The 57,671-nt window shown below is 54.8% G+C and carries 51 protein-coding genes and 1 other RNA gene (2 of these 52 running past the window's edge); 11 read left to right on the plus strand and 41 right to left on the minus strand.

Translation table 11 applies throughout. The features are described 5' to 3' along the window. The 24 genes from thrC to ACTQ1N_RS04395 all read right to left on the minus strand — a co-directional run. On the minus strand, positions 1-404 hold the 5' portion of the coding sequence (gene thrC, locus ACTQ1N_RS04280; protein ID WP_441954958.1) for a threonine synthase. 1,093 nt of this gene lie to the left of the window's left edge; the window shows 404 of its 1,497 coding nt (coding positions 1-404); the start codon lies at positions 402-404; its stop codon lies beyond the left edge, outside the window. Positions 405-575: 171 nt separating this feature from the next. After that, positions 576-1,487: a cell wall hydrolase gene (locus ACTQ1N_RS04285; RefSeq protein ID WP_441954960.1), complete on the minus strand. Its 912-nt coding sequence runs from the start codon at positions 1,485-1,487 to the stop codon at positions 576-578. A 287-nt stretch (positions 1,488-1,774) separates the two neighbouring features. Beyond that, positions 1,775-3,463, minus strand: a complete 1,689-nt coding sequence (locus ACTQ1N_RS04290) for a 2-isopropylmalate synthase (protein ID WP_441954962.1) — start codon at positions 3,461-3,463, stop codon at positions 1,775-1,777. Between the two features lie 95 nt (positions 3,464-3,558). Next, positions 3,559-4,878 carry a bifunctional phosphoribosyl-AMP cyclohydrolase/phosphoribosyl-ATP diphosphatase HisIE gene (hisIE, locus tag ACTQ1N_RS04295; protein WP_441954964.1) on the minus strand — a complete coding sequence of 440 codons (1,320 nt, stop codon included), beginning with the start codon at positions 4,876-4,878 and terminating at the stop codon, positions 3,559-3,561. 18 nt (positions 4,879-4,896) lie between these two features. Further along, entirely contained in the window at positions 4,897-5,484 is a 588-nt protein-coding gene (hisB, locus tag ACTQ1N_RS04300; protein ID WP_441954966.1) for an imidazoleglycerol-phosphate dehydratase HisB, read from the minus strand. A gap of 83 nt (positions 5,485-5,567) precedes the next feature. Next, on the minus strand, positions 5,568-6,869 hold the full coding sequence (hisD, locus tag ACTQ1N_RS04305) for a histidinol dehydrogenase (protein ID WP_441954968.1): 1,302 nt from the start codon (positions 6,867-6,869) through the stop codon (positions 5,568-5,570). A gap of 119 nt (positions 6,870-6,988) precedes the next feature. Further along, complete coding sequence (hisG, locus tag ACTQ1N_RS04310; protein WP_441955053.1) at positions 6,989-7,669, minus strand: ATP phosphoribosyltransferase; 681 nt, start codon at positions 7,667-7,669, stop codon at positions 6,989-6,991. 23 nt (positions 7,670-7,692) lie between these two features. Further along, on the minus strand, positions 7,693-8,886 hold the full coding sequence (hisZ, locus tag ACTQ1N_RS04315) for an ATP phosphoribosyltransferase regulatory subunit (RefSeq protein WP_441954970.1): 1,194 nt from the start codon (positions 8,884-8,886) through the stop codon (positions 7,693-7,695). Positions 8,887-9,021: 135 nt separating this feature from the next. Beyond that, positions 9,022-9,591, minus strand: coding sequence for a Holliday junction resolvase RecU (locus ACTQ1N_RS04320; protein WP_441954972.1), 570 nt, complete (start codon positions 9,589-9,591; stop codon positions 9,022-9,024). Further along, entirely contained in the window at positions 9,592-10,764 is a 1,173-nt protein-coding gene (locus ACTQ1N_RS04325) for an RluA family pseudouridine synthase (RefSeq protein ID WP_441954974.1), read from the minus strand. Positions 10,765-10,785: 21 nt separating this feature from the next. Then, positions 10,786-11,415 carry a hypothetical protein gene (locus ACTQ1N_RS04330; RefSeq protein WP_441954976.1) on the minus strand — a complete coding sequence of 210 codons (630 nt, stop codon included), beginning with the start codon at positions 11,413-11,415 and terminating at the stop codon, positions 10,786-10,788. Further along, positions 11,412-13,277 carry a YgiQ family radical SAM protein gene (locus tag ACTQ1N_RS04335; protein ID WP_441955055.1) on the minus strand — a complete coding sequence of 622 codons (1,866 nt, stop codon included), beginning with the start codon at positions 13,275-13,277 and terminating at the stop codon, positions 11,412-11,414. Before ACTQ1N_RS04335 ends, ACTQ1N_RS04330 begins: the two co-directional genes overlap by 4 nt. A 346-nt stretch (positions 13,278-13,623) precedes the next feature. Then, positions 13,624-14,298, minus strand: coding sequence for an HAD family hydrolase (locus ACTQ1N_RS04340; protein WP_441954978.1), 675 nt, complete (start codon positions 14,296-14,298; stop codon positions 13,624-13,626). After that, positions 14,295-15,179 carry a pseudouridine synthase gene (locus ACTQ1N_RS04345; protein ID WP_441954980.1) on the minus strand — a complete coding sequence of 295 codons (885 nt, stop codon included), beginning with the start codon at positions 15,177-15,179 and terminating at the stop codon, positions 14,295-14,297. The genes ACTQ1N_RS04340 and ACTQ1N_RS04345 overlap by 4 nt, the downstream gene beginning before the upstream one ends. Before the next feature lie 43 nt (positions 15,180-15,222). Next, positions 15,223-15,471 carry a hypothetical protein gene (locus tag ACTQ1N_RS04350; protein ID WP_441955060.1) on the minus strand — a complete coding sequence of 83 codons (249 nt, stop codon included), beginning with the start codon at positions 15,469-15,471 and terminating at the stop codon, positions 15,223-15,225. After that, positions 15,404-16,045, minus strand: coding sequence for an ATPase (locus ACTQ1N_RS04355; RefSeq protein WP_441954982.1), 642 nt, complete (start codon positions 16,043-16,045; stop codon positions 15,404-15,406). Before ACTQ1N_RS04355 ends, ACTQ1N_RS04350 begins: the two co-directional genes overlap by 68 nt. Continuing rightward, the gene (gene coaD, locus ACTQ1N_RS04360; protein ID WP_441954984.1) at positions 16,029-16,550 is read right to left on the minus strand and encodes a pantetheine-phosphate adenylyltransferase; all 522 of its coding nucleotides are present in this window, start codon (positions 16,548-16,550) and stop codon (positions 16,029-16,031) included. The genes ACTQ1N_RS04355 and coaD overlap by 17 nt, the downstream gene beginning before the upstream one ends. 90 nt (positions 16,551-16,640) lie before the next feature. Then, positions 16,641-17,222, minus strand: a complete 582-nt coding sequence (gene rsmD / locus ACTQ1N_RS04365; protein ID WP_441954986.1) for a 16S rRNA (guanine(966)-N(2))-methyltransferase RsmD — start codon at positions 17,220-17,222, stop codon at positions 16,641-16,643. A gap of 18 nt (positions 17,223-17,240) precedes the next feature. After that, on the minus strand, positions 17,241-17,645 hold the full coding sequence (locus ACTQ1N_RS04370; RefSeq protein WP_441954988.1) for a methylglyoxal synthase: 405 nt from the start codon (positions 17,643-17,645) through the stop codon (positions 17,241-17,243). 146 nt (positions 17,646-17,791) lie between these two features. Then, positions 17,792-18,727 (minus strand): 1-phosphofructokinase, encoded by a 936-nt coding sequence (gene pfkB, locus ACTQ1N_RS04375; protein WP_441955056.1) that lies wholly within the window; start codon positions 18,725-18,727, stop codon positions 17,792-17,794. A 65-nt stretch (positions 18,728-18,792) separates the two neighbouring features. Continuing rightward, positions 18,793-19,323: a dihydrofolate reductase gene (locus ACTQ1N_RS04380; protein ID WP_441954990.1), complete on the minus strand. Its 531-nt coding sequence runs from the start codon at positions 19,321-19,323 to the stop codon at positions 18,793-18,795. 14 nt (positions 19,324-19,337) lie between these two features. Continuing rightward, a complete protein-coding gene (gene thyA / locus ACTQ1N_RS04385) occupies positions 19,338-20,186 on the minus strand; it encodes a thymidylate synthase (RefSeq protein ID WP_441954992.1) in 849 nt (282 codons plus the stop codon). A gap of 48 nt (positions 20,187-20,234) precedes the next feature. Beyond that, on the minus strand, positions 20,235-21,404 hold the full coding sequence (locus tag ACTQ1N_RS04390) for a DHHW family protein (RefSeq protein WP_441954994.1): 1,170 nt from the start codon (positions 21,402-21,404) through the stop codon (positions 20,235-20,237). Positions 21,405-21,544: 140 nt separating this feature from the next. After that, the gene (locus tag ACTQ1N_RS04395) at positions 21,545-22,963 is read right to left on the minus strand and encodes an MBOAT family O-acyltransferase (RefSeq protein WP_441954996.1); all 1,419 of its coding nucleotides are present in this window, start codon (positions 22,961-22,963) and stop codon (positions 21,545-21,547) included. Between the two features lie 152 nt (positions 22,964-23,115). Here ACTQ1N_RS04395 and ACTQ1N_RS04400 point away from each other — a divergent pair, with 152 nt between their 5' ends. Both ACTQ1N_RS04400 and ACTQ1N_RS04405 read left to right on the plus strand, forming a co-directional pair. Next, positions 23,116-24,315 carry a GDSL-type esterase/lipase family protein gene (locus ACTQ1N_RS04400; protein WP_441954998.1) on the plus strand — a complete coding sequence of 400 codons (1,200 nt, stop codon included), beginning with the start codon at positions 23,116-23,118 and terminating at the stop codon, positions 24,313-24,315. Between the two features lie 162 nt (positions 24,316-24,477). Next, entirely contained in the window at positions 24,478-24,963 is a 486-nt protein-coding gene (locus tag ACTQ1N_RS04405; protein ID WP_441955000.1) for a DUF4358 domain-containing protein, read from the plus strand. Positions 24,964-25,139: 176 nt separating this feature from the next. On the opposite strand, the gene ACTQ1N_RS04410 is transcribed toward ACTQ1N_RS04405, so the two are convergent. Continuing rightward, positions 25,140-26,561 (minus strand): Sapep family Mn(2+)-dependent dipeptidase, encoded by a 1,422-nt coding sequence (locus tag ACTQ1N_RS04410; protein ID WP_441955002.1) that lies wholly within the window; start codon positions 26,559-26,561, stop codon positions 25,140-25,142. Positions 26,562-26,749: 188 nt separating this feature from the next. Between ACTQ1N_RS04410 and ACTQ1N_RS04415 the strand changes: the two genes are divergently transcribed. The 5 genes from ACTQ1N_RS04415 to rfbC all read left to right on the plus strand — a co-directional run bounded on the left by ACTQ1N_RS04415 (position 26,750) and on the right by rfbC (position 31,898). Further along, positions 26,750-27,988: a MerR family transcriptional regulator gene (locus ACTQ1N_RS04415; RefSeq protein WP_441955004.1), complete on the plus strand. Its 1,239-nt coding sequence runs from the start codon at positions 26,750-26,752 to the stop codon at positions 27,986-27,988. Positions 27,989-28,145: 157 nt separating this feature from the next. Then, positions 28,146-29,042, plus strand: coding sequence for a glucose-1-phosphate thymidylyltransferase RfbA (gene rfbA, locus ACTQ1N_RS04420; protein ID WP_441955006.1), 897 nt, complete (start codon positions 28,146-28,148; stop codon positions 29,040-29,042). Positions 29,043-29,121: 79 nt separating this feature from the next. Next, positions 29,122-30,150 (plus strand): dTDP-glucose 4,6-dehydratase, encoded by a 1,029-nt coding sequence (gene rfbB, locus ACTQ1N_RS04425; RefSeq protein WP_441955008.1) that lies wholly within the window; start codon positions 29,122-29,124, stop codon positions 30,148-30,150. 14 nt (positions 30,151-30,164) lie between these two features. Beyond that, entirely contained in the window at positions 30,165-31,193 is a 1,029-nt protein-coding gene (locus ACTQ1N_RS04430; RefSeq protein WP_441955010.1) for an SDR family oxidoreductase, read from the plus strand. Between the two features lie 99 nt (positions 31,194-31,292). After that, on the plus strand, positions 31,293-31,898 hold the full coding sequence (gene rfbC, locus ACTQ1N_RS04435) for a dTDP-4-dehydrorhamnose 3,5-epimerase (RefSeq protein ID WP_441955012.1): 606 nt from the start codon (positions 31,293-31,295) through the stop codon (positions 31,896-31,898). 140 nt (positions 31,899-32,038) lie between these two features. On the opposite strand, the gene ACTQ1N_RS04440 is transcribed toward rfbC, so the two are convergent. From ACTQ1N_RS04440 to ACTQ1N_RS04450, 3 genes are all read right to left on the minus strand, one after another. Beyond that, positions 32,039-32,350: a hypothetical protein gene (locus ACTQ1N_RS04440; protein ID WP_441955014.1), complete on the minus strand. Its 312-nt coding sequence runs from the start codon at positions 32,348-32,350 to the stop codon at positions 32,039-32,041. A 101-nt stretch (positions 32,351-32,451) separates the two neighbouring features. After that, on the minus strand, positions 32,452-34,305 hold the full coding sequence (glmS, locus tag ACTQ1N_RS04445; RefSeq protein WP_441955016.1) for a glutamine--fructose-6-phosphate transaminase (isomerizing): 1,854 nt from the start codon (positions 34,303-34,305) through the stop codon (positions 32,452-32,454). A 215-nt stretch (positions 34,306-34,520) separates the two neighbouring features. Beyond that, on the minus strand, positions 34,521-35,735 hold the full coding sequence (locus ACTQ1N_RS04450; protein WP_441955018.1) for an alanyl-tRNA editing protein: 1,215 nt from the start codon (positions 35,733-35,735) through the stop codon (positions 34,521-34,523). Between the two features lie 187 nt (positions 35,736-35,922). Between ACTQ1N_RS04450 and ACTQ1N_RS04455 the strand changes: the two genes are divergently transcribed. Beyond that, positions 35,923-36,747, plus strand: a complete 825-nt coding sequence (locus ACTQ1N_RS04455) for a Cof-type HAD-IIB family hydrolase (RefSeq protein ID WP_441955020.1) — start codon at positions 35,923-35,925, stop codon at positions 36,745-36,747. Between the two features lie 188 nt (positions 36,748-36,935). On the opposite strand, the gene ACTQ1N_RS04460 is transcribed toward ACTQ1N_RS04455, so the two are convergent. The 6 genes from ACTQ1N_RS04460 to ACTQ1N_RS04485 all read right to left on the minus strand — a co-directional run bounded on the left by ACTQ1N_RS04460 (position 36,936) and on the right by ACTQ1N_RS04485 (position 46,340). Further along, positions 36,936-40,040 (minus strand): InlB B-repeat-containing protein, encoded by a 3,105-nt coding sequence (locus ACTQ1N_RS04460; RefSeq protein ID WP_441955022.1) that lies wholly within the window; start codon positions 40,038-40,040, stop codon positions 36,936-36,938. 181 nt (positions 40,041-40,221) lie between these two features. Next, an RNA gene (gene rnpB / locus ACTQ1N_RS04465) (RNase P RNA component class A) lies at positions 40,222-40,567 on the minus strand. Positions 40,568-40,745: 178 nt separating this feature from the next. Then, positions 40,746-42,404, minus strand: a complete 1,659-nt coding sequence (locus ACTQ1N_RS04470; RefSeq protein ID WP_441955024.1) for a nucleoside kinase — start codon at positions 42,402-42,404, stop codon at positions 40,746-40,748. Then, positions 42,401-43,192, minus strand: coding sequence for a tRNA (adenine(22)-N(1))-methyltransferase (locus ACTQ1N_RS04475; RefSeq protein WP_441955026.1), 792 nt, complete (start codon positions 43,190-43,192; stop codon positions 42,401-42,403). Before ACTQ1N_RS04475 ends, ACTQ1N_RS04470 begins: the two co-directional genes overlap by 4 nt. Beyond that, positions 43,189-45,147, minus strand: a complete 1,959-nt coding sequence (gene dnaG / locus ACTQ1N_RS04480; protein WP_441955028.1) for a DNA primase — start codon at positions 45,145-45,147, stop codon at positions 43,189-43,191. Before dnaG ends, ACTQ1N_RS04475 begins: the two co-directional genes overlap by 4 nt. A gap of 197 nt (positions 45,148-45,344) precedes the next feature. Next, positions 45,345-46,340: a deoxyguanosinetriphosphate triphosphohydrolase gene (locus tag ACTQ1N_RS04485; protein WP_441955058.1), complete on the minus strand. Its 996-nt coding sequence runs from the start codon at positions 46,338-46,340 to the stop codon at positions 45,345-45,347. 153 nt (positions 46,341-46,493) lie between these two features. Between ACTQ1N_RS04485 and ACTQ1N_RS04490 the strand changes: the two genes are divergently transcribed. Then, positions 46,494-48,986 (plus strand): ComEC/Rec2 family competence protein, encoded by a 2,493-nt coding sequence (locus tag ACTQ1N_RS04490; protein ID WP_441955030.1) that lies wholly within the window; start codon positions 46,494-46,496, stop codon positions 48,984-48,986. A 33-nt stretch (positions 48,987-49,019) separates the two neighbouring features. Here ACTQ1N_RS04490 and ACTQ1N_RS04495 read toward each other — a convergent pair whose 3' ends face one another. The 4 genes from ACTQ1N_RS04495 to ACTQ1N_RS04510 all read right to left on the minus strand — a co-directional run bounded on the left by ACTQ1N_RS04495 (position 49,020) and on the right by ACTQ1N_RS04510 (position 53,384). Continuing rightward, complete coding sequence (locus tag ACTQ1N_RS04495) at positions 49,020-50,081, minus strand: GerMN domain-containing protein (protein WP_441955032.1); 1,062 nt, start codon at positions 50,079-50,081, stop codon at positions 49,020-49,022. 148 nt (positions 50,082-50,229) lie between these two features. Then, positions 50,230-51,696 carry a sensor histidine kinase gene (locus ACTQ1N_RS04500; RefSeq protein ID WP_441955034.1) on the minus strand — a complete coding sequence of 489 codons (1,467 nt, stop codon included), beginning with the start codon at positions 51,694-51,696 and terminating at the stop codon, positions 50,230-50,232. A 219-nt stretch (positions 51,697-51,915) separates the two neighbouring features. Then, the gene (locus ACTQ1N_RS04505; protein ID WP_441955036.1) at positions 51,916-52,593 is read right to left on the minus strand and encodes a DUF4956 domain-containing protein; all 678 of its coding nucleotides are present in this window, start codon (positions 52,591-52,593) and stop codon (positions 51,916-51,918) included. 53 nt (positions 52,594-52,646) lie between these two features. After that, positions 52,647-53,384: a VTC domain-containing protein gene (locus ACTQ1N_RS04510; RefSeq protein WP_441955038.1), complete on the minus strand. Its 738-nt coding sequence runs from the start codon at positions 53,382-53,384 to the stop codon at positions 52,647-52,649. Between the two features lie 165 nt (positions 53,385-53,549). On the opposite strand from ACTQ1N_RS04510, the gene ACTQ1N_RS04515 reads away from it, so the two are divergent. Then, positions 53,550-54,227, plus strand: coding sequence for a response regulator transcription factor (locus ACTQ1N_RS04515; RefSeq protein ID WP_441955040.1), 678 nt, complete (start codon positions 53,550-53,552; stop codon positions 54,225-54,227). Then, positions 54,220-55,503 carry a sensor histidine kinase gene (locus ACTQ1N_RS04520; RefSeq protein ID WP_441955042.1) on the plus strand — a complete coding sequence of 428 codons (1,284 nt, stop codon included), beginning with the start codon at positions 54,220-54,222 and terminating at the stop codon, positions 55,501-55,503. Before ACTQ1N_RS04515 ends, ACTQ1N_RS04520 begins: the two co-directional genes overlap by 8 nt. On the opposite strand, the gene ACTQ1N_RS04525 is transcribed toward ACTQ1N_RS04520, so the two are convergent. The 3 genes in view from ACTQ1N_RS04525 to ACTQ1N_RS04535 are tightly spaced (each overlapping or abutting the next) and all read right to left on the minus strand, a layout consistent with a single transcriptional unit that may run on beyond the window. Next, entirely contained in the window at positions 55,442-55,942 is a 501-nt protein-coding gene (locus tag ACTQ1N_RS04525) for a hypothetical protein (RefSeq protein WP_441955044.1), read from the minus strand. The genes ACTQ1N_RS04520 and ACTQ1N_RS04525 overlap by 62 nt on opposite strands. Beyond that, on the minus strand, positions 55,926-57,035 hold the full coding sequence (locus ACTQ1N_RS04530; protein ID WP_441955046.1) for a phosphodiester glycosidase family protein: 1,110 nt from the start codon (positions 57,033-57,035) through the stop codon (positions 55,926-55,928). The genes ACTQ1N_RS04525 and ACTQ1N_RS04530 overlap by 17 nt, the downstream gene beginning before the upstream one ends. Further along, positions 57,032-57,671 carry the 3' portion of a GtrA family protein gene (locus tag ACTQ1N_RS04535; protein WP_441955048.1) on the minus strand. The gene runs 485 nt beyond the window's last position, so 640 of the gene's 1,125 nt are visible here — the last part of the coding sequence; its start codon lies beyond the right edge, outside the window; the stop codon is at positions 57,032-57,034. The genes ACTQ1N_RS04530 and ACTQ1N_RS04535 overlap by 4 nt, the downstream gene beginning before the upstream one ends.

Here is a 57,671-nt window from a genome sequence, read left to right on the forward strand (position 1 = left end):
GTAATCTGATTTTTCCTTGCCGCCACCGTCATCAGATGCGGAAGAATCGAGAGAGCCATATCCTTGAAGGCAATCGTCTTGCCATGGAACAGCTCGAGATAGTACGCATCTCCCTCATGTCTGAGCGGTGCCATCAACGGATCATCAAACTTGGCGTCATATGCCTTGCTGATGCAGTCCTTCAGCTCCTCCTCCGTAAAGTCGGTCAACAGAAGGCGCATGATCTGGTATGCCGTCTCCTGATAGGACTGCTCCGAAAGCCTCCGGAAATCGCCGTCCCACACAGGCAGCTTCTCCGGAACAAACAGTCCTCCGTCCGGCGCAAGCCCCTGAAGGATCGCCTGGGAAGAAGTCACTCTCAAATCCGAATTTCTGGTGCTCTTGTACATGATCGTCTGCTGCATGACCGCGCTCCTGCCTTTTGATTGCATAATGGTTCGTATCAGTCTCTAAGAATACCTTATTTGGATGAAAGGCGCAAGTGATTCTCTTCTGCAGGATTTCCGGGCAAGTTCCCGCAGATATACAAAAACAGGCGGAAGCGTTCACCTGCTCTTCCGCCCATTCATATTGTCTTATTTGAACTTATAATAATCGTGTCCGCCGTAGGAATACAGGTATTCCAGGGTCTCATCAAACCAGTCGACATTCTTGCTGGAGGACGACTCCCGCGCCATGAAAAACAGCGCTCCATCCGAGATGTTCTTCCCGCCAATCGCCTCTTTTACCGCCTTGATTGTACTGTCGGATATGGTCAGCGTCCCCATCCGGCCATCCTGTGTCGGCGAGAACTGAGCCGTCCCACCCACCCTCTGCCATACGACATCATAGACATTATCCGGAAAATGGCTGTCCGCCACACGGTTCAGTATAACATCCGCAACAAGAAGCTTGCTCTTCTCATCGCCGCCTGTACATTCCGCCTCCACAATATTCAGCAGTGTCGTGTAATCCGTGTAGGACATCGATCTGTTCTCAGCGATCACCTTTCCCGCATCGCTCGTGATCAGGGACGCCGACTGTATGGCCTGCGCACCCGAGCTGTCCGACGGTTCCACGGCTGTCTCCGGCTCCTTCACGTTGTCGAGACTCTCCGCGATGGAAGAAAGCCACATGGAGGTCTGGTTTCTCAGCTGCGTCTGCCTGCTTTCCTCACGCCCGCTTTCCTGCTCTCCAGTTTCCGCCTCTGCCGGGGAAGCCGTCTCATATGTTTCCGTTCCGGCACCCACCATCACAGATGGCGCTACGGCCTCCGCTGATGCAGCGCTTGATGTTCTGTGCAGCGATACCGGAGCCGCGATTCCCCCGATCAGAAAGACCGCTGCCGTGAGGAACAGGCCGAGGACCTTCCCTTTTGATGAAAACAGCTCATCACTCAATCCTGAATCGGCCGCCGCTCTGTTCCTGGAAGCTGACGCCGCCCCGGTTTCCTTCAGGCGGTCTTCACCCGATTCAGTTCGATCTGTTTTCCGCAGACTTATATTCATGAAAAGCCCCTCACCTTCTCTCCATCACACTTGCACGCATCATGACGACAGCCGCAGATATATCCAACCATCGAATCCTGTCAGCCCAGTCATATTTATCGATACATCGCACATTATAGATATGTTTATTACGTTTGTCAACATTTCCGTAACACAATTGTAACATGCGTGCATCAGCCCAGTCGCTGTGCAGATGGACGCGTCATGCCTGCATGCTGGCGGCAGATGCGCGGGACGAAAAAACCAGCTGCCCGCACCGCAGGCAGCTGGTTTGGAAAACCACTCTGTTACTCTTCTGAAAGCGCTGTATCCTCCGCATTCACCATATTGTTCACGGCAGTGAGAAGGGCACTGACGGAGGCCCGGATGATATCGACATCCACTCCTGCGCCCCAGTACAGTACGCCGCTCTTTCTGCTCCTGACACCGACATAAGCGATGGCTCTGGAGGAAGAGCTCTTCTCCAGCGCATGCTCCTCATAGGTATCCAGATCATACTTAAGCCCGTACGCCTTCTTAAGCGCGTTGGAGACAGCATTCAGGCGGCCGTTGCCGGACGCTGTAATCTCGGCGGAACGGTTTCCGAACTGCGTCGTGATGGTCGCGATGATTCCGTTGTGCTGACGGAAGGTCACATGAGAGATGCCGTAAGGCTTTCTGACATCCTCGAAGCGGTCGATGAAGAGATCGAAGATCTCGTTTGGCGTCAGCTCCTTGTGCTGATGCTCGGACTCCAGCTTGACCTCGTCGCGGATCGCCGACGCAAGTGCCTTCGGCAGCCTGAGGCCGAAATCGTGCTCGAGGATGAAGCCGATACCGCCTCTTCCGGACTGGCTGTTGATGCGGATGACATCTGCATCGTAGCTCCGGCTGATGTCCGTCGGATCGATCGGCAGATACGGCACCGTCCAGAGATCGGTATTCTTCTCTTTTCTGTAATGCATGCCCTTCGAAATGGCATCCTGATGAGAGCCTGAGAACGCAGCAAACACCAGGGATCCGCCGTACGGAGTTCTCGGATTGACCGTCATACCCGTGTAATCCTGATACTTGTCTACGATATCCGGCATGTCATCCAGGTGAAGCTGCGGATCCACACCCTGACTGTACATATTCAGGGCGAGCGTCACGATGTCCACATTCCCGGTGCGCTCTCCGTTTCCGAAGATTGTCCCCTCGATTCTGTCAGCGCCGGCCAGTTCGCCAAGCTCTGCGTCTGCCACGCCGGTCCCACGGTCATTGTGCGGATGAAGAGAAAGCACGACGTTCTCCCTGTACTTCAGATTGTCGGAGATGTACTCGACCTGGTCCGCATAGGCACTTGGCACGGAAAGCTGCACCGTCGACGGCAGATTGATGATGGCCTTGCGGTCCGGTGTCGGCTTCCAGACATCGAGGACAGCATTGCAGACCTCGAGCGCATACTCCGGCTCCGTCCCGGTGAAGCTCTCCGGACTGTACTCAAAGCGGTACTTCTCGCCTGCCTCGTCCGTCAGCTTCTGCAGAAGCGTGGCACCCTCCACGGCAATCTGCATGATCTCTTCCTTGGACTTCCGGAAAACCTGCTCACGCTGCGCCTTTGACGTCGAGTTGTAGACATGAACAATGGCGTTTTTGCAGCCCTTCAGCGCTTCAAATGTCTTTCTGATGATGTGTTCCCTTGCCTGCGTCAGCACCTGGACTGTCACGTCGTCCGGAATCATCTTCCGTTCAATCAGCGCGCGCAGAAAGTCATACTCCGTCTCGGAGGCTGCCGGAAAACCGACCTCGATCTCCTTGAATCCGATCTTAACCAGGAGTTCAAAGAATTTCAGCTTGGTTTCCATATCCATCGGTACAACCAGGGCCTGGTTTCCGTCCCGAAGGTCCACCGAGCACCACACCGGTGCATGGTCGATGTATATCTTTTCCGCCCATCTGTGACCGGTGTCCGGCGCCTTGAAGAATTGTCTGGTGTATTTCCTGTAATTCATCATCGCCTGTCACCTCTCTGAATTATGAATGAGTGGCAAAAAGTACTTTTTGCACTCATATCATCTGGATTCATGCTGTGCTGAAAAGAATACCGTACTTACTCGCGATTTGCAAGCTCCTCTGCAATATCTTCCCAGGACAGACCGCGTTCGACCATCAGAACCATCATGTGGTAAAGGAAATCCGCCATCTCGTAGCGAACCTCCTCACGGTTCGGATTTTTGGCGGCAATGATGATCTCAGCCGCCTCCTCTCCGCATTTTTTCAGAATCTTGTCGATCCCCTTGTCAAACAGGTAGTTCGTGTAGGAACCTTCCTTCGGATGCTCTTTCCTGTCGCGGATCACATCGAGTACCTGTTCAAACACCGTAAGCGGATTGCGGTCCTGATAATCCTTCTTCAGAATCGTGCGGTAGAAGCAGCTCCGGTTTCCCGTGTGGCAGGCGGCCCCGATCTGGAGCACCTTCGCCAGCAGCGTGTCGCTGTCACAGTCCAGCCGCATCTCGCGTATGTACTGATAATGTCCTGATGTTTCCCCCTTGACCCAGAGGCTCTGCCTGCTTCTGGACCAGTAGGTCATGATACCGGTCCGGACGGTCTGCTCGAAGGACTCCTTGTTCATATAGGCGACCATGAGCACTTCTTCATTTTTGTAATCCTGCACCACGCAGGGAACAAGTCCGTTCTCGTCCGTCTTCAATTCATCCCAGCTGACAGCGCTCTCAAAGAGGTTCAGATCCGCGCCCTTCGCCTTCAGCTCCGCCTTCAGCTTCATGATATCGGTCTTCGGGTCCCGGAGAATGTCCTCGCACAGTCCCTCCACGCAGTCCTGCGACAGAATCCCCAGTTTTTCGTCCTCGGAAAGGCCATCACTTCCCACCACAACCATCGTCTCCGGCAGTCCGCTCAGGTTCGCAAACTCCAGACGGTCCTTTCTGTATACAAACACATCCGTCAGGATGACGATTCCGCTGGCATAGGCCTCAATCCGTTTCTTGGTCTCATCGTCCAGCACCTCGTCCCTGCGGGTGTCGATGCAGACACCGATCTTCTCCTTGCCGAAACGTTTGGAAACCTCCTCCAGCATCTTCATGTTGGACGCCTTCGAGAAATTCAGAATGGCTTTCGCAGCCCCTGTGTAGAGGATCTTCTTCACATCCTCAACCCGTCTGATGTTGCCGAACCCCCAGACCGGGATGTCCACCTTCCGGATGATCTCCCGTTCCAGCGTCAGCGACTCATCGTGTTCCTCGTCCGTATCGCTTCTGTCAAAAATCAGCAGGCCGTCCGCTCCCAGGTTTGAATAGTGGCTGGACAGCGCAACGGCGTCCCCGCCCTCATAAGGCTCATCCTCCGTGAGGGATGTGACCGCCTTCCCGTTTTTCAGATAGATTGCAGAAACCAGCTTCTTTTGCATGATATTTTCCTTTCTGCCTTATATGGTTCCCTTCGTCGACAGCACATCCGTGATTCTCGGATCGATTTTTGTCGCTTCGTCTAGTGCTTTTCCGAACGCCTTGAACATCGCCTCCGCCATGTGGTGATCATTGCCGGGCGTCAGCACCTTCAGATGAAGATTCATCATGGCGCTGTAGGAAATGGCGTAGAAGAACTCCCGCACCATCTGTGTGGACATCGTCCCCATCCGGTCTGCCTGAAAGACCGCATCATAGGAAAATGAAGGTCTCCCGCACAGATCGACTGCACACAGCACCAGCACCTCATCCATCGGCAGAATCCGGCTGCCGTAACGCTGGATACCCTTCTTGTCACCCACGGCCTTCCGGATCGCCTGGCCGATCACAATGCCGGTATCCTCGATGGTGTGATGATCGTCCACGGTCAGATCACCATCCACCTTGACGGTCAGATCGAACAGGCCGTGGCGGGCCATCCCGTCCAGCATATGGTCAAAAAAACCGACCCCCGTATCGATCTGAGTCTGTCCGCTCCCGTCGAGGTTCAGCTGAACCTCGATGCTGGTCTCCTTCGTATAGCGCTCCACCTCGGCAATTCGTGCCATTTCACTCCTCCTCACGGAACAGATCCCTGCTGATCCTGCTCATACCAGCCAGGACGCCTGATTTTCCTGACAGATCCTGCTTCTTAGTCTGCCTCACCCTCAAACCGGACGGCGATGGAGTTGGCATGCGCTGTCAGCTGCTCCGCCTTCGCAAACGTCTCGATATCCCGGTGCACCTTCCGGAGCGCTTCCTCGGAATAGTAGACAATGCTGGACTTCTTGACAAAATCATCTACAGACAGCGGACTGAAGAAACGCGCTGTCCCACCCGTCGGAAGGATGTGATTGGGGCCTGCAAAATAGTCTCCGAGCGGTTCTGAAGAATACGGTCCGAGAAAGATGGCACCTGCATTGTGGACGCGCGTCATCGCATCAAATGGATTCGATGTGACGATCTCCAGGTGCTCCGGGGCAATCGCGTCGACCGTCTCAATGCCCTCCTGCAGGCTGTCCACGACAAGAATATATCCATGGTTTTCGATGGATTTCCCCGCAATCTGCGCTCTGGAAAGCACCTTCAGGAAAGCATCCACCTGCTCCGAAACCTGCTCTGCCAGCTTCATGCTCGTCGTAACCAGGATGGCGGAAGCCATCTCATCATGCTCTGCCTGGCTCAGCAGATCCGCAGCGACAAAGCGCGGGCTGGCTGTCTCATCCGCAAGGACAACAATCTCACTCGGTCCTGCAATGGAATCGATGCCGACCTGCCCGTATACTGACTTTTTCGCAAGCGCGACAAAGATGTTGCCGGGGCCGACGATCTTGTCTACCCTCGGAACCGTCTCCGTCCCATAGGCAAGCGCCGCGACGGCCTGCGCGCCGCCGACCTTGAAGATCACATCCGCACCGGCCTCATGCGCCGCCACCAGCGTATTGGGACTGATTTTCCCATCCTTCCCCGGCGGCGTCACCATGACAATCTGAGATACACCGGCCACCTTCGCCGGCACAATATTCATCAGGACAGACGACGGATAGACTGCCTTCCCGCCCGGCACATAGACACCGACTCTTCTTAGCGGCAGGACCTTCTGGCCGAGCAGAACGCCATCCTCGCGGGTGTCAAACCAGCTGTTCCGCTTCTGCTTTTCGTGAAAGGCGCGGATGTTTTCAAGCGCCTCCCGGATGACACGCAGAAGCTCCTGCGAGACCTCGCTGTACGCTTCCCCGATCTCTGCGTCCGATACGCGGACGGTATCCGGTGTCAGCTTCACATGATCAAATTTCTCCGTGTACCCGAAAAGAGCCTCATCTTTGTTCGTCCTGACCTGCTCCACCATCTCCCGGACAGAAGCCTCGTACGCTCCATAATCCGTACGGTTCCGGCTGAGAAGATTTCCAAGCACCTCATTCCTCGTCTTTTCATCCAGTCTGACAATTCTCATGATCCTGTTCCCCCTGCGCAGCAGTTTCTCCGTCTTCGCCTGCTGCATGCATCTGACCGCCCGGCCATGCCGTCTGAAATCGCTCTGGCCATGTTGTCTGAAATCGCTCTGGCGCCGGATCAGGTATCCTGAGCCGAAGACAGCCGCTCCTTCTCCTGTTCCCTGGTGAGCACCTCGTTCATGTCCCTGAGAAGCGCGGTGATCCGCTCATTTTCCATCCGCATGCTGACCGGATTCACAACCACTCTTGCAGAAAGCGGGCAGACCTCCTCGAGTACCTTCAGTCCATTGGACTTCAGTGTCGATCCGGTCTCGACAATGTCGACGATCACTTCCGAGAGGCCGACAATCGGCGCCAGCTCGATGGAGCCGTTCAGCTTGATGATCTCAACCGTCTGGTTCTTCGTCTCGTTAAAGTAGTCCCTCGCAATTTTCGGATACTTTGTCGCCACCCGGATCTGCTGCTGTCCGTTCAGAAGCTTCTTAGCGCTCTCAGGACCTGCCACGCACATCCGGCACTTCCCGAACCCCAGATCCAGCACCTCATAGATCTTGCGGTCCTCCTCCATGATCGTATCCTCGCCGACCACACCGATATCCGCTGCCCCATACTCCACGTATGTCGGCACATCCGGCCCCTTCGCGAGGAAAAAACGAAGCCTGCGCGCCTCATCTGTAAAGATGAGCCTGCGCGTTGCCGGGTCATTCATTTCCTCACAGCTGATTCCAATCTGCTCCAGAAGCTTCATCGTCTGCTTCGCGAGCCGCCCCTTTGTGAGAGCGATTGTCAGATACCTCATCATTCATCCTCCAGCGCTGACCATTATTCTACCACAATCACAGACGCATAGCCGCCTTCCTCACGCAGCCGCTCCGGCAGGTGCGCGGAATCCTCCCCGCTTCTGAGACAGGAAAGGCTGCAGAGTTCCGTGTACTTTCCCTGCGCCCGATAGGTCACCGCTTTCTTCAGCGCTTCCTTCCTGCGGCTCTCCGTGTAAAGGATCAGATACCGCTCATGCTCCGGCAGGATGTCAATCTTCTGTCTGCTGAGTGCATTCATCAGCTGGCTCACGACAATCACAAACCCGACTGACGGCGTGTCCTTTCCGAAATGAGACAGAAGGCCGTCGTACCGGCCGCCCTTGACGACAGCCTCACCGGTTCCGTAGGTGTACCCTCTGAAGATGATCCCCGTATAGTACATGTATGCCGAGAGCATCCCGAAATCAAAGGAGACGGCGTCCTGAACCCCGTAGACCTGCAGAAGATCACGGACCTCCATCAGCCTTCTGACAGCCTCCTGTGCCTTCAGTCCCTCTGACAGCTCATATGCCCGCTGCAGCGCGCCGTCGCCGTTCAGGTCAGGAAGGGTCACAAGGAGCTCTCTCATCCCATCATCGATCTTTTTGTCCGACAGAAGTTTCCGGATTCCGAAGGTGTTGTGGTTGTGCATCAGATTCCGGAGTTTTGCTTCCGTATCCTCGTCAAGCCCTGCCTCGCGCACAAGGCTCTCGAAAAATCCGGCATGTCCGACGCTGATCTGGAAATCGCTCAGCCCGGATGCCGTCAGCGCTTCCGCAGCCATCGCGATCACCTCCGCGTCGCCGTCAGCGGAGCCTTCCCCGATCAGCTCCGCCCCCATCTGGGTGGATTCCTTGAGCCTCCCCTGAAGCCCCTGGTAATTCACAAACGTATTCCCCTGATAGGAAAGCCGCGCCGGCTTCATGTCCTGACTGAAGTACCGGCTCCAGGCTCTCGCGATCGAAGGCGTGAAATCAGGACGGAGAACCAGCGTGTGTCCTTCCCGGTCAAAGAATTTGTATAAGTCCTTCGAGGGGATCGTCCCGACATCGCTTCCGAATACGTCGAAAAACTCGAAAGTCGGGGTCTCGATGTCCTGGTATCCGTAGGAAGCCAGAACCCCGTGGAGCCGTTTCTCAAGAATCTTCTTTCTCGCGCATTCCTCCCCGTAGATATCTCTCACGCCCTCCGGCGTATGAAGGATTTTCTGATTCATCTCCGTTTCTCCTCGTTTCCGGTATTCCGGACGATTTCCGAACCTGCAGCCCGGTTTTCCGGCCCCCGGTTCGTCTTGAATGCTTTACTATGCTAATGCTTTACTTCGTTAAAGTGCCGCATGGGTCTGATTGTACTAAGGTTCGTCGCGGCTGTCAAGGGAAGACTCCTCCTCCCTCCCGTCCAGATCGAGCTGAAGGGCGTCAAGATACGGAAGCAGGAACCCATGCCGGTTCGGCCAGATCCGGTACCGGGTGTCGACCTCGCTGAACGGAATCGACTTCCGTCCCCCTGCCTCCTTCCGCTCCCAGGCCTTCTTCAGGTCACAGAACGGCATGTAGTAAAACTCATCCCGCCCCGAATAATAGATCACCAGAAATGAGATGCCTCCCTGTCTCTCGAAGGCCTCCATGAACCGTACCTGATGCTCATGGACGTTCTGCAGACTGAAGGTATCCGTCTTGCTTTCCTTGGCATCAAAGCAGACCGGGATCCCCTGCACGGCACCGATGTAGTCGACGGTGCTCTTCTGATCAAAGTATGCCAGCGTGATGTGGCGGGACTCTTTATCGAAATTGATCGGCGTGATCGGAGTCGGAATCTTCTGAACCAGCGCCAGCTGTTTCTCCTGATACTGTTCATTCGTCCGGTTAAGCAGTTCCTCAAGCGTGCTGCCCCGGAGCCCTCTTGACTGCCAGGTTGCCATTTACCCTTCCTCCATGACGCTCCGGAAATCCGCCGGAAGCGGTGCCGTGATAGTTCTGCCCGAAAGCTTTTCGAGAGGCGAATCCATCACGGGAAATGTCAGCCTTCCGGCATGAAGAAGCTGTCTTCTGACGCTGAACCGTCTGGCCAGATATGCATTCACACCAGCGTCCCCATACTTCGGGTCGCCGGCTACCGGGTGGCCGGCCGATGCCAGGTGTGCCCGGATCTGATGGCTGCGGCCCGTCAGAAGATCGACGTCCAGAAGCGTCAGCACAAGCCGGCGGCTCTGTGCATCTGCACCATCCGCACCGCCAAAAGCGCCTTTTCCGGCAGCCCCCATGCATGTCATCGTCAGGCAGACCGCCTGCTCCGGCGTATAGCTGGTCCGGATACGCTGTGCGCCCTTCTCCTCACGGCTCAGGATCCGGACCGTGTTTGTACGCGCATCCTTGATGAGCCATCCGTCGATCCTCTGGCTGCTCTTCACTTCCCCGCAGACCAGCGCCTGATAGTGCTTGCTGACCGTGCGGTCCCTGAAGAGCGCGGACAGTGCCTGAAGCCCCCTCACGGTTTTTCCGATTGCGACAATCCCGCTTGTATTCCGGTCAAGGCGGTTGCAGACGGAAGGCCGGACCGTCTGAAGCTCCCTCTGTGTGATCGCCCCTTCTCTTATCAGGTGCCCGATGGCATACTCGTTGAGCGATAAATCCCCCGGCTTTGCCTTCTGTGTCAGCATTCCGGCCGGCTTGCTGACCAGCAGTACATGCTCGTCCTCATACAGGATCCGGACGGAAGATGGGAAATCCGGATATGTCAGGACTTTCTCGTTCCGCTCTCTGCCTCCCCTGCCAGATCCTTCCCCGCCCGGTGCTCCATGTTTCGAATCGCGGGGATACGCTACGGGAACCGCACGATTTCTTCCGGGAACCGCCTCGACACCCGGGACAGCTCCTTCGCAGAATTTTTCCAGTGTCTCCTCGGCAAAATAGAGGCGGACCACATCGCCCGCCTCCAGTTTTTCATTTCCATGCGCCTTATGACCATTCAGTGTGATATTTTTCTTCCGGAGCATCTTGTAGATGAATCCGGTATGCGCCTCTCTAAGGGCGCGCTCCAGAAAATGATCCAGCCGCATGCCTGCCTGGAGGTCAGTCATCACGATCTCTCTCATAGCTCTCCGTCCGATCTGTTCTCAGACCGATATGTTCCGGATGACCCGCATGACCGCTTCATCCCGCGTTTCCCCTTCGTGGACCGCGTCCGCCGCATGCTTCAAATTCGTCCGGTATTTGTCCGGATCCTGCGCCAGCGCCCGGATCCGGTCCCTGTACTGATCAAGATTCAGGAAAATATGGACATTCATCCCGTACAGCCCGTTGCTGCTCAGGATCTTCGCGATATGCTTCTGCATGAACTCGAACAGTCCCCGGTTTGCGCTCGTGTAGGCTGCTACAAAGCTGCCGCAGACAACAACTGCATCCAGAGCGAGCCTTCCCTCCTCTGCCGTCACGCAGAGCTCATATCCCCGCACAAGGTTTCCGGCAATCGTCTCCGTCACCTCATACGCCTCCTGTGAAAATGGCTTCTGCAGAAGCGCCATGATCATGCTGACCGTCCACTTCGCCGCCGGGAGAATCCCGAGGATTGCGATCAGTGTGAACATATTCTTCCGGGTGTGGTACCGGAAGATTCCTGTGAAATAGATCAGCAGAACAATGCTGTACATCAGGATGACAATCCCGATGCGTTTCTTCTTCTCCCAGGAAAAATACCCGTGCATCCCCTTTTCCGGGTGCCGCTTTCTCTGTTTCTTTTCCATCATCGTCTCTGCCCTCTATAGCCTTTCCGTCCTCTTTCTGCGCCTTCTGTCCGGCGCGCCTTCCGGCCTGCCGGCGCCGGTCTTTTCGCCGGTTCCTGCCGCCTCCCGGATGCCGGCCGGATCAGACACTTCGGCCCGTAACCGATCAGATCCTCCCTCCCGGTCAGATGGAGCGCCTCCTCGACGAGGCTGTGCAGCTTCGGATTCTTATACTGCATCAGCGCCCGCTGCATGGCCTTCTCATGCGGATCCTTCGGCACGTAGACCGACTTCATTGTCCTCGGGTCTACCCCCGTCGCATACATGATGGTCGATACGGTGGAGGGGGTCGGATAAAAATCCTGCACCTGCTCCGGCTGGTGGTGGATATCTCTGAGATATTCCGCCAGCTCCACGGCATCCTGAAGTGTACTGCCCGGGTGTGAACTGATCATGTACGGGACCAGAAACTGGTTCATGTGACAGCTCTGGTTCATCTGATTGTAGCGCTGCACAAACTGCCGGTAGACGCTGTTCTTCGGCTTGCCCATCATATAGAGCACCCGCTCCGACACATGCTCCGGAGCAACCTTCAGCTGCCCGGAGATATGATAGCGCACGAGCTCCCTCAGAAAATCATCATTTTTGTCCAGACACACGTAGTCAAACCGGACGCCGGAGCGCACAAACACCTTCCGAACCCCCGGAATCGCCCTGATTTTTTTCAGGAGATTCGTGTAGGCCACATGGGACACCTCGAGATTCGGGCACGGCTCCGGCCAGAGACACTCGCGGTTCGGACAGACGCCCTTCGTCAGCTGTTTCTTGCAGGACGGCTGATGGAAATTCGCGGTCGGTCCGCCCACATCGTGGATGTACCCCTTGAACAGCGGATCCTTCGTCATCCGCTCCGCCTCCGCAAGGATGGACTCGTCGGAGCGCGTCTGCACGATTCTGCCCTGGTGAAACGTCAGCGCGCAGAAGCTGCAGCCTCCGAAGCACCCCCTGTTTGATATGATCGAGAACCGGACTTCCTCCAGCGCCGGGATTCCACCCTCGCTGATGTAGTCCGGATGGTAAGTCCCGGCATACGGGAGCGCATAGACATCATCCATTTCCTGCTGCGTCAGCGGTGAAGCAGGCGGATTCTGGACCACCCAGACCGTCCCGTACGGTTCGACCAGACGCTTTCCGTTGAACGGGTCGGTGTTCTGCATCTGAATCCTGAAGCTTTTCGCCAGGTTCAGCCGGTCCGCCTGAAGGTCCTCGAAGGATGGCAGCATCAGATAATCGACAACATCCTCCTGCCGCTTGGTCTTATAGCAGGTTCCCGCGACAAATGTAATGCTGCTGATATCAAGTCCGCTGTCCAGCGCATCCGCTATTTCAACAATGGAATGCTCGCCCATCCCGTAGGAAATGAGGTCAGCTCCGCAGTCCATCAGAAGCGAGCGTCTGATTTTGTCCTCCCAGTAATCGTAATGCGCAAGCCGCCTCAGAGAAGCTTCGATTCCCCCTGCGATGATGGGAACATCGCGAAAGACACTCCGGATCAGGTTACAGTAAACCATGCAGGCACGATCCGGCCGTTTCCCGCTCACGCCGCCCGGCGTGTATGCATCTTCATGGCGGCGCTTTTTAAAGACGGTGTAATGATTCACCATCGAGTCCATGTTTCCGGCTGACACCAGAAAGCCCAGCCTCGGGCGCCCCAGCACGGTCACCGACTCCGGGTTCTTCCAGTCAGGCTGCGCAATGATGCCGACACTGTACCCATGCGCCTCCAGCACTCTGGAGATGATGGCCGGCCCAAAGGAGGGGTGATCCACATAGGCATCGCCTGTCACATAGACAAAGTCCAGCTGTCTCAGGCCCCGCGCCTCCATGTCCGCTCCTGAAACCGGAAGGAACCGCTCTCTCGGGATATCCCCCTGGGGGACATGCGCGCGCGAAGCATGCCGGCTCGCAGTCTCTTCCCCGCGGCCCGCCCGGGAGGCCGCTCCCGGCCTTCCTGCATTCCGCTGTCCGGCTCTGGTCTTTCCGCTTCTCGTCTTCCCGCTGCCAGCCTGCTTCTTTGTTCTGACTTCTGGATTTTCCCTGATTCTGCTGTCCAGGCGCTGGTTCATGGCCGCTCCTTCCTATCGATTCCATATCTGACTGGATGCCTGCCAGACATACGTTCCTGGCCCGTTCCTGCATGTTCGCCATGCTTCCCTTGTTCATCCCGCTATGTTAAAGAAGCTCCCGGAAATTTTCGATGAAGTAGTCGCAGTTTTCCACCAGTTCCATCCGCCGGTCCTCCGAGTATGCGTCTGCCACGCCGCAGACGGTCATCCCGGCCCGTTTTCCGGCAATTGCACCGCTTATAACATCTTCAAAAACGATGGCCCTGGCGGGGACTGTGCCGATTTGCCTTGCCGCTTCCAGATAGATGTCCGGGCTTGGTTTTCCTTTTCCGACTTCGTCTGCTGTCAGAATCCGATCGAACAGTCCGAGAATATCATTAGCCTGAAGGGCTGTCTCCGCAAGCCTCCTTGAATTGCTGGTGCAGACTGCAAGCTTCATGCCCTTCCTGCGCATGGTCTCCAGCAGCTGCCTGGCCCCGGCCTTGAGCGGAACCTTCGTCCTGTATCGCTCATACGCCATCTGGTTCCAGTCCTCCTGCATCTGTTCCAGTGAGTCCGGAATCCGGAACCTCGTTTTGAAAAGTTCCGCGGTCTCCGGCATGCTGAATCCCTCAATGTCTCTCTGCAGCGCCCGGATATCACAGTCCTCAGCGCCAGAGAACCGTGACAAATATTCGAGATCGATATCTGTCCACATCCACATGGAATCCACCAGCGTCCCGTCAAGATCAAACAAAGCTGCGCTCTTGTTCGTAAGAATCCTGCTGTCTGCCTTCTTCACGGCTCCTCCAACCTGACTGTTTTTGTCTCCTCTTCCAGTTCTCTGAGTTCCCGGGCTGTCAGCGGCCTGAAGGCGCCGGGCGCAAGATCTCTGTCGAGCGTCAGACTTCCCATCGCCAGTCTCTTCAGGAAGACGACCTTCCCGCCGACTGCCTCAAACATCCGCTTCACCTGGTGAAACTTGCCCTCCCTGAGAGCGACCGCACAGAGGCTCTGGCCTTCTCCGCAGCGGGAATAGTCCCCCAGCGTCAGACTTTCCGAGCAAATCTGCCGCATACGGCGCGTCAGCCCGGACGGAAGACGCTCCGGCTCGCTCTGCGCCGCGCCTTCGCCGCGTTCGCTCTCCATTCTCCAGAGAAAATCCCCATCGATTGAAAGCCGCCTCATGACCGCCGGAAGGGTCGGATGCTTTTCGCCGATCTCTATCCCGCCAAGGAATGCGTCCTCATGCGTCTTCGTCATCTCTCCGTCCACAACAGCGAAATATATCTTCCAGACATGTCTGGACGGTGAGATCAGCCTGTGTACCAGCATGCCGTCGTTTGTCAGAAGAAGCAGTCCTTCTGTATCTTTATCGAGGCGCCCCGCCGGAAACAGCTTCCGGGCATAGGGCTGTGCGATCAGGTCGAGCACTGTCCGGGCCCTCCTGTCCTCTGTCACGGACAGGACTCCCTGCGGCTTATTCAGCATCAGGTATACCATCCCTGCAGCCTTCACCTGTTTTCCGCCGATCCGGATCTCATCGGAGGAAGGATTGATCTTCTGCTCCGGCCGGACAGCTGTTATGCCGTTGACCTCTACAAGACCGCCCTTGATTTTTTTCTTCACTTCGCTTCTGGTCATCTCCGACTCTCCGGATAAGAACCTGTCAAGTCTCATCATGCTTTCGTTCTGCTGCACCGCCTTCACCTTTCCTGCCTGGCTGTTACATGGCTCGCCCTTCATCGAGTATGACCGGTTCACTCTTCCCTGCCCGGTTCAGAACCGCCGCCGTCATCTCGTGCTCAGCACTCGATGGTGCGCGATCCCCCTTTACAACAAGAGGCATCTGTCTTCCGACAGATGCCTCGTCATCTTCCTGTCTCCGAAGAAGAGCAGCCTGCCGGTCACTCCTCGTCTTGCTCTTTGTTTTCTCCCGAATCAGCTGCTTTGTCTTCGTCCGTATTCTCCTCACTGACATCCGGCTTCGTCTGATAGCTGGATGGCGCAAGCTGCGGGGAAAGCTCCCTGCGGTTCTTCGTGACAATGTCATAGCAGGACTGAATGGAATTAATGAAGTTATTGTACCGCGTCCCGGCTGAGTCCAGCGTATGCCCCATGATCTTCTCAAGATTGTCGAGCATCTCGTCCGTGTAAGCAATCGCGCTCACACGGATATTGTTGGCATCGGTTGTTGCCTTGTCCACAATCTCCTGCGCCTGCTGGTTGGTCTGCTCGATCAGGCGGTTGGACTGCTCCAGCGCCTTCTGCATCACTTCACTCTCGCTGACAATTTTGTCTGCCTTCGCCTGCGCATCCGCGATGATCGTGTCTGCCTTCTGCTGTGCATCTGCAAGGATGGCGTCCTTGTTGCTGATAATCTTCTGGTACCGCTTGATCTCATCAGGCGTCTTCATGCGGAGCTCACGAAGCATCTCCTCGAGCTCTTCCTTGTTGACGACAATCTTTGTGGATGACAGCGCCTGAAACTTGCAGCCGTCAATATATTCTTCAATCTCTTCAATGATCTGTTCAATTCTGCTGGCCATCTTCTATACTCTCCTTAAAAGAAATCAGTCCATACTTTTCCTTCACGGCCTTCTCCACAGGTGACGGCACGAACCTGGAGATATCGCCCCCGTAGGAGGCCACTTCCCGTACGGTCGTAGAACTCAGGTATGCATACTGAAGGCTGGTTGTCAGAAAGATGGTATCGATTGTCGGATCCATGATCCGGTTGGTCTGTGCCATCTGCAGCTCATATTCAAAATCCGTGATTGCCCGCAGCCCGCGAACGAGAAATTCCGCTCCCTCTTCCTTCGCGAACTCGACCGACAAGCCTGAAAATGATTTAACCCGGACATTGCTGATGTCACTTGTCACAATCTGTAACATCTTAACACGTTCCTGAACAGAAAACAATGGCGTTTTTGCCTTATTCACAAGCACCGCCACGATCAGCTCATCCACCATCTCCGCGGACCGTCTGATAATGTCCAGGTGCCCATATGTGACCGGGTCAAAGCTTCCCGGATAAACCGCAACTCTTCTCATCTGTGCACCTCATCATCTCCGGCACCGCTTTCGGTTCCACTTTCTGCATTGAGCCGAAGGTTTCGTATCCTGCCCTGTTCCGTATCCGGATCAGTCCCCTGATTCAGCAGGATCTGCCGCGCACTTTTTCAGGAAGACGTGTTTGCTCTTTTTCCCGTATTCCTTCACACGCTCGATCCGGTATCCGAGCGTCTCCGCTTCCGAAAAATCGGTCTCCTGCGATGCCTCCACCACGATCAGCGTCTGTTCATCCGCAATCGAGCTGTCTGAAAGCGCGCGCAGCGTCTCCATCTCAAGGCCCTGGTTATAGGGCGGATCCATGAAGATCACCCCGAACGGATGCTCACCGTCCATCCCGATGACTGTCCGCACCACATCTCCTGCGATCACACGTCCCTTATCCGCAAGGTGTGTGAAATTCAGGTTTGCGCGAATGACGGTCACCGCCTGCCTGCTGCTGTCGACAAATGCGGCAGCAGAGGCTCCTCTGCTGAGCGCCTCGATCCCGATCGCCCCCGAACCGGCATACAGATCCAGAAATCTGCAGCCCGGGATCAGCGGCGCCAGTATATTGAACAATGTCTCCTTGATCCGGTCTGTCGTCGGCCGCGTCTGCATCCCGGCTACTGTCCGGAGCGGAAGACTCCTTGCGCTTCCGGCTATCACTCTCATCTGAAACTCCTTTTACTGTCAGTCATCATGTCTGACGTTATTACGCCAGTCAAAGTCCCCCCGGTCCATCGCCAGAATCATGGATTCTGCCGTCGCTATGTTTGTTGCAACCGGGATATTGTAGCGGTCACACGCCTGCGTGACCGAAAGAATATCGAGCTGGTTGGGACTTGTCTCAATCGGATTATAAAAATAGATGACCAGATCCAGGTCATTTCTCTGGATTCTGTCGATAAACTGATTCTCCCCGCCGACAGAACCTGAAAGGAACTTGTGAACATGCAGATTCGTCGCCTGCTCGATCCGCCGTCCAGTCATCTCCGTCGCGAACAGATTATGTTTTGAAAGTATGGACTTGTAAGCCACACAAAAATTTTCAATCAGGTCCTTTCTGTTGCTGTCAGCAATAAAACCAATATTCATATTTCTGCCTCCCGTGACAGCTTCCCCTGATCCACAAATTGTATGTGAATTATTTACATAATTTGTGTATCATTGCCGCTGATATCTGTTATCTTTCACAGTATAACACACTCAGTTCCGCTCTGCCGATAAATTGAGGCAAAATTTCATCTTTTATGTTCCCTTTGGATATCAAAATCGGTTGTTCGCATCAGATAACAGATTTCCTTCTTTGTTGTCATCGTCAGATTGAAAGCCTTGGCAGCTCCCGCACACAGTCCCTCCTTGAAGGCCATCTCATAATCGCCGTCGGAATCCAGGTAGCCGGCCAAAAATCCTGCGATCATAGAGTCACCAGCGCCGACCGTATTGACCACCTTTCCCTTGAGGGCATCTGAACTGAAGATCTCGCCCTGCTCGGTCAGAAGCACAGCGCCTTCTCCCCCGAGAGAGACAAGCACATTGCGGGCTCCCATGTCCTGCAGTCTTGCTGCATACGGCACTGCCTCCTCGCGGCTGTGAATCTGTATGCCAAATATATCGCCGAGTTCCTCCGCATTCGGCTTGATCAGCCATGGATGAAAGCGCAGCGTTCCCGTCAGGAGCTCCTTCTCCGCATCGACAATGACGCGGAGATTCCTTCCTCTCAGAAATTCCAGGATCTGCTCGTACATATCAGAAGGAAGCGACGGCGGGATATGTCCGGCCAGGACAATTGTGTCCCCATCAATTAAGAACCGGAGCCTGCTGAAGAGTGTCCCGATATCCTCCTGCGTGATCTCCGGCCCCTGCCCGTTGATCGCCGTCTCCTCATCGGAACGAATCTTCATGTTGATGCGGGACATCCCCCGTTCAACCTGAATAAAATTGCTTTCTACCCCGCCAACCCGGAGCAGCCGCTTGATCTCGGCACCTGTAAAACCTGCGATAAACCCCATCGCAGTTGTCAGATACCCAAGATCATTGAGGACAAGCGATACATTCACACCCTTTCCGCCGGGGAAGACATCCTCCGATCGCGTCCGGTTAATAGCGCCCGTCTGAAAATGATCAACTGAGACCACATAATCCAGCGTCGGGCTCAGCGTCACAGTATATATCATCATCTTCCTCCATGCGAATAGAAATCCGATCTCATCTGCGTGTTGATTTCAATATACAACATTTTTTACGGAATCTGAACATGTTCTTTCACACTTTTCGGCCGATTCGTCCTTCTGTATGTCAAAAAATGGTACGTCAGATCGAAATATGCATATTCCTCGCTTTTCTCCGCGCATATGAAATCAGGACGCTCATCCAGATTCGGGAAATAGGCATCCGCCTGATAGCTTCTGTCGATTCTCGTCACGTAGACGGTCTCCGTGTACGGGAGAAGCTGCCGGTAGATGCTCTCCCCGCCGATACAGAAGACCTCCTGTCCTCTGCAATTCCCGTGAAGATACGCCATCAGCTCCCCGATGTCATGAACAACGGCTGCCCCGTCCGGCCTGAAAGCCTCATTCCGGGTGAGGACAATATTTGTGCGATTCTTCAGAGGTCTTCCGCCCGGAAAGCTCTCAAGTGTACGCCTTCCCATCACAACCACATGGTTCATCGTCTTTTTGCGGAAAAATTTCATATCTTCCGGTATCGATACAAGCAGTTTGTTGCCATAGCCGATCCCCCAGTTTGAATCGACCGCCACAATCATATCCATACAGCCTTTCCTCCTCAGATCGCAACCGGGATGTTCCGGATCTGCTCATGATACTGGTAGTTCTCGACATGGAGATCGTCGGTTGTGAATTGATAAAAATCGCGGACCTCCGGATTCAGCCAGACCTTCGGCGCCGGATAGGGCTCTCTGCTGATCAGCTCCTGAATCAGCGGCACATGGCGGTCATAGATATGCGCATCCGCAATCATATGGACAAGAACCCCCGGCACCATGTCCGACACCTGCGCGATCATCATCAGCAGAAGCGCATACTGTGCGACGTTCCAGTTGTTCGCGGTCAGGACATCGTTGGACCGCTGGTTCAGCACGGCATTGAGCACCAGCTTTCCGTCTCCCTGCTCCTGCGTGACGTTGAACGTCATGCTGTAGGCGCACGGATAGAGATTCATCTCATGGAGATCCTGATGCACATAGAGGTTCGTCAGGATCCGCCTGCTGAACGGATTGTGTCTGAGATCATAGAGCACACGATCTGTCTGATCAAACAAACCTTCCTTATAGACATGCTTCACGCCCATCTGGTAGCCGTATGCCTTCCCGATGGAGCCGTCCTCGTCCGCCCACTCATCCCAGATATGACTGTGGAGATCATGCACGTTGTTCGACTTTTTCTGCCAGATCCACAGGACCTCATCCATGGCACTCTTCAGTGCCGTCCGCCGCAGCGTCAGCGCAGGGAACTCTTTCCTGAGATCGTACCGGTTGCAGATGCCAAACTGTTTGATCGTGTAGGCCGGCGTTCCATCCGGCCAGTGCGGCCGGACCTTCTCGCCGCGCGTATCCGTGCCATTCTCCAGAATATCTCTGCACATGTTGATAAAGATGTGATCACACTGACTCATGTTTCTCTCCTTGAAGCTGTCCGCCCGCGTCCTGTTTCTTCTTTCTCTTCAGGTTCCAAGCTTTGCAAATGATGTCTCTTCCGCGAACCCGGACGCATTCTGCAGAAACAGAATATCTGTATAGCCGCCGGACGCAATCAGGTCTGACAGGCTTGCGTTGTAGTACCGCAGATCAAGCAGGTCGACCTCATCGAAGTCCGCATACGTGAACGGGGCAAAACAATGCGCATAAGAGTCCTTGATGATCAGGAGCCTGCGTCCCGTCCTGCTTTCCGGCATCTTCGACTGGATCAATCCATAGTTTCCGCCGTAAAAATAGGAATATTTGTCCTTCTTGTCCAGGAAAGAATCATCGTAGATGCTGTTTCTCACATCGTCCGACTGATTGTAGACCAGGTAATAGTCCTCTGCCGAGGCCGGGTCATAGCGCTGGATACTGTCAGCCCTTCCCCGGATGCCAAGTTTGGACGAGATGGTTCCCTCAAAATCCTCTGTCACCGTGACCGGGCTGTAGGCTCCGACGGAAAGCCCTTTCTCCTCTGCCCACGCCTGATATACGTACCAGGCCGCAAGGGTTTTCCAGTGATGATCGGTGCGGTAGTAAATCTCCTTATCCTTATGCGCGCTCAGAATCTTCCCGGTATCAAAGAAAACGCCGTCCGGAAGCGCTGCCCGCACCTGACTGATATAGTCTTCCTCATCGTAAGGCTGTGCAAAGGCCGGAAGCTTCTCTCTTAAAATATCGACGGCATTCGGCACAATCATCACGGTCACATGGTCATTCCCAAGCGTCTCCGACTGCTTCTTTGCAAATGAAGCCAGCAGGCTGATATTGGCCTTCGCCTGATCGGTTGTAAAACTTCCCTCGTGACTCTCAATCAGATAGCCGTCTTTCGCGAAATAAACCCCGCTGATATCCTTCTTTCCTGCTGCCAGCTCAAAGTCCGTCTTCAGTGTAATCCACCCGTCGCGGCCGATAAACTGATCGGACAAATAGCTCTCATAGTCTTGTGCAAACTGACCGGACAGAAGGGCGCCGATGCTGAAGGAGGGCCGCATCGCCAGCGAACGGTTCTCCGTCTCGGAGCGCTCATTCTGCGGCTTGATCACCGTTGCCGCCGCGATCCCGAAGATCAGGACCAGGAACATCAGTGTAACATTGACAGAAACCGTCCTGTTCATGGAAGGATGCCAGTCGGCCTCTTTCTGAAATTTCATGTAAGTCTACCTCCAAACTGCCGGGCATCTTCTGCCCGGCTCCAGCGTGCAGCCAGGCCCCGCAGGCAGTGCCGGCCCAAGTCCGGACATGGTCCGCCGGAATGATGCTGCGCAAGCGTGTGTTCCCGCATCTGTTTTCTTCAGAAACGGAAGTATAAAAACGGATTGTAGGACGCCCCGACCAGATACGCGACGCTGAGCAGAAAAACGCCCAGGTAGAATCCGATCCGAAGCACCAGGGTCAGGACACTGCTGCCCTCCACGCGCCGAAGCAGCCGCTTTGCCAGCTTTTCCGGAAGCTCTGTGCTGCCAAGAATCAGACACGCCAGCAGAACCGCATTTGAATATAGAAGGTAGATGCTTTCCTTTGACAAAAAGCCAGCTGCCGGAACAAACATTGCCTTCAGATATCCCATCTTTCCGGTGATTTCGTTGAAGGAGAAGATGAACCAGCCGATCATCACCGAGAACATCGTGTAGATGTGCCGGACAGCGGGCGGAAGCTTCTCCAGATACTTCCCGAAAAGCAGCTTCTCAAACAGCAGCAGCACGCCGTAGTAGACACCCCAGATCATGAAATTCCAGTCTGCCCCGTGCCAGATTCCGGTCAGAAGCCAGACAATCATGATGTTGCGGATCTGCTTCCACTTTCCCTTCCGGTTGCCTCCGAGCGGGATGTAGACGTATTCACGGAACCAGGTTCCAAGCGAGATGTGCCACCGTCTCCAGAACTCCGTCACGCTCTTTGACTCATACGGGTGTTCAAAGTTCTCCAGAAAACGAAACCCGAACATATGGCCGAGCCCGATCGCCATGTCCGAATACCCGGAAAAATCGTAGTAGATCTGGAATGTATAGGCGGCAATCCCGATCCAGGCTGTCAGCGTCGGAATCCCTGACGGATCCTGCACCTTGATGCTGTCCCAGAGCACGCCTGCGTTGTTCGCCAGAAGAACCTTCTTCCCGAGCCCGATCATGAAGCGGTTTACGCCATCCGCAAACTCCTGTGTGCTCTCCGTCCGCGACCTCAGCTGCGCATCGATCGTCTTGTACTGAACAATCGGCCCCGCGATCAGCTGCGGAAACATCGTGACGTAAGCGCCGTAGGAGATGACATTCTTCTGGACAGCCGCATTTCCGCGATATACATCGATGACGTACGATATCGTCTGAAAGGTATAAAAGGATATGCCGATCGGAAGTGTGAGCGAAAGCAGCGGGATCGACGAGCCAGACAGACTGTTGATCGTTCTCAGAACAAAATTCGCATACTTGAAGTAAGCCAGAAGTCCAAGACCAGCCGCCACCGCAGCCGTCAGGGCAATCTTTGCCTTTCTGTCCTCTCCAGCCCTGCGGAAATGATCGACCAGAATGCCTCCCGTATAGGAGACCAGTATCGACACGATCATCAGAAAGACGTAAACCGGCTCCCCCCATGCATAGAAAACAAGGCTGACAAGGAGAAGGACCAGATTCCGGAGCTTTGCCGAAACGACATAATATATCAGAAGAACCACCGGTAAAAACCGGAAAAGAAACAGCAGACTGCTGAAAACCATTCTAGATACCCGCCTGAAAACTGTAAGTTACCATGCTTTACTTTGAACCCGATTATTATATAATATAAAAATACGCTGTTCAAGATTTCAAACTCTGCAGCGAACAAACGACCAGAATCGTCCAGGAATCTCCAAGAATCGGTGAAAAAACTATGCCATCCTCTCAAACAACTACCAAGACAAGCTCCACCGTCCGCAGAAGGCGGAAAAGTAACTCCGGCCGGACGATGATTCCGCGTCTGCTGGTTCTTGTATTCATTTTCATTGCTGTCTTTGAAGGCAGGATCATCCATACGCTCCTCACGCACCGGGTCAGCCCCTCTTCTTCCAGTGTCACTGCCACGCAGGGAAAGACCACTTCTGACTCTTCACAGAATCAGGACAAAACCGCATCCACCCCATCGGCGGGAGCGGCTTCATCCAGCAGCAACCCGGACCAGGGACTGGCGGGGCTCGCTACAGTCTCTGTTTCCGATACGGCAGCGGCACAGAATGATACCGCCAGTACAGACAGTACGCAGCAGACCGATGCCTCCAGTTCCGGCGAGGCCATCGACAGCCCCGCTGTTGTCCCTGCCCAGAGCGATTCGGTCGATGACTCCTATTTTTCAGACGCCGTCTTCATCGGCGACTCAAGAATGGAAGGCTTCCGGAACGCTTCCGGTATCACACAGGGGACCTTCCTGACCGGAGTCGGCCTCTCCATCAACGACATGGACAAGCAGATCATATCGACGGCGGACGGCAATATCTCGGTCTACCAGGGGCTGAGCGGCCGGCAGTATAAGAAGATCTACCTGATGCTTGGCACCAATGACCTCGGCTTCTATCCATGGGACCAGTTCCAGCCGACCTTTGAGAAAGCCATCAGACAGTTCCATACGCTTCAGCCGGATGCCATCATCTATATCTGCTCGGTCATCTATGTGGAGGAGTCCAAGATTGCGAAGGGCTTTGAGTATGACAATAACCAGAATGTACAGACGATCAACCAGTACATTCTGTCTACCTGCGAGGATCTGTGGTACAGCTACTATCTCAACCTGAATGAGATTTTTTCGGACGGGAATCATGAACTCATCTCCGGCGCTTCCGCGGATGGGATTCACCTTGAGCCGGAATACTGTGCTCAGATGCTCACCTACCTGAAGTCCCACTATATCAGCGACTCAGACTGGAGTCAGGTCTTCTCTGCCAACGGCGGAGACAGTGCCGCTTCCGGCTCCGAGACAGAGAACGCTGCAGCCCAGACAGATGCCTCCGCTTCCCAGACCGGGGAAACTGCAGCTTCATCCGATGCGTCGGCCGCTTCCCCGGGATCCAGCGATGCGGGGAGTGTCAGTGCCGGCTGACGAACACACCAGCCGCAGCATACGCTCTCACGCGGATGATCGGATCCGGAATGTTGCCAAGTTGTGGCTGAGCAGCCTTGCAATGATTGTTTCAATCTGCTAAGATTCCGTAGGCAAACAAAGTTTCCGGGAAATAACAATCAAACAATAAGGGGTTATCATATGAAGAGATTTCGTAAAATCACTGCTGTTGTGCTCGCTGCAGTCTGTGCGGCACTTCTCCTGACTGCCTGCGGCGGAGGTTCCTCGAAGGAGGCTTCTTCCATCGATGTCTCGGCGCTCGCAGATGAGCTGAACAAGGACACCATCAAGAACGACACGCTGACGGAGACCAGCTCCGATATGCTTTCCAGCATCTATTTCTTCAAGGACGGTCAGGTCACGGAGAGCAAGGCTTACATGAGTTCCGGCTCCACCGCCGATGAGATCTGTGTTGTCAAGTGCCGGGACGATGCGACCACCAATGATGTGGAGCAGCTCTTCCAGTCCCGGGTTCAAAAGCAGTCTGATCTTTACGCTACCTACAAGGCAGAGGAAAGCGACAAACTGAAGAAGGCCATCATCAAGTCAACCGGAAGCTACACCGTCCTGGTTGTCTGTGATGACTATGATAAAGCGAACGAGATTCTCTCAAAATACGGATTCTGAGTCAGGGAATTTCAGGGCAGCGTGTCCGGCGCCTGAATCCCGGGTAAGGAATGCATCAATAATCAGACATCCATAAAAAAGCGGGTCCCGGCCAGTGTGCCGGGACCCGCTTTTTTTCTGCATCTTCCGTCTGCTATACAGGCCATACAGCCTTCTGAGCTGCGCGGGCAGACTCATCAGCCGCACAGCTGGATGATCGCGTCCGCAAAAATTTTCACGCTTTTCACAAGCACATCGATGTCGACAAACTCATCATCGCCGTGCATCCGGTTGTCGACGCCTTCCACCTCGCAGCCGAACGCGACGCCTCTCTCCAGCCCATGGACATAGGTGCCGCCGCCGATGGCCATCGGCTTTCCCGGCTTGTCAAAATAGCGCTCGTAGCTCTGAAGAAGCGTTGTGACAAGCGGTGAATCCGCAGGCACGTAGTGCGCCGGTGTCATCGGGCCATCCTCCATCTCGAAGCCTTTCTGCCGGAGCGCTGCTCTGATCCTCTCCGTCAGGTTTTCCTCCGTCGCGCAGAGCGGTGCCCTGCAGTCAAACTCCGCAGTCAGCTTTCCGTTCTGAAGCTTCAGGATATCCAGGCTGAGCGTCAGCTCGCCGCTCTCCTCATCACTCAGAGAGACGCCAAGCGCCTTCCCGTGAAAGTCTCCGAATGGGAAGAGTTCGGCCAGTCCGAGGAGCGCATGTGTTGTCTTTGTTCCTGCAAGCGGAAGCCTGCTGATCATGAAAAGCAGGGCTGTCAGAGCATTGACGGAGCCGTTGTCCGGCATGGCCGCATGGCCTGTCTGTCCCTTGACATGGACAATCTCCCGGTCTCCCTCCAGCTCCCAGGTCACAGCCGCCTTTGTCTTCTCCTCCGTCTCCGCCGCCGCTTGTTCAAGCTGTTCCTTCCTCAGGCCCCGGAACGCTGCCTCCGCAGTCCCCGGCACAACATTCGCCTTTGAGCCTGCGTCAATTTCAAGTACACAGGGCGTGTGATAGTCCTCCGGAAGGTCAGCAGTAAACTTCTTCGCCAGTCTCGCCTTCTCAATGTTGATCAGCGGGAAATTTGCATCGGGCGAAAATGTATATTCTGCCTCCTTCTCAATTCCATAGTAGTGCTCCAGATCAGAACTGCCGCACTCCTCGTCCGCACCCAGGATCAGCCGGACGCCATGGCGCAGACCGATGCCAAGCTCCGAGACGGCCCGCATGGCATAGAATGCCGCAACAGCAGGCCCCTTGTCATCCGCGGTTCCTCTTCCATAGAGGTAGTGACCTTCCTGAAGCGGCTCAAACGGCTGCGTTTTCTTCCAGTCCTTCGAGACCGGTACAACATCGAGATGCGCCAGAATGTCCAGGCTCTTCTCTCCCTCTCCGGGAAGATCTGCTGTCATGCAGTAATTGTCGTAATTTTTTACCTGAAATCCCTTTGACTCAGCCAGACGTGCCATCGCTGCCAGGGCCGCCGCCGGTCCGTCTCCGAACGGCTTTCCTTCCTTCGCTTCTCCCTTTGTGCTGTCGATGCGCACAAGCGCGGAAATATCATCCGTTATCTCCTGCCGGTGCGCCTCAGCCCATGCGTCCAGACGTTCTGCGTAATCTGAATGATTCATATCTGATATCCTCCCATGCTGCGTGATACCCTGCATTATACGCTGACTTGTCCCCTTTGTCGAAATGTTCCTTCCACTGTGCTACAATCAGTCTGAAATCAGGTGGTTCCATCCACCATGCATTTGATCTTTAAGCATTCACAGCAGCTGAGTCCGCCCTTTTGAGGCGGTGGAATGGGGATCTGTTTATGAAGAAGGAAGGCTTCTATTCATCCGGACAGTTTGCAAAGCTCGCCGATGTCTCAGTTCGGACCATCCGGTTCTATGACAGGCAGAACATCCTGAAGCCATCCTTTGTAGACGCCCATGGTGCCCGCTTTTATACAGACCAGGATCTGGCGTCCCTCCAGCAGATTCTGCTTCTGAAGTATCTGGGCTTCTCGCTGGAGGAGATCCGGGACATGACGATCGGCGGATCGGACTACAGCCATATCTCCCGGATGCTTCGCATTCAGGAGAAACTCGTTCAGGACCGCATCGAACAGATGCAGACGGTCGCCGAGGCGATCCGGGATACGGAGGAGGAGCTCCGACGGGGCAATGCCAACTGGCAGAATATGCTCGACCTGATCCATCTGACCGGTATGGAGCGCTCTCTTGCATCCCAGTACAGAAGCGCAACGAACCTCTCCGCCCGCATCGCACTCCACAGCCTCTATTCGACAAACCCGGAAGGGTGGTTTCCCTGGCTCTACCGGAAGCTGGCGCTTGTGCCGGGCATGCGTGTCCTGGAGGTCGGCTGCGGAGACGGGGCTCTCTGGACCTGCCGGCACGAAGAGCTCCCTCATCCCATCACCATCGTACTGTCGGATATATCGGACGGCATGATCAGGGATGTCAGACGGAATATACGGCAGGCCATCCCCACCGCTGACAGTCAGACTTCTGATCCAGTCAGTCCCGCTGATGGCGGACAGGCTCTCCGGCCCTTCACTTTCCAGGTCTTCGACTGCGCCAACATCCCGTACCCGGACAATACCTTCGACCTGGTCATCGCCAACCATGTCCTGTTCTACGCAGATGATCTTCCCAAAACGCTTCAGGAGCTTGCACGCGTCCTGAGGCCGGGCGGACGCTTTATCTGCAGCAGCTACAGCAGCCGCCATATGCACGAAATCCGCGATCTTGTACAGCTCTTTGACAGTCACATCTCACTCTCACAGGGCCAGCTGTATGAGCGCTTCGGCCTTGAAAACGGACAGTCGCTGCTCTCCCCTGTTTTCTCCTCCGTCCGTCTGCTTCGATATGAGGATGGGCTGAGGATTACCGACCCGCAGCCGCTCATCGAATACATTCTTTCCTGCCATGGCAACCAGAACCAGTACCTGGTCAACCGGTACAAAGAGTTTCAGGCATTCGTAAAAGAACAGGTTGGAAATGTATTCTGCGTCACAAAAGATGCCGGTATTTTCGTCTGTTCGCTCTGATGACCTTAAATTTTCTTTATTTTTTGCAAAGGCTTGAAGGTGACGTAGCGTCACCATATACACTGTAGCCAGTTAAAGGCCGCCGGAGTCCGAACGCGTCAGACAGGAGCCTCAGATATTTCCGGCAGGCCACAGCACGAGAAAGGAGTTCTGACACATGAAGGGAATCATTCTCGCCGGCGGATCCGGCACACGTCTGTATCCGCTCACCATGGTCACCTCGAAGCAGCTGCTTCCGATCTATGACAAACCGATGATCTACTATCCGATGTCGGTCCTGATGTCTGCCGGTATCCGGGAGATTCTGATCATCTCGACGCCACAGGACACGCCGCGCTTCCGCGAGCTGCTCGGGGACGGGCATCAGTTTGGCGTCCACCTGAGCTATGCGGTCCAGCCCAGTCCGGACGGACTTGCACAGGCCTTCATCATCGGGAAGGAATTCATCGGCTCCGACGAGGTCACAATGATCCTCGGAGACAACATTTTCTTCGGACATGGTCTGAAGAAGCGCATGAAAACCGCCATTAAGAATGCGGAGTCCGGCCGGGGCGCCACAGTCTTCGGGTACTATGTCGATGATCCGGAGCGCTTCGGAATTGTCTCCTTCAACAAAGAGGGAAAAGCTGTCTCGATCGAGGAGAAACCGAAGAAACCGAAGAGCAACTACTGCGTGACCGGTCTGTACGTATATGACAACCGCGTCATCGAATACGCTCAGAACCTGAAGCCCTCCGCGCGCGGAGAGCTGGAAATCACCGACCTCAACCGCATCTATCTGGAACATGGCGACCTCAATGTTGAGCTTCTGGGACAGGGTTTCACCTGGCTGGATACCGGAACGCATGAATCGCTTGTGGATGCCACCAACTTTGTCAAGACGGTCGAGCAGCACGAGCACCGCAAGATTGCCTGCCTGGAGGAGATTGCCTACAACAACGGCTGGATCAGCAAGGAGGAGGTTCTCGAGGTCTACAACATTCTGAAGAAGAATCAGTACGGACAGTACCTCAAGGACGTTCTCGACGGCAAGTATATCGACAAAACACAGTAATGTTCCGGCCGATTTCCTGAAGAAACCGTTCCAGGTACAGGCAGCCATCTGATCTGACACACAGAAAGGACAATCATATATGAATATCATCGTCACCGGCGGAGCCGGCTTTATCGGCTCCAACTTTATCTTCTACGAAATGAAAACCCATCCGGAGGACCGGATCATCTGTCTCGACAGCCTGACCTATGCAGGCAACCTGTCCACGCTGAAGCCTGTCCTCGACAAGCCGAACTTCCGCTTTGTAAAGGAATCCATCACGGACCGTGAGGCCGTTGAGCGGCTCTTCAAAGAGGAAAAACCGGACATTGTCGTGAACTTTGCGGCAGAGAGTCATGTCGACCGCTCCATCGTGAATCCGGACATCTTCCTTGAAACCAATATCCATGGAACGACGATCCTGATGGATGCCTGCCGCAAGTACGGCATCCGCCGCTTCCATCAGGTCTCTACCGACGAGGTATACGGCGATCTTCCGCTTGACCGTCCGGACCTCTTCTTCCATGAGGATACCCCGCTTCATACCTCCAGCCCGTATTCCAGTTCAAAGGCATCCGCGGATCTGTTTGTCCTGGCATACCACAGAACGTTCGGTCTCCCGGTCACGATCTCCAGATGCTCCAACAACTACGGACCGTATCAGTTCCCGGAGAAGCTCATTCCGCTGATGTTCATCAACGCACTGAATGACAAGCCGCTTCCGGTCTACGGCGAAGGAAAGAATGTCCGCGACTGGCTCTATGTGGAGGATCACTGCCGCGCGATCGATCTGATCATGCGCAAGGGCAGAGACGGCGAGGTCTACAATGTCGGCGGGCACAATGAGATGCACAACATCGATATTGTGAAGCTGATCTGCGATGCACTTGGAAAGCCTTACTCCCTGATCACGCATGTCGAGGATCGCAAGGGACATGACAGACGGTATGCCATCGACCCGACCAAGATCCACAACGAGCTGGGATGGCTTCCGGAGACAAAGTTTGCGGACGGCATCCGGATGACCATCGACTGGTACAAAACACATGAGGACTGGTGGAAGCCGATCATTTCCGGGGAATATCAGAACTACTACCAGAAGATGTACGGAAACAGGAAAGAAGTCTGACAAGGGTGAGAACTATGAATGTACTGGTAACAGGAGTTGGCGGTCAGCTCGGCCATGACGTGATGAACGAGCTCTACAAAAGAGGCTATCAGGGAACCGGATCGGATATCCAGCCGGAATATGCCGGTGCGCAGGATGGAAGCCCTGTCACAACAATGCCTTATATCTCCCTTGATATCACGGACCGGGAGGCCGTCATGAAGGCGGTCCGGACGCTTCATCCGGACGTCATCGTTCACTGTGCCGCATGGACAGCTGTCGATCTTGCCGAGGATGATGATAAAGTGGCGAAAGTCCGCGCTGTCAACGTCGGCGGAACACAGAACATCGCGGATGCGGCAAAGGCCGTCGATGCAAAGATGGTCTACCTTTCCACGGACTATGTCTTTGACGGACAGGGGGATACACCGTGGGATCCGGATTTCAAGGGCTACAAGCCGCTGAATGTCTACGGGCAGACGAAGCTGGACGGGGAACTTGCGGTCTCCGGAACCATCGACAAGTATTTCATCGTCCGGATTGCGTGGGTCTTCGGAAAGAACGGAAAAAACTACATCAAGACCATGCTGAATATCGGTCAGAACCATGATGAACTGAGAATCGTCGATGACCAGATCGGGACACCGACCTACACATTTGACCTGGCATCGCTTCTTGTCGATATGGTTGAGACTGAAAAGTACGGGTATTACCATGCGACCAACGCGGAGATCCCAGCCTCCGAAGGCGGATATCTCATGGACGGCACCAGGAGTGCGTCGCCGGAGGCTGTCTATACGAAGGAAGGCACGAAGACGGGCTATATCAGCTGGTACGATTTCTCCCGTGAAATCTTCCGTCAGGCTGCGCTGCTCGGCCACGACGAATACAGTGAGAAGAATCTCCGGCTCATCCCGGTCAGCACGGCTGAGTATGGGCTGTCAAAGGCGAAGCGGCCATTCAACAGCCGTCTCGACAAATCGAAGCTCGTCAGGGAGGGCTTCACTCCTCTTCCGGACTGGAGAGATGCGCTCGCGCGATATCTGAAGGAGCTCGGGTACTGAGACCCGTCAGCAGCATGGAGCTGCACCGTACATGCAGCGCTTCATGCTGCCGGCCTGAGCCGCAGTTCATGATATGAAAGAAAGGATCACATAAATTACATGGGACAGATTACAGTCAATCAGACACCGATCGATGGTCTCTATACCATTCTGCCGACTGTACACGGCGATAAGAGAGGCTATTTTACAGAAACCTACAACGAGCGCGACATGAAGGAAGCCGGTCTGGACATGGTCTTTGTCCAGGACAACCAGTCCTCCTCAACAAAAGGTGTTCTGCGCGGGCTTCATTTTCAGAAGAAACACCCTCAGGGAAAACTGGTCCGCTGCATCCGCGGAACCGTCTTCGACGTTGCAGTTGACCTGCGTGAGGGCAGCAAAACCTTCGGCCAGTGGTATGGCGTGGAACTTTCCGAGGACAACCACCTTCAGTTCTATATCTCACCGGGATTCGCGCATGGTTTCCTCGTGCTTTCCGACATCGCGGAGTTCTGCTACAAGGTGACAGATTTCTACACACCTGGCGACGAGGGCGGCATCGCGTGGAATGACCCGTCCGTCGGCATCAAGTGGCCGCATGTCGTCGGTAACTATCCCGGCAGCGGAGATGCTTCCGGCTACCATCTCGATGACGGGACACCGCTGAACCTGGTGCGGCGCGATATGGATTTCGACGTTCTTGCGAAGACCTTCCACTTTGCCTGAAGAAGATTCCATGGGGATACGCCGTCATCTCGTGCTTCACACTCGATGATGAACGGTCGGCCTTCACGAAAAAGGGGACATGCTCAGCACAGATGCATGTCCCCTTTTGTGATATCGTTTCCTGTCAGTTTTGTTTGATGTTATTTGATATGATGCTTGTCCATCTTCTCTTTGAAAATATCCGTGATGATCTTTCGAAGCTCCTCGCGCTCTTTTTCCGGCAATTCCCCCTGCTTCTTAGCCACTTCATACAATGCAGGATACTGGTTGGCAATCCGCTCGATGGTTTTCGTCGTCGCGTGCCTTCTCACAAAGAATGGGATCTTCTTGATCCAGTCCTGCGGGACTAAGGCAAGGATTTTGTCTGCTGCCTCTTTATCACTGATCTCAGCGGTCGAAAGACCAGCTCGAATTTCACTTTGTTCTTTGTCTGTAAAATCCTCCAGTTTCATTTCGTCCCCTCTTCATTTTGCATAGTACGGCAAACATCCGCCCATGATCATTCTCACACAAAGATGTCAGCTGCAATCTTTATATTTTTATTGTCTGAATTTTACTCGACGGTCACGGACTTTGCGAGGTTCCGCGGCTTGTCGACATCCAGTCCCTTCGCGCATGAGACGTAATAACCCAGAAGCTGCAGCGGGATCACCGCCAGCGAGGTCATAAAATGCTCATCTGTCTTCGGGACATAGACGGTGAAGTTCACCGTGTCCTCGATGCTGTAGTTGCCATAGGTGGTCAGTCCCATCAGGTAGCCGCCTCGGCTTCCGACCTCCACCATGTTGGAGCGGGTCTTCTCGAAGAGCTTCGACTGTGTCATGACGCCGACAACCAGTGTTCCCTTCTCAATCAGAGAGATGGTTCCATGCTTCAGCTCGCCCGCTGCGTAGGCTTCCGAGTGAATGTAGCTGATCTCCTTCATCTTCAGGGAGCCTTCCAGACTGATCGCGTAGTCCAGCCCTCTTCCGATGAAGAACATGTCCTTTGCATTCGCAAACTTTGCCGCAAACCACTGGATCCTGTCCTTGTCGTTCAGCACCCGCTCGATCTTCTCCGGGAGCGTCTGCATCTCAGCGACCATCTCGTCCGCCTTCTCCTGGGTGATCTCTCCGCGCACCCGTGCCGCCTCGACCGCAAACAGATATGTCGCGATCAGCTGGGTGGAGTAGGCCTTTGTCGTCGCAACGGCAATCTCCGGGCCTGCGAGCGTATACATGACGTGATCCGCCTCGCGGGCAATCGTGGATCCGATGACGTTGACAATCGCGAGCGTCGGTATGCCCTTCTCCTTCGCGAGTCTGAGTGCCGCCAGCGAGTCTGCCGTTTCTCCGGACTGGGAGATGATGATGACCAGGGAGCGGTCTCTCAGCTTCAGGTTCCTGTAGCGGAACTCGCTTGCCAGATCCACTTCAATATGGATCGAGGTCAAATCTTCGATCACATAGCGGGCTGCCACACCGACATGATAGGCACTTCCGCAGGCGACGATATACAGCTGATCGAGAGACTTGAGGAAGTCATCGGTCAGACCTGTCTCCGAAAGGTCAATCTTTCCATCCTTGACATAGGCATTGATCGTATCCCGGACAGCCTTCGGCTGCTCGTGGATTTCCTTGATCATGAAATGCTCGTACCCGCTTTTCTCTGCAGCCTGGGTGTCCCACTTCACCTCAACCGGTTCCTTCTCGACGTGTTCTCTGTCGATGTTCCAGAAATCGATCGAATCGCTCTTCAGGCAGGCAATTTCGAAGTTGTCCAGATAATACACATGGCGGGTGTATTTCATGATGGGGGTGACATCCGATGCAATGAACGTACCCGGATGCTTCTCATCCTCGGAAACACCGACAACCAGCGGACTGTCCTTGCGGACTGCATACAGCTCTCCCGGCCGGTCCTTGAACAGAATGCCGAAAGAATAACTGCCTCTGACACGGTACATCATGCGGCACAGCGTCTCGATCGGGTTATGATCGTACTTCTGATAATAATAATGGATCAGCTTTGCAGCGACCTCCGTGTCCGTCTCGGAATAGAAGGTATACCCGTTCTTTTCCAGCTTCTCTCTCAGCTGCACATAGTTCTCGATAATCCCGTTGTGAACCAGGACTACCTGTCTGTCATCGCTGTAATGCGGATGCGCATTGGTGATGGACGGCTCGCCGTGGGTCGCCCATCTGGTGTGCCCGATTCCGATTGTTCCCTGCATCGCCCGGCCATCATCCGTCTTCTCAGCGAGGATTTTCAAGCGTCCCTTTGCCTTGACGATATCGATGCTGCCTGTCTTGTCGTTGACGACTGCAAGACCAGCCGAGTCATAGCCCCTGTATTCCAGCTTCGATAACCCCTCCAGGAGCAGCGGCGCTGCCTGTACGGTTCCGTTATATCCGACAATTCCACACATCTATCTGATCCCTCACACATCATTTCAGGCTAATAAAGCAGTAAAAAGTTACACAACTTAATTATTATACATGATCCATCCCGGTGCGTCAAAACAGGCAGGCGGTCTCATCTTCCGCCCCGGATTGCTTCCAATCTTTTGCCAGTTCATGGAAGCTGAAGCTCTTGCCGGGACGGATAAGGCTGCGTATGGACGTCTGAAGGACGCAGTATTTGTCAGCTCAATGGCTGGATCTGCTGCACAAGCAGACCGGGTATTTTCTCTTTCAGAAATGTCTCCACCTGCTCTTTGCCGGCCTTCACCGAGCCCTGAAGAAAATACGGCCGGCCGCCGCCTTTTCCGCCTAGAGCCTGATTCATCTCATGGACCAGCGATCTCAGATCCCCGTCCTTCTGCCCTATCGTATAAAAATACCCGGTCTCATCACTCCCCGAAAGGACACAGGCTGCCCCGCCGTTTTTTTCCATCACCTTTGACGTCAGCTTCTGGACCATCACCGGGTCATAGGTCTGGGCAAAGATGAGCACAGGGCCCTTGTCCGCAAGTACCTGAGCCATTCTGTCCATCTCCGCATACCGCAGTTCAAGAAGCTGTCCCTTCAGCTCTTTTTCACTCTCAAGCAGCTTCCCGACACCTGCAGCTGTCTCCAGCGGTTTCGAGGACGTCAGCGCTGAAACCTCCCGGTTCTGGCGGAGAATGCCCGACATATAATTGTATGCCCACCGTCCGCACATCATCTCTATGCGGATGCCACCCCGGAAACGCTCATGTGCAATCAGACGGATCGGCCCGATTTCGCCCGTATACCGGACATGGGTTCCGCAGCAGGCACAGACATCCGCTCCCGGAATCGTCACAACACGGATCATGCCGTGGAGTTCTTTCTTGCTTCGGAACTGAACACCTTCCGCTTCCTGCTCCGTATAGACATCCGTATGGAGCGGCACATTGTTCCAGACAATCTCGTTCGCCCGCTGTTCGATCTCCTGAAGCTCCTCTTCCCCGATCTCCCCGCTCAGGTCAATTGTCATTCTGTCGCCGCTCATATGGAAACCCACATTCTCGTAGCCAAATCGACGATGGATAAGGCCGCTCACGATGTGTTCACCGGAATGATTCTGCATCCGGTCAAAGCGGAACTTCCAGTCCAGAACGCCATGCACTCTTGTCCCCGCGGGAACCTTCGCTTTGAGACCGCATACAACATAAATATCTTCGCCGTCGCTTTGCGTATCTGTAACGGCCGCTTTCCCTCCGGAAAACAGATCTGAGAAAAGATACCCTCTGTCCCCATCCTGTCCGCCGCCCTCCGGGAAAAAAGCACTTTTATCCAGATAAAGGTGCATGCCATCCGCCCCTTCCCTGCAGTCAGTGACGTACGCATCAAAGTCTTTCAGATATGCATCTTCATAATAAAGCTGCTTTGTCATTCTCGCTTTCCCTTCTTTCTTCCTTTACTGATCTCAAAATTCTTGACGCTTTGTTTCTGCGTCTCTATACTGAAAAACGTTGTTTCCTGTCCTGGCTCTGCGGCAGACCGGCAGACGCTTTCAGACAAGACGCAACAACCTGTTCACCATTTTAACATGACAAATAATCAGTTGAAAGGCTTCCTTCATGCAGAACCCATCTTACAAAAAAATACTGTTCTCGGACATTGATGAAACGCTCGTCACAACAGACAAAAAACTAACCGAGGAGAACCGGGCTGCAATCATACACTTTCTGGATGCAGGCAATGCGCTTGCTGTCTCCACCGGGCGTGCGCTCGCCGGCGCGCTTCATCTGATGGAACGTCTTGGTCTCACCGGACGGAAGGGTATCTATCTCTGCGCCTACAATGGTTCCCAGATCTACGATGTATACGCCGGCAGAACTCTTTACCGAAGAGGTCTTGACGCAGAGGACGTCCGGCCGGTCAGCCGCTGTGCAAGAGAATTTGGCATCCACCTCCAGGCATACTCCGATACAGCTGTTCTGACAGAGACGGATGATGATAATCTCCGTCAATACTGTGAGATCCAGCAGCTTCCGTTTGAGATCGTTCCGGATCTGGCGGACGCCGTGAAGGTTCCGACGGGGAAACTGCTTGCCATCGACTTTGCAGATCCTTCCAGAGTTCAGGCATTCTACACACTTCTGCGCAGCCGTCTGTCCGGAGAAGTGAATATCTTTCTTTCCAACGAATTTCTTCTCGAAATTGTGCCCGCCGGTATCGACAAGGGTTTTGCAGTCAGCTTTCTGTCAAAAGAGCTGTCCGTTCCGATTGAAAACACCATCAGCGCCGGCGACCAGGAGAATGACATTCCGATGATCATCGCCGCGGGACATGGCTGTGCTGTGAGAAACGGAATCCCGGCATTAAAGGATGCTGCCGACTATGTCACAGAACACGACAACAACCACAGTGCCATTGCCGAAATACTCAGGAAGTTCGGCTGACTGAACGCTGCCTTTCGATCGCCACCGCGCAGGACACGTTCTGAAGATTTCTGAACGAATCCGCCAGTCAAAAAAACAGCTCCTCCGGAGAGTTCGATATGCTGCATGGATGAAGCATATCTCCGAAGGAGCTGTTTTGATTCCTGTCAGACTGTCAAGGTCTCAAACTGTCAGTCTGTCCGTCTGTCTTACTTGCGGTTCTTCTTTCTGATCACAACCAGAAGAATGATCGCTGCAAGTGCCGCCGCTGCGACGATTGCCAGCGGGATGATCGGGCTGGTGTCGCCGGTCTTGACAGACAACGTATTCACAACGTGGATCGTGATCGACTTTTGATCGGTCGTTCCGTCTGCCTTCCAGGTATTGCCATCGTAGACATCCTTTGCATAGGTAACCGTCAGCGTATAATCACCAACCGCATTGATCGCCATCGATGTCTGGTACGGTGCCTCTGTCCAGCTGCCTGTCACGGACCCGATCTGATAACCGGTTGGCCTGTAGCGGTAATCGCCCGGATTCGGGTTCGTGTTATCCATCCCGACTCCGACTGCATTGAAGGTCAGCGTACTGCTCTTGAGGTACTCCATATCATTCTGGAGTCCGGAGATGGTGTTGTTTGCCGGATCCGGTCCGTTCTTATACACGGCCGTAATCGTAGCATCGCTTGCCTTGACCGTCGCAGTCGAATAGAAGGAAGACTTGTCTCCGAGCTCAATCTTGCCGCTCGTAACCGTCCACTTGTCAAATTCCTTCCCTGCAGCCGGATAATCTGCCTGAAGCGATACCTTCTGGCCGATCGTATAGGTTCCGGAAGGCTTTCCGTTCTTTACCGTAATCTTATATGGAATCGGCTCATAATTTGCCTGCACAGACGCATCCGAGCTGCAGGTAAAGGTTGTGGTCGCTGCCTTCTGATCCGCGAAGGTCCCGGTTCCGGATGCAATCGTCCATCCGGAGAATCTGTATCCTTCCTTCGGCGCGTCCGCTGTGATGGCCGCCGGCGTCGACGCTGCGTACTGACCCGTTCCGCTTCCTGACGTAACCGTCAGATTGTACATGATATCCTTATAGTTGGCCGTGACGGTCAGGTTCGCGGATGCCGTAAGCGGGCTCTTCAGCTCAAACGAAAGCGCTGCCTGTGTCAGGTCACCCGGAACCTCCTTCAGCAGACTCTGGTCAGAGAATGTCCAACCGTCGAATACCTTTCCGGCCGGAGCATCGTCAGCCTTTACAGCCAGGCTGGTTCCTGCCAGATACGCACCGCTTGCATTGTTGTTATCACTGGTTATCACGCCGCCTGTTACCGTGACAGAGACCTTGTAGGTCTTGTCATCCGGTGCCGTGACGTTCACTGTGACATCCTGATCAGGCATGGTAAACGTAAAGGTCTGGCCGCCGGCATCTGTAATGTCAATTTTCGATCCGTCCGCTCCGGTAACTGTCACAACCGGAGAGGCACTGCTGTTCTCAGCCTTGACGACAATGATCTGACCCTTTTGAAGCTTTGTCTGGTCCTGAATCGGATTTCCATCCTTGTCTGTTACTGTCACCTTTGTATAGTGAGACGCACCATTATCATCCTTCTTGACTGTAAGGGTACGGGTATGCTCATCATCAGGCTTCTGATCCGCGACATTCACTGTCGTCTCCTCAGCCGGCATCGTAAAGGTGACGGACACGTTCTGACTGCCGGCGTCTCCGTTCTCCTTCGTCTGGACAGCTGTTCCATCACTCGTCGTGACAGAAACATCGGACGACTTCTCTACACCCTCAACCGTTGCCGTCACAAGGGTTCCTTCCGGAACCTTTGTGCCTGCCTCAATCTTGCTGTTGTCCGCTTCATTCTGAAGTGAAACGGCTGCCGGATTCTCAGCACCTTCCAGATTGACAGTCAGAAGACTTGCTGTCTCCTGCGGCGCTTCCGTTGCCTTTGTCTCAGCCTGTGGTGCTTCCGTTGCCTTCGTTTCCGGCTGATCCGACGTATTCTGTGCATCGGACTCCGCTGTCGTCTCCGTCTGTGCCGGAGCCGCAGGTGCGTCCTTGTACACAGCCTGGATGGCAACATCCGCTGAAGGAGCCGCCGCAAAGGTCACTGTCGACGATGCGGACGTCGGGTCAGAGAACTGTACGGCAGGATCAGAAGCCGTCCACTTGTCAAACACCTGTCCCTTGCTGTTCTCCGCCTGCGTATTGATCGCCTGGCTGAAGCCGTCTGAATAAGGTGTGACAATTGTGGAATCGGAACCGTCATCTGTGACGAATGTCACGGAAACGTTAAAGCTCTGTGCCTGCTGGCCGTCAGCCGGAGCAAAGGATGCATCAGAAGAGTCTGCAGGGGCTGCTGCGTTCCCTGCATCTTCAGTTGCAGCACCGCCCTCAACGTTGATGCTCTGGGAAGCATCCTGCCCGGCCGCGTCTGTCTGCGGCTGATCGGCCGCCGGCGCCTCCGTTGCAGGCTGTTCGGTTTCCTTCTGCGCTGCCTCGTACCGGGCCGCAAAAACCACAACCTGATCCGGTTTTCCCATTGTGAAGGTCAGGCTGGCATTCTTCAGGGCATCGGCGCTGAGCCCGGAAAGTCCGAGTGCGGATATATCATCTGCCGTCTGGACACTGCCGTCCGCCCCGATCTTCGAGACAGACCATCCGGCAAACTGCTGCCCGTCCGGAGCCGCGTCCGCGGTCACCGTCACCTGGGTACCCTCCGCAAAATACTTTGCATCCGGTGTCGCGGTCTGCTGACTTCCATCGGAGCCTGTCACGGTCAGAGCGGATGCCGAAGGATCTGTGTCCCCGGACCCTGACAGCGTTCCGCCGATGGCCTCCACCACGTAACCGGCAGTGTCCAGCTGGTAAACCTTCCCAGCCGGCTGCTGGTCAGCCTGTTTCGGTACCATCGCCTGGGTTCCGTCCTCATTCGTCACCGGATTGCCATTCTCATCCGTGAGCGGAACCATCTCTGTCTGGGCGGTGTCAGCTGCAGGCGTCAGATCCTTGACCGTATAGACAGCTGCCGTCCCATTCTTCCACAAGGACGTGCCGTCATCGGCCTTGCTCTGGCTCTCCGCCTTTCCGGCCTGTGCATTATCCGCGCCAAGATAAATGGCGGAAGCCCCATAGACCTTGTCTCCCGGATAGAGCTTCGGTGTGCCCGCTTCAAAATTGAACTGCTGCCCACCGTACGAAGCATTCGATGTCGTGTCGTATGTCACCGGATCGGCATAGCCGGTAAAACTGCCTGTAAACGCAAGCGCGCAGGCAGCGAGCAGTCCGAGCATCTGTCTTCTCTTTATCATAGTGTCTCGCCCTCTTCTTTCAGGATGTTGTGTCCGAAAATGGTAACGTTCTACGCGTTCACTGTTTCGACACAGGTATGATATCACGTACTGGGAATCGATGATCGTGAATTCACGAGTAGAATTTATGAAGAAATTCTTAAAGAATCGGCAGAAGAATTCTGCTTTCTGATCTGTCTGAAATGTAAGCAGGACGATAAGCCGGGTTATGTCGTGGACGGCCATCTATCCAGGCCCGCCGTTGCCGGCGGGCTCAAGCAGCCTACCTGAAGCTGACGGGCAGCCATATGCTTCGTTTCGGCCTTGCTTCGGATGGGGTTTGCATGTGCCCCGTCCGTTACCGGACGGGCGGTAGTCTCTTACACTGCCCTTCCAACCTTACCGGGAAAATCCCGGCGGTACATTTCTGTTGCACTTTCCTGGGAGTCGCCTCCACCGGACGTTATCCGGCATCCTGCCCTGTGAAGCCCGGACTTTCCTCTCCCGGCACCTTTCGGTCTGCCGGCAGCGGCCGCCTGTCCTGCTTACCCGAACACTCTAACACAGAGCAGGCTGCATTTGCAAGCGGAAGTCCCCGGCATGCCATTCTGCAGCTTCCCGTCGGCCGTCTCTGGCTCCGGCATCTGAAAAGAAGCAGATTCTGATTCCGCCTCTGTCGCGCGCGGCAGGAAAACTGCCTTTACGGAAACGCGCAGATGATGGCGCTCAGGCCAGGAAGGTTCCCCCGCCGATGAACTCCCGGACCAGTGAATTCTTCGGAATATCGTCCGGCGGGATCGGCAGGAAGTAGTCGAGGAACTTCAGAAGCCGTTTCGCCTCCGTATACTCCGGCTCGTCCTCCCTGATCGAGAACAGCATCGGCTCCGCGTAGAGCTTGAGCACCCCGAGTTCATAGATCAGCGCAGAGTTGAACATGACATCCGCACTCTCCTGGAACGGGAAGATATAGTTCTCCTCTCCGCGCCGCACACTTGTCCACATCGCGATCGTATTCTTTGCGCTCGTCCCCCGGGTCCGCTGGTCACGCACGATCCGGCGCAGCAGTCTGCCGTCTGTCGTCGGAATCCGGTTGTGCTCATCAATGTTCAGCTGTGTGAGGGCGGATATATAGATCCGGAAGCTGCTTTCCTTCGGCAGCGCAGCGGTCACCCTGTCGTCAAGCCCGTGGATGCCCTCGATTACAAGCACGTCCCGCTCAGACAGACAAAGGTGCTGTCCCTTGTACTCGCGCTTTCCTGTCTTGAAGTTGAAGGTCGGAAGCTGAACATCTTTTCCCTCCAGAAGATCTGTCATATCACGGCTGAAAAGCGCAAGGTCGATGGCATCGAGCGATTCAAAGTCATAGTTTCCGTTTTCATCCCTCGGCGTGTCCTCGCGGTTTTTGAAATAGTCATCCATCGGAACCGGGTGCGGAATGAGCCCGTGCACCGAGAGCTGGATAGAAAGCCGGTGGCTGAAGGTCGTCTTGCTGGAGGAGGACGGACCTGCAATCAGGATCAGTTTCTTTGTCCTGCTTGACGTGATTTCATCGGCGATCTCTGCGATTCTCTTTTCCTGCAGCGCCTCCTGTGCAAGAATCAGCTCCCGCGTCCGGCCCTCTGTCACCAGATCGTTCAGATCCCCGACCGTGTCGACGTGCATCAGTTCGCCCCATTTGCGGGACTCATTCTGAACATCGAACAGCTTTCTGACCGGCCGAAACGGTGCCACCTTCTCCGGGTCCTGTATGGTCGGCATCATCAGGACAAACCCGTCCTCGTACAGCTTCAGATCAAACTGCTGCAGATAGGATGAATCCGGCACCATGTAGCCATAATTATAGTCGCAATATCCGTCGAATCTGTAGACGTTGGTCCGCGAACTGATCCGGTAGCGGAACAGTCTGGCCTTGTCGTCCATCCGGCTTTGGGCAAACAGCCGCGCTGCCTTTGAAGTCTCCATCGACCGCTTTTCAAACGGAATCTTCAGCGAGGCAAGGCGCTTCATTTCCTGGCGCACCCGGTCCAGGAGCTGTCCGTCAAGCTGTGTCCTCTCACTCTTCATCGAACAGAACAGGCCCTGACTCACTGTGAAATGGACCCAGATATGGACCTCCTCCTCTGTCCCTATCACGTTCTGGAACGCTTTGAGCATCATCAGAACGAGAGATCTGGCGTAGGTGTCCCTGCCGATCTTGTCCGCCATGGTGATGAAGGACAGCTCCGCGTCATGGGTCAGCTGTTTTCCTAGTTCTCTCAGCTTGTTCCCGCTGCTGACAAGCAGAATCGGATACCGCTCCAGACTCTGGTACGCCTCTGCGATCTCCTTGTAACGCACGCCTTCCGGGAACTGCCTGCTGACGCCGTCTGCCTTCACTGTAATCATCGCACGTCTCCTCCCTGTGCTCCTTTGTTGAGTTCAAGCGCCATCTGCACCTGTGCAATCCGCGCTGCCCTTCGCTCTGCACCTGCTCCTGCTGTATCCTTCTTTTCCCTGCTGCCGTCTTTGTCCGCGTCCTGCGTACAAGCTGTCCCACGGCTTCCATCTTCCGCGCCGGGTGTATTCTCTGACGCCTTCAGTTTCTCCAGCACCAGGAGAAGCGTCTGCTCCTCATGCCGGAGATACTGAAGCAGAACCGGATGCCGCTCCTCCAGCAGCCGCGGCCCATACTGAAGCTGCAGCCTGCTGAGGGGCTCCTGCCCCCGCTCCGCCTCCATCATCGGATAATACTTGCCGTCCTCCAGTACCATATTCTCGCGCCGGATCCGCCAGCCATGCGTGCTCAGATACCTCCGGACATCCCCGATCTCCGACTGCGGCTGCAGGACGAGTGCCTTCACGCCGGAAAGCTTTCTCTCCCCTGCTGTAAGGATCCGGACCGTCAGAGGGCCGCCCATCCCGGCAATGAGTACAACATCAGCCTCCTCTGCCTGCAGGCCATCCATCCCGTCCGACAGCCTCAGGCTGATTCTGTCAGACAGCCCTGCTTCCTTCACACTGGCATTCGCCCGGGACAGGGGTCCCTTTCTGACGTCCATGGCGATCGCTTTCTTTACAATGCCCTCTTCGACAAGCGTCACTGGCACATACCCGTGATCCGTACCGATGTCTGCCAGGCACTCTCCTTGCGGGCAGAGCGCACAGACAGCCTGAAGCCTTTCCGACAGCATCATGACAGATGCACCTCAAGCGTCCTGATCTGGTTCAGCTTCTGCTTTCTCGTGACAGCCTTTGCCATCTCATTTGCTCCTTCCTCCATGGAAATGGGCGAAGCCTCATACACCTTCCGGACGGTCTCCCGGATCGCCTTCACCCGCTCAGAATCATTTGCCGCCATGTCCATCGTGTGGAAGAGCTCCGCAACCTTCGCCTGCGTCTGCGTGTCCTCGAACCGGGCGATGACAGCCGCCTCATCCACCTTCTGATGCTCCTCCAGCTGACTGTACAGAATCTTTGCGACGCTGCCCGCAAGGCTGTCTCCATATCCATCCTTCCCGATGTACGGTTTGATATCGTCAGCAATCGATGGATACCTTGCGATATAGGATAACAGCAGCCTTCTGGACATCTCGAGGCTCTGGTCTCCGACCGACCCTTCGCTGCCGCGCCGCGTCGCCGGCCTCGGAATCTGGTAATAATCCCCCGTCGACAGATCCTCATAGTAGTCCGGAACCGGCCGGTCCTCATAGGCGGGCCCGCCGTCTGCCATGCTGTCCACCCCTGAGGACGCTTCAGCCATCCCTGACAGCGCTTCATCCGGACGCGCGTCCGTCCCGTAATCCCGTTGATAAGAGGAGCCTCCCCGCGCAGCCGAAAGATACCGGTCGTCAACAATTCCCTTCTCCAGCTTTGCGCGGACGCGGTCCGTGAGATCGGTCTCCTCGATCCCGTACTGTTCCGCCGCAAGCCGCACATACCCTTTCCGCTTGAACACATCATCCATTGAGGCGATCAGGGTGGCAAGCGCATCATAAAAGTCGGCCGCTCCGTCCGGATCATCCATGCGGAAACGCTTCTGCATGACGCCCGCCTCGAAGAGAAATGCATTTTCAGCCTGGTCAAGCCGTTTCTGGAAAGCTTCCTGCCCCTCTGCCTTGATGAACTCGTCCGGATCCTTGTACGGTTCCAGATGGAGGATCACCGGCGTGATGCCGGCCTTCCTCAGCATCGGGATCGCCCGCATCTTGGCGTTTGTCCCGGCCTGGTCCGAGTCATAGCTGAGAATGACATCCTTCGTGAACCTCCGGATGATCTCGCAGTGCTGCCAGGTCAGGGCTGTCCCGAGCGACGCCACAGCGTACGTGAAGCCTGCCTGATGCATCGCAATGACGTCCATATAGCCCTCGCAGAGAATCAGTTTCCCGGCACGTGTGCGGCGTGCGACATTGTATCCGTACAGATTCCGGCTCTTGTCGAAGACAGCTGATTCCGGACTGTTGAGATACTTCGGCTTTGCATCCCCCATCACGCGGCCGCCGAATCCGATCACCCGATTCTGTGTGTCCAGAATCGGGAAGATCACTCTGTTGCGGAAACGATCATACATCCTTCCCCGTAGTTCATCCAGGTTCATCAGCCCGGACATGCGGATCAGCTCGTCCGAAAACCCGCGCCCCTTCAGGTAATTGTACAGCGATGAAGAATCCGCAGGCGCAAAGCCAAGCCCGAAGCGCTGGATCGTCTCATCCGTCAGTTTTCTGCCCCGCAGATAGGAAAGTCCCTCCCGCCCCTCGGCGCTGTGAAGTTCCTTGAAGAACCATGTCGCCGCCACCTTGTTGAGCTCCAGGATCTGCATCTTCTCATCACGGGCTTTTTTCTCTCCCGGGCGGTAGGACTGCTCCGGCAGGCTGATCCCGGCCTGACCGGCGAGCGTCTGGACCGCTTCCTGAAAAGTCATGTTGTCGTGCTCCTCCAGGAAGGTAAATACATTTCCGCCCTTATGGCAGCCAAAGCAGTAGTACATCTGACGATCCGGATCGACACTGAAGGACGGCGTCTTTTCATTGTGAAAAGGGCACAGTCCGACATACCGCCGCCCGGCCTTCTTCAGCCGGACACTGGCACCGATCAGACGCACAATGTCCGTCGCGTCCCGGACCTTGTCGATGATCTCATCCGAATAGTACAAACGTCCCTTCCCCCTTTGCATCTTCCTGCAGCACTGCTCAACCGGGCAGGTTCTCTGCAGCTGCCCTTCCTATGTCCGGCCGGCAGCCTGTCTGCATGTATCCTGCCTTCTTTTGTCCGCACACACTCTGCCGGCATCTGACCGCCTGCGCTTGCGTGATCAGCCATCCTGTGCTACTTTATAAATCCATCCCGGCTTCACTTCTTCTGCCAAGACTGCGGTACAAACAGTTCACGGAACTTCGAGATCGAATACTGGTCCGTCATTCCGGATATGTAATCGCACACCACCCGCGGCTCAGGCTGCCCCTTCTTCTCAATCAGATCGATATATTCCTGCGGCATCTCGTCGACATGTTTCTCGTAGTACTGATAAAGCATCGTGATCATCCGGCTGACTTTCCCTTCCTCCGTCTTGGCGACAGAGTTCAGATAGACATGGTCGAACATGAACTTCCGAAGCTCCATCATCGCCGTTTCAATTGACGGAGACATCCGGATGTCTGCTTTGTCCAGGCTGCTGTATATGACATCATGAATCAGCGTATTAAGCCTGTCCCGCGTGGAACCACCCAGAATCTCCCGGTACGACTTCGGGATGTCTTCCTCTGACAGTATGCCCGCACGCTCGGCATCATCGATATCGTGATTGATATAAGCAATCTTGTCACAGAACCGCACAATCTGGCCCTCAAGGGTCGAAGGATGTCCCGATGTCCGGTGATTGAGGATCCCGTCCCGCACCTCCCAGGTCAGATTCAATCCTTCCCCGTTCTTCTCCAGGACCTCCACCACACGGATGCTCTGTCTGAAATGAGCGAAGCCCAGCGGACAGATTTCATTCAGAACCCGCTCTCCCGTATGACCAAATGGCGTATGCCCGAGGTCATGACCGAGTGCGATGGCATCGCACAGATCATCATTGAGCCGGAGCGCCTTTGCGATTGTCCTGGAAAGCTGCGAGACCTCCAGCGTATGCGTCAGACGGGTACGGTAATGATCGCCCATCGGCGCAATAAAAACCTGCGTCTTATGAGCCAGCCGGCGAAACGACTTGCTGTGCAGAATCCGGTCGCGGTCTCTCTGGTAGACCGTTCGGATGTCGCACTGCGGCTCCTCCCGATCCCGTCCCTTCGAATCACCCGCGTGTGCAGCATAAGGACTGAGAACCTCGTATTCCCTTTCTTCCGCCATCTCACGGATGGAACGTTCCCGATTCACCCCGGCACCTCCCTTCAGACATTCTGGTCAAGATCTGCCAGCGCGTCCATGTACCTGTCTCAAAAACTGCTGATTGATTCTATTGTACCACGAGTCAACCGCTTCGCCTATTCAGGAGACTGTCGAATGTCCATTCTTTCAAGGATTCCGATCCCCCGCACGGAAATCACAGGCCGTCCCGTCTGCCTTCTGGCTGCTCTGGCGGTCCTTTTCAGCATTCTGCGCGGCCTTCACGCCCCGCCGGGTTCCATCGACCTGTCCTGCGCTGAAGGCCGGTATCTGCTGCTCTCCGGAGAAGTGCTGTCGAAGGAAACAACCGCAGAAGGCTACAGACTTCAGCTTGGATCCATCACATTTCTGAAAAAGAATGAATCGCACGCTTCCGCCTACCAGGCACTGATGAAACAATTAAAGGAGCGGTGGCCTCGCAAGGGCAGGATCCGTGTCTTTTTAAATGGCCCGCCTGATGAGGCACTTCCATATTCACAGAAGCCGGACCAGGCAGACATCTACCGTGCCTGCCGGATCGGAAGCCGCGTCACCCTGTCCGGAAAGGCAGCGCTCCCGGAGCCGGCCACAAACCCCGGTCAGTATGATGCGCAGAAGGCCAGCTATGCCCGGCATGTCTATATGAAGCTATCCGACGTCGCACTGAAAGGCTCTGATCAAAGACGCGGCAGCCTCTTTCTCAATGCTCTGGCCGCCCTCCGTCTGTCTCTTCGAAAGGGTGCAGAGCAGGTATTCGGCCCCCGTAACAGTGCACTCATGTCCGCGATTGTCCTTGGCGACCGTTCAGGTTTAGACGCGGAGACCAGACAGCTCTTCCAGGACGGCGGGATTCTCCATGTCCTCGCGGTCTCCTCCCTCCATGTCACATTGCTTGGCCTGACGCTCTACCAGATTCTGAGACGCCTCAGACAGAGCTTCCTTGTCTCCGCCCTCGCATCCGGATTCCTCGTCGTCAGCTATTGTCTGATGACCGGGAGCAGCTACTCTGCGGTCCGGGCAGTCGTGATGTTCCTGCTCTGGCTCGGGTCTCAGGTAACCGGCCGGACATTTGACCGCCTCACAGCACTCGGAGCTGCCGCCATCCTGATCCTCATCCGGCAGCCCCTTGCCCTGACGGATGCCGGATTTTTACTGTCCTTTGGATGTATCCTGTCCCTCGCGCTTCTGGAACCCGTCTTCTCCGACATCTGGAATCCCCGCCATGCACTTTCAAGACGCCTTTCAGGCGCCCTGGCGCTTCAGGCAGGCGTTCTCCCGTGCGCCCTCTGGTTTTACTATCAGACCACACCCTATGGCATCCTGGTCGGACTGGTTGTCCTTCCGTCCATGAGTCTTGTGATGTTCTTCGGAACGATCGGCATTCTCGCCGGCCTGCTGATTCCGCTTGGCTCCTTTTTCCTGACCTCCGCCCGCCTGGCAGGCGGTCCGTGCGGGTATCTGCTTGATCTGTTCCGCCTCCTGTGCCGGCTGGCGCAGCGCATCCCGGGGGATGTCGTGATCACCGGCCGCCCGCCCGTCTGGAAAATGGTGCTCTACTACGTCTGCCTTCTTTCCTTCTGTCTCATCATTCGTCTCCCGGACCGGAAAACCTTCCTGAAAAACCGGAAGAAGATCCGGTTCCTTCACGCATGTCTTCTGCTCTCCCTTTTCCTCCTGATGCTCATCCACAAAAAGCCGTCCTTCCGCTTCACCTGTCTGGACGTCGGCCAGGGCAGCTGTGCACTGGTTGAGCAGAACGGTCTCACCATGCTTTTTGACTGCGGGTCCAGCTCGGTGAAGGATGTCTGGCGCAGGCGGGTGGAGCCTGCTCTGAAGTACTATGGGATCAGCCGCATTGATCTGCTTTTTCTGTCTCATGCGGACGGTGATCACACCAGCGGTGCGAAGGAGCTGCTCGGCGGCATGCACGGCATGCTGCCAGGCGCCGCCTTCTTTCAGTATCTGCAGCCTGAAGGCATGCAGGCAGAACAGACAACTTTGGCGCAGCAGAAAACAGCCGCGCAGGTGCGCGAAGCAATCCCGCCGCAGGTTTTCGAAGCGCAGGCGGGCGGGATTCGTGTCGGGCGCATTCTGCTGCCGCAGACAGACCGCTCCCATGATGAAACTGCCATGGCAGAGATCATCGACGCTGCCCGCAGGTTCAATCTCCCGGTCTCAACGGTCCGCGAGGGTTCCGAATTTCACCACAAGCAGCTCAATCTTCGAGTCCTGTCTCCGTCTCCTGAGAGGATGACAGGATCCGACAATGAGGACTGCATCGTGCTTTCTCTTTCCTGGCAGGATATCCGGATTCTCTTTACCGGAGATCTTGAAAAAGAAGGCGAGGAGAAGCTTGTGCGCGCATACCAGGATACGACGCTCTTCTCCCCGCCCCGGGGTCATTCAGAAAATAACAGCCGGACAATCCTTCTTGCAGGCCACCACGGAAGCCTGGGCGCAACCTCGGAAAGATTTCTCTCCCTTGTCCGCCCCGATCTTGTACTCATCTCCTGCGGCCGGAACAATCGGTACGGGCACCCGGCCGCCGCGATGCTGAAACGGCTGGAGGACAAAGGGCTTCCCTATTTCCGCACAGACCAAAGCGGCGCCTTCTGCCTTACGGAAGGCTGATCCGTCTGCCTTTGAGACAGAACCCAAGCCAAATCAGCTTTCTGTCGCTGCCTCGGACGAAACATCCTGACGGCTATTATCAACCAGGACGCCTGCCTCCTCCTCTCCGGAACCTGCCTGCTCTACGATATCCGCGTCCGGCGTAAAGGTCTGATCAAGGTTGACCTGCCCCCGGAACCGTTTATCGCTTCTTCCCTCTATGGTAAAACGAACCCCTTTCACGCCTTCATCCGCACAGGCCTCGCAGATTGCATTGACAAACGCATAGATCGTCGTCTCCGGCTGAACCGGGCTGTCCGCAGCCGGCAGATCATTCACTGCGCTGCTGAAGTCAATGAGACAGGTGTCTCCCTTGATACGCGCAGCCAGCACGATCACCGACGAACCGGTCACCGGAAGAAGGCTGTCATCCTTCGGTCCGCTGATAATCTGCTCGGCGACAATCCGCTCCGTATTGATGTTGCTGGAATAGTAGATCTTTCGGTTTTCTTTTACGAGCTTCCTGCCGTCCTGACTGCTGAAATACAGCGGCAGCTCGAGCGTCCGGTAGGAGTTGATGGCGTCGCCGTCCGGAACAATGAAGGTATCCTTGTTCATGGCGCCAACCTCCGCCCCATTCAGCGTCAGCGGCTGTCCCTCGACTGTAAACCGCACCGTATCGACCCCCGGAAGCTGAACAAGCGTCTCAACAAGCGCTGCCCTCAAAAGCAGCTCCTGCGGCTTGGAGAGTGACAGATAGCCCGAGCTGAAATCCACACCAATCTCGGAGATGCCAATCGTTGTGGAATTGATCTTCACCGAAGCCGGCAGCGCCGTAATTTCCTTTTCCTTCGGGGATGTACAGAACTGCGTCAGAAGCTCCTTCAGGATCCCTTCGAAGTCCTGGCTCTCGGGCTTGTAATGTTCGTACTGAAGCTGGCTGCCGTCTGCATTCATATAATAAATGCGGTAATCCCCAGTCTTTTTTCCTTCCGGCTGATCATTCCCTGCCTTCGCAGAACAACCTGAAAGCACGGAAACGACGAACAGGCAAAGCGCCAGCAGCACCGCTGTCCCCTGCCTGAATCCGCCTGTTCTGATTCTGTTTTCACTCATCCTACCCGTCATGTCTCCCATCCGCCTGTCATCTCACGGTTTTTCCTGCCTGAACCTCATTCAGCGTGCAGTGCAGGCGCCAGTGTGCATTCTCTGGCACACCAGACGCCTTTCCAGTCACATTGCCAGCTGCCTTCTCTGCCGCTTTTCATGTTCCGGCTTTTTCCGCACCCTGCTCCTTTCCGGTCTTCGTATACTTCAGAGGGATCCGGACAGTGAAGGTCGTACCCTCCCCGAGCCTTGAGTAGACACGAATCGCGCCATGATGGACAAGAACCGCAGACCGCGTGATCGCCAGTCCCAGTCCGGTGCCTCCGATCTCCCGGCTGTGCGACTTATCAACCCGGTAAAAACGCTCAAAGATATGGTCCTGGTCCTCCTTCGGAATACCGATGCCAGAGTCCTCAACCTTGATATAGAAATACGTATTGTCCACGTTCAGCGATACATGGACCCAGCCCTTCTCCTTGTTGTACTTGATTCCATTTTCAATCAGATTGGATATCGCAAGTGTCAGCTTCGTCCGGTCAACCTGCGCAATGATCGGCTTGTAGCTTTCCAGGCTGATGTCGATCTGCTGCTTCTCGGCAATCGGGCGCAGCCGCTTCAGAATCAGGTTGATCAGGTCGTTGATATTCGTATCTTCAATATGGATGATCGTCGACTTCCGGTCCATCTTGACCAGTTCCAGCAGATCCGTGATGATTTTATTCTCCCGGTCGATCTCATGGCTGATGTCAATCATGAAATCCTCGTACATCTCGTTCGGGACTTCCCCGACCTGTGCCTGCTGGATCAGCGAATCCGAGAGGACCTTCATGGAGGTCATCGGCGTCTTCAGCTCATGGGAGACATTGGAGACAAACTGCTGTCTGGATTCCTCCTGCTCTTTCAGATGATGCCGCATCTGGTTGTATGCCTTTGCCAGCATCTCTGTTTCCGTATAGTCCGGCATCGACAGATCCTCCGCCAGAAAATCTGTCCCGGAGTTCAGGTAATCGGTGACCTTCCGGAACGGCCGGACAAGGATACTCGACGCATAGAATGACACCGCGACAATTGCAAAGGTCAGGACTATCTGGAGGAGCAGCACCGTCCTGGACAATGACCGCTCTCCTTCAATGATATCCGCTGTCGGAACGGAGATCAAAAACGCTCCGCGGATCTCCTTCGTTTCGTCATCTTCAATCGGGGTGATCACCTCGATAAAGTCGCTCGTCTGTGTATAATATTTCCCGGTTTTCCCCGAGAAGCAGTCGATCAGCTCCCTCGCGACGACCGTCTTCCCCTCATCCAGCCCATATGTGTCGCGGATGATCTTGTAGTCCGAGTTGATGATCATCACCCGGCCCTGGTACAGATCGGCAACCTGCTTCATCCTGGACTCCAGTGTATCTGACTGTTTCCCGTCCAGATAGCCGTCGGCAATAAAATCCGCGCCCATCAAGGTACACTGACTCCGGATCAGATATGCCCGCTGTTCCACCGTCTGGTGCTCATAGTTTTTCAGAATCCCGGACTTGATCAGATTGATCGGAACCAGCCCTGTCACAAGCAGGATGATCAGCACCCTGAAATGCATACTTTTCGCAACTTTGCGAAACCTGTCCTTCATCTGTAAGCGTCCCTCAACTTTTCTGCCTTTCCTCTGGCACTCCTGCGGGCAGTTTCTGCTGTTCGCGATCCCGTATCCTGTGTCAGATCTTCCCAACTGAGCCTCTCTGATACTATATGAGCCTCGCAGAGAAGTCAAGCGCAGCCGGGCAGAGGGGCGGCAGCGGAAAATCGCATGCAGGAAAGGTCGGGACGTCTGTCAGAAAACAGGCAGGAGACGTCAAAGCTCCTGGACATTCTCCGCCACGCGTCCATAGACGACAGACAGATTTCCATTTCTTGCGCGGATCTCATCCAGCATAGCCTTCTGATCGTTCTCATTCTTCATTGTAATCATGTAGCTGAGTTCGTACATGCTCCCGAGTCCGACCGTCCTGACACGCTCGAGCCTGCTGCCTGTTGTATACTTCACGAAGATATCGTCAAAGATCTCTGTGTAATCGAGATTCTCCGGGATGGTCACCCTGAGTGACCGCTCTCCGCTGCCCTTTCCTGCATAGGAGGACTTCATCAGGAACACAAAACATCCTGAAAGAAGAACCGTGAAGACAGCTGCGAAGGCGAGCTGTCCCATCCCGCAAGCCAGTCCGATGGTCATGGCAAAGAAGATCGACAGAATCTCCCTCGAGGTACCAGGCACCGACCGGAACCGTACCAGGGAAAATGCACCCGCCACAGCGACTGCGCTGCCCAGAGATCCATTGGTCATGAAGATGACAGTTGCAACCATCGCCGGCAGAAGTGCCAGCGTCACAACAAAGTTTTTTGTAAACCGCTCGCTGCAGTGCATATAGACGGCTGAAAAGACCAGCCCGAGAACCAGTGCTGCCGCGAGGCAGATCATGGCTGTTGTAAATGTGATCGAATCAGAAGAATTGCTGATAATACTCGTAAACATAACCTGTTCCTCCTCTATCTGAGCAAACCTCCATCTTTTCAGCGGAGGTCTTGTCATCTGCAGGCTGCCTGTGCAGAGGCAGCCGCCCTGCTGTGACTGACCCTGTAAGCCTCCCCATATTTGGAGAAGGATGCAGGAAAGATCCTCAGCTCGCTCAGAATTCTGGCCACTTCAATCGGAAGTGCGTCCCCTACCTTCAGTTCCATCAGATATGGTGTCTCGGTACGGAGCAGGTTACCCTGATCTCCATCCTCGAGCCGCAGGTCCTGCTCCCTGTAGCGGATGTTCCGGTCGATTGTCATCCGGAAATCCGGATCGAACGTACCCTGGTAGGAATCGCGGTCGTAGCAGAGCACCATCTCCGGGTGCGGTCTGTAAAACGCTCTGAAATATTCAAGCTCTCTGTTGATCTGGCTGTCCAGTGCCGGCCTGATCCCTCGCTGGAGAAAATTTTCCGCCTCCCAAAGGCTCATTTCCGACCGGCGTTTATAGACAATTCCGTCGTATTTTTTCTTCAGTTCCACAAAAACCGAACTCCGCTTTCCGGGAATCCCATAGCTTCTGACCCGAAGCTTTTCCTTGTAGACTGGCTTGTCCAGAGATCTGGTCACAAGCTCATCGTGATCCGTATCATAGTAGATATTCAGAATCAGGCTGTGCGGATAGGCCTCATCCGGAACCCGAAGCATTTTTGTACGCGCCATGAATCCCTGATACTGAACCCTGCTCATCCTGTACTTGACCTCTGTCCGTTGAAATGTCAGGATCGTCTGCTCTTTTTTCCCTGCCATCCTGTTCTTCCTTTCTGCATGACGATGAATGTAAATTCCATGTGTGTTTTTGGTATGAGCAGAGTGTAAGATGGAAAATTAAAACCAACCTAAAACTCATTTTTGTTTTGTTTTAGGTTCGGATGACATACTATATACAATGAATACAGGCAAGGAGGTTCTCTCATGAAGCTATTGTTTGCCGAGGATGATCCAGATGTTTCTCGTTCTGTCACTGCGCTTCTGACACGCAGTCACTACAGCGTAGATCCGGTTTACAATGGGAACGACGCTCTGACCTATCTGACAGACGGAGATTACGATGCCTGCATCATGGATATCATGATGCCAGGTATGAATGGCGACGAAGTGGTTCGGAAAGCCCGGGCCGCCGGCAGCCAGGTTCCGGTCATCATGCTGACCGCGATGGGGGAGGTGGAAGACCGGATCAATGGACTTGATGCCGGTGCGGACGATTATCTGGCGAAGCCTTTCGACGGCGGAGAACTGCTGGCCCGTATCCGCGCACTCCTGCGCCGTCATGAATCCTATTCTCCGGACATCGTCACATACGGAGACCTGACCCTGAACCGGAGCACCTTCGCGCTGTCCTGCCGCGGAAAAAGTGTCTCCCTTTCCAACAAAGCTTTTCAGATGATGGAGATGCTGATGCTCTCTCCCGGCAGAATCATCTCCGTGGACGAATTCATGCAGCACATCTGGGGCTGGGACTCCGAGTCCGAAATCAATGTTGTATGGGTCAATATTTCGACCTTGCGCAAGCAGCTGTCCGCGATGGACTCAGAGACATCCATCAAGGTCGTCCGGGGCGCTGGCTACAGGCTGGAGAAGACAGATGTTTAAGAAAGTTCGCAGAAAATTTATCATCAGTGCCATGTTCGCGACGCTCGTTGTGACACTGGCACTGATCATATCCATTAATCTCATCAACTACATGCAGGTAACCAGGAATCTGAAAGCCGTGATGGACGAAATGGATCCGCGTCAGATCTTTTCTGCTCCGCAGGAGCGGGCTGAGAAAGACGAGGAGGACATGACAGAGCCCGATGTCAGCAGTCAGGCGTATCCGCCCAACTTTCACAGAGAAATGCGCAATACGGCTGAGGTGCAGTATGCCGGCCGGTATTTCACAATCTTTGTAGATGAAAACGGCACCTCGCATGCAAGCGGAGGCTCCTTCGGACTTGATGATGAGGAGGCTTCGGCCCTTGCCTTGGACATTCTCAGCCGCGGACACGCTTCTGGTATCTACAATAACTATCTCTATGAAGTCCGTGAAATTGGAAATGAAGGTTCGAAGCAGATTCGTCTGCTTGACTGCACGACGGAGCTCAAGGCTATGAGATCGCTCCTCCTGACCTCCATTCTGGTTGGACTTGGCGGATTGCTTTTAACGTTTCTTTTTATCTGCCGGATGTCGGAGAAGGCGATCTGGCCGCTCCGGGAAAGCATGGAAAAGCAGAAACGCTTCATTACAGATGCCGGCCACGAGCTGAAGACCCCGCTGTCAGTGATCGGAACCAACATGGACATCCTCGCGATGGATCTGCCGGACAATGAATGGGTGAAAGGGACGAAGAAACAGGTCGGAAAACTCCGGGGACTCATCGAACATCTGATCAGCCTTTCCCGGCTTGAGGAAGCCCAGAGTGAGCTGAAGATGAAGCCGTTCAACCTCAGTCAGGCTGTGCAGGACACTGCGGACGCATTTGAGGGAATCGGGGACATGAACAACACCCCGATCTGCACGAGGATTGCAGAGAACTTGACTGTGACGGCGGACGAGGCTTCCGTCGTCCAGCTTCTGACCATCCTGACGGATAATGCCCTCAAATATGCCCTGCCAGACACGGATGTAGAGCTGAGACTTTTCCGGCAGGGACGCCATGTCTGCTTCGAGACCGTCAACGCCTGGGACAGGTCGACACCGTCCGACCAGCTGGACCGCTTTTTCGACCGTTTCTACCGGGGCGATCCCTCCAGGAGCGGGGGAGCAACAGCCAGAGGATATGGACTCGGCCTCTCCATCGCGCAGGCCATCGCTGCCAGGAACCATCTTACCCTCCACGTCTCGGAGGATGAAGCGCACCGGATTGTTTTCCGGATTCTCTTTCCGTGATGGATCCTGGCTGATTTTCTGACGGCATCTTTCTGCTTCTACCAGGTCTCTTTCTCCTTATCACCGCCGCCCCCGCAGCTGCGATGAAAAACAACGCTGCTGCCGGGACATAGGCGGCTGTGCACCGATTGGTCGTCCCGTAGATCTCGATGATGCCCTTCATGATGAACCCCTGCGAGAGGGTGAAGATGCCAAGCTGCCAGAGCCCGCAGGCAGCGGCTTGCCGGTTTCCTTCGTCCTCTGCCGCATGCTGCCGGTGCAGCCATTCGATACCAAGATACGGGATGGAGCCCACCAGCGGAATCAGCCAGGCTCCGAGCATGTATCCAGATATCACGCCGTGGGAGAAATGTTCATAAATCAAGGCAAATACCAGCAGGAATACCGCCGCGGCTCCATTTCTGACCAGATATTTCTGTTCCTTATCCAATATAAACAATGTCCGACACCGCCCTTTCCTTGATCCGTCCGTTTGTCGTCGGATTGTTGATGACCGATCCGTTGAAGTACATCGTGGAGCTTCCGCCTCCATCCAGGTTGTATGCAGTCCTGCAGCCGAGTTTTTGCATAAATTCTGCCAGCTCATACAGGCTAAGTCCCTTGCTCTCATCCGTCCGCCCATCCGAGACGACAAAGACGTAATGATTGTCATCGATCTGTCCGATTGCTGTCCGCGGATTGGAATTCATTGCACGGGAGACCTCCGTATTTTCTCCAACCGTCACTTCCCCGTCTGACAACAGTCCCGGTCCGAAGCTACACGTCTGCCAGGCTCCCTGGTCAAGAAGCTGCTGCACCGTCACATCATCGCTGTCCAGCACCTCCATCGATCCATCTGCATACAGGACGAGAATATCCTCTCCGTCGGATGCTTCCCTGTATGCCACGCCGTTCCGGATCACATAGCCGGATTCCTGTGCGCCATAATAGTCTCCATTGATCGCGAGCACCGCCTGATTCTCTGAGGCGGTGGTGGATGTGTACGCCGTGATGTTCTTTCCATATGTGTCATCCGCCAAAGCGGTTTTAATGATCTCTGCGCTGGAGACAGTGATATCCGCTACATAGATGGCAGTGTCATATTCCTGATATTGTGTCACTGTGATGCTGTAGTCATCCGTCGTTGCTGTTCCAAGGCTCGTCCCGGACAGCCCGCCTGCAGAAGCTGTCTCCCCTGTCGCTGCGTCACTGTCTGCCATCGCTGCAGCTGTGCTTTCTGTATCTGCCGCAGCTGTGTTCGCTGCAGCTGTCACATCTGTACTCTCTGCATCTGCCTCCACTCCGCTCTCTGCAGCTGCCGCTGTTTCACTGTCATCTGACACCACATTCGTGCCTTCTGCACCTGCCGCAGCTGTCGCTGCTGTGTCTTCCGCGGCAGCTCTGCTCTCCAGTTCTGAGAACAGCGTACTGTCACTTGCCTTTACGGATGAGTAGGATGCCGGAATGATAAACGTGTCAAGCGCGACAAACATAGAGAAGGCTGTGACTGCTCCTCTTGCCCAGATTCCCCACCTTCTCTTTTTCCTTTTCATTCCACTTCTCCTTTTCCGCAAACCGGCAGATATCTTCCCGGCTTCATACTGCACGATGGCTTGTCTTTGAAGATGATCCATTTCTGCACAATCCAGCTCAGCGTGAAAAATGTAAGCTCGGTCACCAGCCTTGCCAGGTATCTGCTGACCCCTGCCTCTTCGACCAGGATATTCAGAAGAACTGTGTTTCCTGCAAGAATGGCAGCTGCCAGGATCGCGTACTGAAAAGCACTGACCGCAGCCTTTTCTGTTGACCGGAACACATATTTCCGATTGATGGTAAAGTTTACACTTGCACTCAGCACTCTGGCCAGGATGTTTGAAACGGTTACTGCGAATAAAGCCGGCGCCCCCATCCATCCCGCCATCGTCACAAGAGCCGCGTAAGTTCCGTAGTCTGTCAGAAAGCCGATCAGGGATGAAAGTCCGAACTTCACGACATCCGGGACCTTCAGAATGCACTTGTAGATGCGGATCGAATCCTTGACCGGGTCGAAATGGGAGGTCTCATTTCCATTGATATAAATTTTTGAGATCGAAATCTCCACGATCGGTCTCTTTTGATCCGCGAAGACAAGCAGCATATTCATCTCATATTCATAGCGGTCGCCAGGAATGTTTAACAGCGGCGGAACC

The organism is Porcincola sp. LCP21S3_C12 (assembly GCF_052118625.1).
Taxonomy (GTDB): Bacteria; Bacillota; Clostridia; order Lachnospirales; family Lachnospiraceae; genus Porcincola.

What these genes read in the sequence shown, in the direction of transcription:
- ACTQ1N_RS04505 (WP_441955036.1), bottom strand. Translation starts at nt 52,593, where the DNA reads ATGTTTACGAGTATTATCAGCAATTCTTCTGATTCGATCACATTTACA.
- ACTQ1N_RS04455 (WP_441955020.1), top strand. Translation starts at nt 35,923, where the DNA reads ATGCAGAACCCATCTTACAAAAAAATACTGTTCTCGGACATTGATGAA.
- ACTQ1N_RS04495 (WP_441955032.1), bottom strand. Translation starts at nt 50,081, where the DNA reads ATGAGTGAAAACAGAATCAGAACAGGCGGATTCAGGCAGGGGACAGCG.
- ACTQ1N_RS04335 (WP_441955055.1), bottom strand. Translation starts at nt 13,277, where the DNA reads ATGGAGGCGCGGGGCCTGAGACAGCTGGACTTTGTCTATGTGACAGGC.
- ACTQ1N_RS04475 (WP_441955026.1), bottom strand. Translation starts at nt 43,192, where the DNA reads ATGATGCTGTCGGAAAGGCTTCAGGCTGTCTGTGCGCTCTGCCCGCAA.
- ACTQ1N_RS04410 (WP_441955002.1), bottom strand. Translation starts at nt 26,561, where the DNA reads ATGAATCATTCAGATTACGCAGAACGTCTGGACGCATGGGCTGAGGCG.
- rfbB (WP_441955008.1), top strand. Translation starts at nt 29,122, where the DNA reads ATGAATATCATCGTCACCGGCGGAGCCGGCTTTATCGGCTCCAACTTT.
- ACTQ1N_RS04325 (WP_441954974.1), bottom strand. Translation starts at nt 10,764, where the DNA reads ATGAGAGAGATCGTGATGACTGACCTCCAGGCAGGCATGCGGCTGGAT.
- ACTQ1N_RS04440 (WP_441955014.1), bottom strand. Translation starts at nt 32,350, where the DNA reads ATGAAACTGGAGGATTTTACAGACAAAGAACAAAGTGAAATTCGAGCT.
- ACTQ1N_RS04500 (WP_441955034.1), bottom strand. Translation starts at nt 51,696, where the DNA reads ATGAAGGACAGGTTTCGCAAAGTTGCGAAAAGTATGCATTTCAGGGTG.
- ACTQ1N_RS04470 (WP_441955024.1), bottom strand. Translation starts at nt 42,404, where the DNA reads ATGATTACAGTGAAGGCAGACGGCGTCAGCAGGCAGTTCCCGGAAGGC.
- ACTQ1N_RS04415 (WP_441955004.1), top strand. Translation starts at nt 26,750, where the DNA reads ATGAAGAAGGAAGGCTTCTATTCATCCGGACAGTTTGCAAAGCTCGCC.
- hisIE (WP_441954964.1), bottom strand. Translation starts at nt 4,878, where the DNA reads ATGCAAAAGAAGCTGGTTTCTGCAATCTATCTGAAAAACGGGAAGGCG.
- ACTQ1N_RS04460 (WP_441955022.1), bottom strand. Translation starts at nt 40,040, where the DNA reads ATGATAAAGAGAAGACAGATGCTCGGACTGCTCGCTGCCTGCGCGCTT.
- ACTQ1N_RS04520 (WP_441955042.1), top strand. Translation starts at nt 54,220, where the DNA reads ATGTTTAAGAAAGTTCGCAGAAAATTTATCATCAGTGCCATGTTCGCG.
- ACTQ1N_RS04395 (WP_441954996.1), bottom strand. Translation starts at nt 22,963, where the DNA reads ATGGTTTTCAGCAGTCTGCTGTTTCTTTTCCGGTTTTTACCGGTGGTT.
- hisB (WP_441954966.1), bottom strand. Translation starts at nt 5,484, where the DNA reads ATGGCACGAATTGCCGAGGTGGAGCGCTATACGAAGGAGACCAGCATC.
- ACTQ1N_RS04390 (WP_441954994.1), bottom strand. Translation starts at nt 21,404, where the DNA reads ATGAAATTTCAGAAAGAGGCCGACTGGCATCCTTCCATGAACAGGACG.
- ACTQ1N_RS04510 (WP_441955038.1), bottom strand. Translation starts at nt 53,384, where the DNA reads ATGGCAGGGAAAAAAGAGCAGACGATCCTGACATTTCAACGGACAGAG.
- ACTQ1N_RS04530 (WP_441955046.1), bottom strand. Translation starts at nt 57,035, where the DNA reads ATGAAAAGGAAAAAGAGAAGGTGGGGAATCTGGGCAAGAGGAGCAGTC.
- hisD (WP_441954968.1), bottom strand. Translation starts at nt 6,869, where the DNA reads ATGAGAATTGTCAGACTGGATGAAAAGACGAGGAATGAGGTGCTTGGA.
- ACTQ1N_RS04285 (WP_441954960.1), bottom strand. Translation starts at nt 1,487, where the DNA reads ATGAATATAAGTCTGCGGAAAACAGATCGAACTGAATCGGGTGAAGAC.
- ACTQ1N_RS04430 (WP_441955010.1), top strand. Translation starts at nt 30,165, where the DNA reads ATGAATGTACTGGTAACAGGAGTTGGCGGTCAGCTCGGCCATGACGTG.
- ACTQ1N_RS04290 (WP_441954962.1), bottom strand. Translation starts at nt 3,463, where the DNA reads ATGATGAATTACAGGAAATACACCAGACAATTCTTCAAGGCGCCGGAC.
- pfkB (WP_441955056.1), bottom strand. Translation starts at nt 18,727, where the DNA reads ATGATATATACTGTGACGCTGAGCCCGACGCTGGATTATGTGGTCTCA.
- rfbA (WP_441955006.1), top strand. Translation starts at nt 28,146, where the DNA reads ATGAAGGGAATCATTCTCGCCGGCGGATCCGGCACACGTCTGTATCCG.
- ACTQ1N_RS04380 (WP_441954990.1), bottom strand. Translation starts at nt 19,323, where the DNA reads ATGGATATGATTGTGGCGGTCGATTCAAACTGGGGGATCGGCTATGGC.
- glmS (WP_441955016.1), bottom strand. Translation starts at nt 34,305, where the DNA reads ATGTGTGGAATTGTCGGATATAACGGAACCGTACAGGCAGCGCCGCTG.
- ACTQ1N_RS04370 (WP_441954988.1), bottom strand. Translation starts at nt 17,645, where the DNA reads ATGAATATTGGTTTTATTGCTGACAGCAACAGAAAGGACCTGATTGAA.
- ACTQ1N_RS04355 (WP_441954982.1), bottom strand. Translation starts at nt 16,045, where the DNA reads ATGGCCAGCAGAATTGAACAGATCATTGAAGAGATTGAAGAATATATT.
- ACTQ1N_RS04490 (WP_441955030.1), top strand. Translation starts at nt 46,494, where the DNA reads ATGTCCATTCTTTCAAGGATTCCGATCCCCCGCACGGAAATCACAGGC.
- hisG (WP_441955053.1), bottom strand. Translation starts at nt 7,669, where the DNA reads ATGAGGTATCTGACAATCGCTCTCACAAAGGGGCGGCTCGCGAAGCAG.
- ACTQ1N_RS04345 (WP_441954980.1), bottom strand. Translation starts at nt 15,179, where the DNA reads ATGATGAGACTTGACAGGTTCTTATCCGGAGAGTCGGAGATGACCAGA.
- coaD (WP_441954984.1), bottom strand. Translation starts at nt 16,550, where the DNA reads ATGAGAAGAGTTGCGGTTTATCCGGGAAGCTTTGACCCGGTCACATAT.
- ACTQ1N_RS04485 (WP_441955058.1), bottom strand. Translation starts at nt 46,340, where the DNA reads ATGGCGGAAGAAAGGGAATACGAGGTTCTCAGTCCTTATGCTGCACAC.
- ACTQ1N_RS04400 (WP_441954998.1), top strand. Translation starts at nt 23,116, where the DNA reads ATGCCATCCTCTCAAACAACTACCAAGACAAGCTCCACCGTCCGCAGA.
- ACTQ1N_RS04320 (WP_441954972.1), bottom strand. Translation starts at nt 9,591, where the DNA reads ATGGCAACCTGGCAGTCAAGAGGGCTCCGGGGCAGCACGCTTGAGGAA.
- rsmD (WP_441954986.1), bottom strand. Translation starts at nt 17,222, where the DNA reads ATGAGAGTGATAGCCGGAAGCGCAAGGAGTCTTCCGCTCCGGACAGTA.
- ACTQ1N_RS04450 (WP_441955018.1), bottom strand. Translation starts at nt 35,735, where the DNA reads ATGACAAAGCAGCTTTATTATGAAGATGCATATCTGAAAGACTTTGAT.
- ACTQ1N_RS04405 (WP_441955000.1), top strand. Translation starts at nt 24,478, where the DNA reads ATGAAGAGATTTCGTAAAATCACTGCTGTTGTGCTCGCTGCAGTCTGT.
- ACTQ1N_RS04330 (WP_441954976.1), bottom strand. Translation starts at nt 11,415, where the DNA reads ATGATGGAAAAGAAACAGAGAAAGCGGCACCCGGAAAAGGGGATGCAC.
- rfbC (WP_441955012.1), top strand. Translation starts at nt 31,293, where the DNA reads ATGGGACAGATTACAGTCAATCAGACACCGATCGATGGTCTCTATACC.
- thyA (WP_441954992.1), bottom strand. Translation starts at nt 20,186, where the DNA reads ATGAGTCAGTGTGATCACATCTTTATCAACATGTGCAGAGATATTCTG.
- hisZ (WP_441954970.1), bottom strand. Translation starts at nt 8,886, where the DNA reads ATGAATCAGAAAATCCTTCATACGCCGGAGGGCGTGAGAGATATCTAC.
- ACTQ1N_RS04515 (WP_441955040.1), top strand. Translation starts at nt 53,550, where the DNA reads ATGAAGCTATTGTTTGCCGAGGATGATCCAGATGTTTCTCGTTCTGTC.